This window comes from Saccharopolyspora rhizosphaerae, from assembly GCF_003931915.1.
Classification (GTDB): Bacteria; Actinomycetota; Actinomycetes; order Mycobacteriales; family Pseudonocardiaceae; genus Saccharopolyspora; species Saccharopolyspora rhizosphaerae.
In genome coordinates this window covers 1-57,343 of the sequence record NZ_RSAA01000015.1, presented here as the reverse complement: position 1 = coordinate 57,343, position 57,343 = coordinate 1, and the positions used below count along the sequence as shown (strand labels likewise).

Sequence of the window (57,343 nt, the reverse complement as noted above, 5' to 3'; positions counted from 1 at the left end):
CACCGTCCATCGTGGCGCGCACGGCAGCGTGCTGCAGACGAGCCCCGAAGGCGTAGCCGCAGGCGCCCAGCGCCGCCAGCACGACCGCAAGTGGGATCATCGCGCATCACGCCCTAGCGCGCGTTGCATGACTCTCTGTCCGTCCACACCGCTCAATCTCGCGTCTCGCGAGCCCGGCACACATCCGGGGCCGGACCCCCAATTTCCCTGAGGCGGTTCGGCCTCGCACCTCAGCGACCACCACCGGCAGCGACTCGCGGTCGTGCCGCGTGCCGGGCGCCTGGCTGCGAAGACCGCCCCCAGCGGCAACCAGGGGGTTCCCCGGGTTGATCCGGGTGAACCCCGGGTGATCCCGCAGACCCGGCGACCGGGTGTCACAGCAAAGCACGAATTGTTCACCGCGAGCCCAACTTCTCACGAAATTCGCGGGAACCGATCCGGTGAACAGTCCGCGACGCCGGAGCGAATCGAGCACATGCGCACCGCAGTTCGCGCGCGCACGAGCTTCCTCCGCCGGAATCACGCCGCCGACTCTAGAACAACACGGCTGAGGACATTGTCAGCAACACATCCCACAACCGGGCCCGCGACACCACCGCCGCGCGAGCGCCAATTGCCGCGTATCGGAATCGGCGCACCCGAAAGGGCTTTCGAGCAGGGGAATCATCGAGAATGAAGATCAACATTCTGGCGGCGGAAAGCGTGATCTGAACGACATGGGGAGAACATCACCCCGAGCTCGCCCTCCGCCCTCGAGAACTTCCGCATCACAGGACGTGAGTTGGTGCGGCTCCTGCGTGACGAACACGTTCGAGTGAGATCATGCGGAACGTGGCTGTTCACGAAGCGCTTCCAGGGAACGAAGAGACCGGGCAGAACCGCCCGCGCACCGCGAAGGCGCTGGTCGTCGTGGCCCCGCTGGGAGCCGCGCTGCTGACCGCGCTCGCCGCCACGGCCTACACCGACGTCGGCACCATCCCGGGCCTGCCCGAGCTGCCCCCGCTGGTGCGCTTCGGCACCCCGGTCGCCCGAGCGCTGCTCGACCTGGCCGCGCTGGCCACCGTGGGGCTGTCGATGCTGCCCAAGCTGGTCGGTTTCGACCAGCCCACGCGCACCGAGCCGCTGCTGGCCAAGGCCCGCATGGTCACCGTGGCCACCGCGCTGGTGTGGATGCTCAGCGCGCTGCTGTCGCTGGTCCTGCAGGCCATGGAGACCAGCCCGGGGGTGGCCGCGACCACCGGCCTGCTGGTCGACTACGTCAACAACGTGCCCGCCGGCCCCGGCCTGCTGGCCAGCGCGGGCGCCGGTCTGCTCTGCGCGGTGATCGGGCTGCTGGCGGTGCGCTTCGGCGAGTCCGTGCCCACCGAGCTGCGCACCATCGTCGCGCTGCTCGGTCTGCTGCCGATGCCGCTGACCGGGCACGCCACCGACTGGCAGTACCACGACTTCAGCATGATCTCGATGGAGCTGCACGTGGTCGGGGCAGGCATGTGGGCAGGCGGCCTGGCCGCGGTCGCGCTGTTCGTGGCACCGCGACGCGGCCTGCTCGCCGAGACCATGCCGCGCTTCTCCAAGCTCGCCGGGCTCGCCCTGCTCATCGTCGGCGTCTCGGGGCTGTTCAACGGCCTGATGGAGCTGGTCCTCACGCCGAACGTGGGCCTGATCGGCCTGGTGACCACCCAGTACGGCCAGATCATCCTCGGCAAGTCCACGTGCCTGGCGCTGCTCGGGGTGATCGGGGCTCAGATGCGGTTCCGGCTCCTACCGCGCATCGCGCGGCAGGAGCGGACCGCACTGCTGAGCTGGGTGGCTCTCGAGATCGCGGTGATGGGCGTCGCCTACGGCCTCGGCGTCGTCCTCTCCCGCGCTCCCGTCATCGTCTGACTCAGCCCCGCACGCGCCACTCGCGGACGCCCGCGAGGTGCTGCTCGATGCGGTGCACCCCGCCGGTGCGGAGGTGGTCGAACAGCCACCACGCGCCGGCGAGCAGCACCACCACGAAGAGCGCGGAGACGTAGTCCGAGGGCGGCGCGGCGATGTGGACGTCCTGCATCCACAGCGCCGCGTAGGCGGCGGCGGTCACCGCCACCGCGCCCACCAGCGGCCGCAGCCGCGTGACCAGCTGGCAGGACAGGTCGATGGCCAGCGCGCCGGCCAGCAGGAAGAACGGCACCGCGGAGATCGGGAAGCCGGCAGCAGCCAGCAGGGCCCACACCGCGCAGCGGAAGGCCAGGTACCCGGCGGCGATGCTGGTGGCCGTCCAGCGACGCCCGACCAGGATCCGCGCGAGCAGCAGCGTGCCCAGCCCGGTCAGCACCGCCCAGGTCGGGTACAGCCACTCCGGCGTCGGCAGCGTGAAGTTCTCCACCGCGATGTGGTCCAGCGGCCGCTGGAGCTGGTCGGCGGCGAACTGCAGCAGTTCGTCATCGGCGTAGGGCTCCCCGCGCTCCCAGGCCGCCAGCCCGAGCACGCCGTACTCCTGGTGCTGGTTGAGGAACAGGAAGTTGTCCAGCACGGTGAACCACAGGAAGCACACGACGGGGTAGAAGTACCGGTCGCCGCGCCCCTGGCGGTTCCAGCCCAGCAGCAGCCCGACGCTCATCATCCCGGTGCCCAGGTACAGCAGCGCGTGCGACGGGCTCCACGCGGTGATGTCCAGGCCGTTGACCCGGTGGTTGATCACGTCGAGCGGCGCGGCGATCAGGAAGATGCCGAGCCCCCACTGCATCCAGCGCAACGTGGTCTTGTCGGCGCCGATGCCGGTGTAGGTGTGGAAGACCACCAGTCCGATCACCATCACCGTGCCGACGGAGTTCAGCAGGTGGGGCGGCGCCAAGTCGTCCCGCAACCAGCGGAAGTGCCAGCAGATGTCCCACGTGGCGCCGAGGATCTTGAGCACCATCGCGACGACCCACCAGCGGTACAGGGCCACGACGAGTTCCGCTGGCGCGTCCCGGCCGGGCTCACCGCGGGTCCAGTGCGCCCGGACCAGCGCAGCGACGTCCGCCATCGCGTTCACCTCCACATCGGATGATGTCCGCGAAAAACCGTAACGCGTGTTGATCGCGGGAGGACCGACAACCGGAAATCGGTCGCAAACCTTTTCCGAAAGGAGATGGGATCTCGGGAAGAACCGAGGTCCGGCACCGGTTTTCACAACTCGGCGCCGGACCGATTCCTGAGAAGGATCTCAGCGGGGAATCGTGAGGACCTGTCCGACGTAGATCAGGTCGGGATCCGCGATTCCGTTGACCCGCGCGATCTCCCGCCAGTCGACACCGAGCCTCGCGCCGATTTCCGACAGCGTGTCTCCCGGCTGCACCACGTAGGTCTCCTGCGGCGGCGCCGGAGGCGGCGGGGGCGGCGCACCCGCCCCGGTGAGCACCTCCAGCGGCACCAGGGAGACGTTGAGGTCGGTGTTCCCGGCGATGCCGGGGACCTGCCCGTCCGAGGCGTGCTGGTGGAGGACGACGCGATCGGTCATGTACCCCGGCTCACCGGGGTTGCGCCCGTAGTGCGCGACCCACAGGGACACGCCCGGGTCCACCCAGGTGTCCGTGGCGAGCTTGTCCTGGAACCAGGAGCTCGAGGCGTAGACGACGACCTCGTGGCGGCCGGTGTGGCCGCGGATGGCGTCGATGAAGCCCTTCACCCAGGCACCCAGGTTCGGCGCGTCGGTTTCGATGTCCAGGCACGGCGGCAGGTTGCCCGGACCTGCGGAGCCCGTCCGCGCCAGTTGCGCGGCGAAGTCGGCGGCGTCCTGCTGCGGAGCGTTGGTGTCCGGCCGGGCGAAGTGGTAGAGCCCAGTGACCATGCCGGCCCCGCGCGCCCCGTTGAGCTGGGCGTCGAGGGTGGGACTCACGTAGCCGATGCCCTCGGTCGCTTTGACGTAGGTGAAGGCGTACCCGGCGCCGCGGACCGCTCCCCAGTCCGGCTCCCCTTGGTACCGCGCGACGTCGATGCCGGGAATGCGTTCGGCCATGATCTACCCCCTGAGCTTCTGGCCTCTGCTGCTGCACAAAGTATCGAAGTCGGAGAAATCGACAGCTCCGCCGATCGGGTTAAGATCACGGCCTCAGCAGCTCCGGGTGAAAGCCCCACGCAACGCGATGGGCAGGCCTTTCCCGTCACCTGTTCCGGCGAGCCCGTGATCCCAGTCGCGAGTTTTCTTCACGCGATGCAGAGTGGGTGCTCCCCCGCGGAGGGACCGTTCCTCCGAACGCGGCAACCCTGTCCGCGGGTGTCTTCCCCAGAGCAGAGCAATGACCGGACCAACCCGCTGGAGCGGCGGGAACGGGGGTGGTGGCCGTGTACCGGCGCATCGGAGCACGGATCGTGCAGACGTCCGCAGGCTTGCTGGCCGCTGGAGCGCTGGCGGGCTCGGCCCTGCCCGCCCAGGGGCAGGACGCACCGGAGCCGCGTTATCCGCGCTGCCAGTCCGCGCAGCTCACCGGCAGCATGTCGCCGGTCCAGGCGGGCGCGGGCCAGCGCTACGCGGACCTGACGCTGACGAACTCCGGCGACGCGCGCTGCACGCTCCAGGGCTACGGCGGGATGGAGCTGGTGGACGCCGCCGGAAACCCGCTGCCGACCACCGTCACCCGGGCCCCCGATCCGGGTCCGACGCTGCTCGACCTCGACCCGGGCGAGTCGGCCGCCGCGACGCTGCACTGGAGCACCGTCCCGCACGGGGACGAAGGCGACCCCTGCCAGCCGGTCGCCGCGGGCCTGCGGGTCATCCCCCCGGACGAGACCGAGCCGCTGCCCGTCGAGTGGACCGGCGACACCGTCTGCGGCGAGGGGTCCCTCGACGGAACCGCCTACCACCAGGGATGAGCACGGTGTCATGACGCGGTCCAGGTCGTCCGCCGCCTCCGAACGAGGCGCCCGGTCGATGTGCGATCGACCACATCTCAGCGGTCGCGCCCGAGGTCCGAGCGCTTCGCGGCGCCTGAGCGGTGCGGAGCCTTGCCGAACGCAACCTCGATCACACCGTAGGTGGTGGCCGGAAGAGCACGGGTGTGCTGGGGTGGCGACATGATCGAGCCAACGGACCGCGAGGTCGCCGGGAGGCTGGGGACCCTCGTCGTGCGCGAGTGGTCGGCCGACGACCCGGCGTGGATCGCGCTGATCGCGCACGGGTACGGCGAGCACTCCGGGCGCTACCAGTGGGTCGCGGAGCAGCTGGTGGACACCGGCGCGCTGGTCTGGGCGCCGGACCACATCGGTCACGGTCGCTCGCCGGGCGACCGCGTCTACTACGACGACGCCGAGGTCCTGGTCTCCGACCTCGAAGCGCTGCGCACCGAGGTCACCGCGCAGCACCCGGACCTGCCGGTGGTGCTGATCGGGCACTCGATGGGCGGGATGCTCGCCGCCCGCTACGCGCAGCTCCACCAGGAGCACCTGGCCGCCCTGGTGCTGTCCGGTCCGGTGCTGGGCACCTGGCACGCGCTGGACCTGCTGGAGCACGACGAGATCCCGGACACCCCGATCGACCCGGCGACGCTGTCCCGCGACCCCGAGGTCGGTGCGGCGTACCTGGCCGACGACCTGGTCTGGCACGGCCCCTTCAAGCGCGCCACGCTGCGCGCGATCGACGACTGCCTGCTGGCGATCAACGAAGGGCCGACGCTGGAGATCCCGACCCTGTGGGTCCACGGTGAGGACGACGAGCTGGTGCCCGAGGCCGACACGCGCACCGGCATCGACCGCATCCGCGGGCAGGACTTCCACGAGCACATCTACCCCTGCGCCCGGCACGAGTTGTTCAACGAGACCAACAAGACCGAGGTCATGACGGACGTGCGCAGCTTCGTCGAACGAGTGCTGAGAACTGAGAAGCGTAACTAATACTGACGATCATTACTCAATAGAGTGAGGCGTGTCGCTTGCGCGGTTGCACCCCTGGGCTCTCGCGGGCAGCTTGAAGCCCTGAGAGCGGGGGGCTGCCATGAACGTCGCGCGAGCGCAAGACTTGATCGGAACACCGGTGTACGACAGCTCGGGCAACCGCGTGGGCCGGGTCGGCAACGTCTACGTCGACGACCACACCGACCAACCGGAGTGGGTCACGGTCCGCATCGGGCTGCTGGGGTGGCGGGAGACCTTCGTCCCGCTCGACGGCGCGACCACGGCGGAGAACCGGCTGGAGCTCCCGGTGTCGCGCGACCAGGTCCGCAACGCCCCGCGCGTGGAAGCCGAAGGCGGCCGCCTCACCGACGCCGAGGGGCGCGACCTCTACGCCTACTACGGGCTCGTCGACCCCGACGAGAGCGACCTCAACGCCTGAAAACCGCCTCGCAGCAGCGTGCTCCACGGCGGTTCGGCCGTGCTGCGGTAACGCCTCGGACCGTTCGCCTGCCCGCCGTCGACGAGTTCGCTCGGCGGCTCTCGCGTTCCGCGATCGGGCGTGCCGTCAGCCTGCGCAGGGGCCTCAGCACCGCTCGCCCCTCGGTTCGGCGGTGACCCGAGGCGCAGCACGGGCCAGCCCACTCCCACCGCGCGGTGGGTCCGAGCGCCCGACCGCGGAATGCCCGCAGCGGCAGGCGGACTCACCGGCGCACCCGCACCGCGATCACACCAGCAGCGTTCACCCGGTCCTGCGACTGCTGCGAGCCGTGGATCACCACGGCGTTCCCGGCGTCCCGCGATCAGGCGTTCGAAGTCCTGCGGGCATGCGGAAGAATCTCGCGCGATGGACGGACACAGCGAGCTCGAACTGCTCATCACGGTCGTTGTCGGCGCCCAGGACGAGGCCTCCACCCGCGCGGCATGCGCTGACCTGCTCAGACGCGTCGGCGGCGAGGTCGTCTCCGTCGCCGACTGCTCCGACGAGGAGCCGGGTTGCTGGTCGCTGACGATGAGCCGCGGCACCGGCGAGAGCGGCTGGCACGTGGCCTCCCTCTCCCGAGTAGTGCGGAACTTCCTGCGCGAGCTGGGGCCGGGGCACGCCCGCTACCGCGTCGCTTGCGCACCGCCGACGGCGTGGGCGGTGGTGGACGACCCCGAGCTCATCGGTGAGCTCGTGCCGGCGGGAGAACGGCTCCTCGTCGAGGCCTGGTCGGAGGAGGCCGAACGCGCGCCACTCCACCAAGAATCCACAGTAGACGACTAAGTCCAACAGGGTTGGCAGCTAAGACCGAACAGTGATCAACAAGGGTGGGGTGCCCGCGCGCGGATCTCGCCGGGGCACTACGTTGTGCACCGTCACACCTTGTGAACCGTGACAGGTAGTCGTTCGTGCACCGCCCTTGCTCGGAGAGGACCACACCCGGATGGCAGGCGTCGAAGAGGTTCGCGCAGGCATTTCGATGGCCAACCAGAAGATGCAGGAAGGCGTCGCCGCCCTCCAGCAAACGGCCCTGGTCCTCGAGGAAGCGCAATCGGCGCTGTCGGGCGCCATCGAAGGCACCGCGCAGGACGACGTGCAGCACGCCTACGGCATGCTCGCCGAGGTCCTGCAGACGTTGACCGGCGCGCAGGGCACGCTGTCGGCGACGATCTCGTCCACCGAGAGCTACGCCGGACGGCTGTAGGTCGTGTCCTCGCTCGACGAGCTCTTCCAGGCCCTGCAGGGCATCGAGAGCCGACTCGAAGAGGCCGGAGCGCACCTGGGGACCTGCCAGGGCAAGCTCGACGAAGCGCGGCAGGCGCTCGTCCGGCTCGACCCGGAACACCCGGAGACCGTCCTCCCGCCGGGACTGCCCCGGACGCACGACCAGGTGGAGCGCGCACAACGCCTGGTCGACCTGGTGCGGAGCACGCTCCGCGACTTCGGCACCCGCCTGTAGCGCGACGCGAACACCGCCCGGCTGCGCGGAGTTCGCCCAGGCGCACGGGTGCGGTCCTGCACTGGCGCGGCGGACCGCCGAGGAGGGACCACGCACACTTCTTAGGCGGGGCTTACTTCGAGGTGGTACCTTGATCACGTTCCGTAACTCGGTCTCCCAGGTGGCGTGTTGTGAAACGCAGTGACCGTCGTCGTCGCATCGAATCGGCCTTCGAGCACCTGCGCAGCAGCATCTCCGCCGCACTCGGGGCCGCCGAGAACGCGCACCAGCGGGTGCTCGACACCTGCGCCGAGCAAGAGCACGCGCTGCGCATCGCCCAGTTCGGCACGGCGAGGGCCGAACGCGAACCGGAGCAGGTCACGGACGACCCTGCCGACCGGCACTTCCAGGTCGCGCTGCGTCGAGCGCTCGCCGAACGCGACGAGACCTTCCGCGAGTGGACCGAGCAGGGCCCGCCCGCGCTGCAGGAGCTCGTCCTCGGCAGCTCGCCCGGCAGCGCCTCGGGCGAGTTCGGGGACTGGCTCGGGACGATCGGTGACGGGGACACCGCGCACCCGCCCGAGCTGTGGCGGATCGGCACCGCGACCGTCCCCGACGCCCCGCGGTCCTCCGCTTTCCCGGCCGTGGTCCCGGCGTTGGACTTCGCGCACCTGCGCATCACCACCGACGAGGTGCCCGACACCGCCGAACCGCTGGTGCAGAACCTGCTGCTGCGCCTCCTCAGCCACTTCCCGCCCGGCCAGGTGCGCATCCACAGCTGGGACGTCGCCCGGCTGACCGGAACGCTGCCCGACCTGCACCCGCTGACCAGCGCCGACCTGCTCACCGCCCACGACCCGACCCAGCTGGGCGAGATGCTCGACGTGCTCTCCGACCACGTCAAGCGCATCCACCGCCACGCGCTGCTCGGCGAGCACACCACCGTGCGCGAGCTGGCCGCCGCCCAGGGAAAGCGGAGCGAGCCGTGGCGGATCGCGGTGCTGTTCGGCAACGGGCAGCCCTTGCGCGAGGAGCAGCAGCAACAGCTGCAGCGGATCGCTCGCAACGGCCTGGCCTGCGGCATCCAGCTGATCACCGTCGACCTCCCGATGACCGTCAACAGCACCTTCGAGTCGATCACGCTGATCGGCGAGAACCGCGCCCGCACCAGCATGACCGGTCCGGAAGCCGTTGTGGCGCTGGACGATCCGCCCTCGCGCGGCGAAGCGGCGAAGACCTGCTCGAAGATCGCAGCGGAGTTCGAGTCACGCCGCGCGCGGGTGCGCACCTTCGACGACCTGCTGCCCGACGAGCTGTGGCAGTGCCATTCGCGCTCGGAGCTGCAGGCGCCCGTCGGGTTCGACGAAGGCGAAGAGGTGTGGGTGCGGCTCGGTGACGCCAGCCCGCACACGCTGATCGGCGGTCCCAGCGGCTCGGGCAAGACCAACTTCCTCTACGGCATGCTCGGCGCGATGGCAGCCCGGTACTCGCCGGACGAGCTGGAGCTGTACCTGCTGGACTTCAAGGAAGGCGTGTCCTTCGCCCAGTTCACGCCGGGCAGGCGCGATCCGAGCTGGCTGCCGCACGCGAAGCTGGTGGGCGTCAACGTCAACACCGACCGCGAGTTCGGGCTCGCGCTGCTGCGGTTCCTGGCCGACGAGATGCGGCGCCGCGCCGACAAGGCCAAGGAGTACGAGGTCACCAAGCTCGAAGAGCTGCGGGCCGAGGACCCCGAGGGCCGGTGGCCGCGGATCGTCGCGGTCATCGACGAGTTCCAGTACCTGTTCGCCGACCGCGACCCGGTGACCGCGCAGGCCACCAAGCTGCTCGAGGACGTCGCCCGTCGCGGGCGGTCGCAAGGCATCCACCTGGTGCTGGCCAGCCAGGACGTCTCCGGGATCGAGGCGTTCTGGGGCAAGCCGGCGATCTTCGAGCAGTTCATCCTGCGGATCGCGCTGCCGAAGGCGCGGCGGGTGCTCACCGAGCACAACCACGCCGCGATGGAGCTGCCGCGGTGGCACGCGGTGGTCAACCACGAGTCCGGCGTCAAGCACGGCAACGAGATCGCCCGCATCCCGGACGCCACCGCCCGCGACACGTTCCACCAGCTCCAGCACCAGCTCTGGGAACGCCGCGCGGCCGGATCGCAGCCACCGCGGTTGTTCGACGGGTCCAACCTGCCGAAGCTCTCGTCGATGGCCGACTACCGGACGCTGACCACGTCGGCGGGCACCCCGCGAGCGCTGCTCGGGCAGGTCATCGACGTCGAGGGCACGGCGGCGGCGGTGCGGTTGTCGCGGTCGCCCGGTCGCAACATCGCGGTGATCGGGTCGGTTCGCGAGGACACCACCAGCGCGCTGGGCGCGGCGGCGCTGTCGCTGTCCCGCCAGCACGAACCGGGGAAGATCCGGTTCACCATCGGCGCGCTGCTCGACGACGTCGACGCCGAGGCGCGAGCCGTGGCCGAGGATCTGCGCGGACGTGGTCACGAGGTCGACGTGGTGGGGCTGGACGAGGTCTCCGCGACGCTCGACGGCATCGCCGCCGGCATCGCCGCGGGCGCGGCCGAGGTCCGGCACTGCGTGGTGCTCTACGCGGTCGACGCGGCCCAGACGACGTTGGAGCGCAAGGACCCGGTGACCCGTGCGTGCGCGCTGGACTCGTTGCGCACGATCCTCAAGCAGGGGCCCGAGTCGCGGGTGCACGTGATCGGGTGGTGGCGGAGCGTCCAGCGGGTGAAGAACACCCTCGGCATGGGGCCGGTGGACGACATCGGCGCGTGGGTGGCCTTCGACGTGCACGGCCAGGAGCTCAGCACCTTCGCCGCCGGCCAGCCGGTGAACTGGTCGCCGCGGTCGCGTCGCGGACTGTTCTTCGACCGCTCGGTGCACTCGCGTCCGGAGGTGGTCCTGCCGTTCGACCTCGGCGGAGCACCGCCGGTCCCCGCGCAGCGCACGACGGAACTGGCAGCCGAGCTCTGGGAGGAAGCCGGTGACTGAGACCGCGGCGGAGCGCTACCGCGAGCTGACGGCGCTGGCCACAGCGGCGGGCAAGCAGGTGCGCAAGCACGAGCGGGAGACCGCCGAGCGGCTCGGCGAGCAGGTCGCGGCCGGTGAGCAGCGCAAGGAGGAGTCCGCGCAGGTCCGCGACGAGCTGGTCGCCGAGGTCAAGCAACGCTGGACCGCGGCGATGCAGGTCGTGTGGGACGAGCGCTGGCTGCGCTCCTCCGGGGTCCCCGCTCCCGACCGCAGCGCGCCCGACGCCACGCCGTCGGAGTCGCGCGTGGCCGTCCACGAAGCCTTCGAGGCCCTCCGCGACGCCGTCACCAAGCCGCGCTTGCCCACGGACTTCCTCCCCCGGCGCCGCAAGTAGCCGACCGGCGGCGTGATGACGCTGCCCCCGTGGAGGAGCTGAGGTCCGCGGCGGAGGTGGCCGCTGCGTCGAGGGATCTGATGGTGCGGTGGGCTGCGCAGGCGTGGGAGCCGGGCTCCCCGCACGAGCGCGGGAGCGCGTGGCGGCGCCGCAGCGCGGTGGCGGTGTTCGCCCCTCGGCTCAACCGCGCCGACCGGCTCGTCCACACCGGCGAGGAGGACGACGTCGTCGCGCTGCTGACGGAGGTCGTCCCGTTGGTGCCCGGGCAGAAGGTCCGGTTGCTCACTCGCGCTCCGCTGGCCGCGCGGGTCGCCGAGCGGTTGGGCCACGAGGTGCTGGCCACCTTCGGCTGGCTGCACCTCGACGCGGAACCGCCGCAGCAGCCCGACTCCGGGGTCGAGTGGCTGACCGACGCCGACCGCCCGGTGATCGACGCGCTGCTGCGCGAGGCCAATCCCGGCTCCTACCTGTTCCCGGACGACCCGGGAGCCGTGCGGTGGGCGGGGATCCGCGACGAGTCGGGGGCACCGGTGTCGGTGGCCGGGGACTCCTGGCCCGCGCCAGGCCTGCGCTACATCTCTGGCGTCGCCACCCACCCCGACCACCGCGGCCGAGGCCTGTCCACACGCGTCTGCACGTTCCTGACCGCGGAACTCGCCGCACTCGACGACGTCGCCCTCATCGCGGACGCCGACAACGAACCAGCGCTGCGCATGTACCACCACCTCGGTTACCGCTACACAACGATCTCAGCCAGCCGCTGCTGAAAACGCCACGAGAGCCCCTGTTCAAGAGCGACGTGAACGGCGAGAGCCGCGCCTTCAGGCGCGGAACTCACCGCTACCACCACAGGCCCGACGCGACCCCCGACGAACCCACTTCGTCAAGTCCGGAACACATGCCACCGCCGCAGGTGTGCAGACCACCGCCGTCTTCACGCCCGGACCACCACCGCCGAGGGCCCGAGACAGCCGCGACGGCAGCCGCTTCGTCAAGTCCGGAACACCACCGCCACCGCCGCAGGTTCTGAGCGGCTTCGTGGCGAGTACGCCGGGACGCCGCGTAGACGAACTCCAGGAGCGGCGCACGGAGCCACGGAGCCGCTCAGGTTCTGCTACCGGCACCGCCACGCAGAGCGAGGACTGAACAACCGATCACAAGCGGACGAGCTTGCCTGGGTTGAGGATCCCTGTGGGATCCACCGCCCTCTTCGCGGCCGCCAGGACCGACGTGCCGATCTCGCCGATCTCCGCGCTCAGCCACGGGCGGTGGTCGACGCCGACCGCGTGGTGGTGGCTGATGGTGCCGCGACCGGCGATCGCGTCGCACGCCGCTTCCTTCGCCCGCTGCCACTGGGCGAAGGGCTGCTCGGAGTTCCGCGGCGCCAGCACGGTGAAGTACAGCGAAGCTCCGGTCTCGTAGGCGTGCGAGATGTGGCACATCACGATCGGCGGCCGGCTGCCCGCCTGCAGGTTGCGCACCAGCGCCGTGCGCACGGCTGAACGCAGCTCGCTGAGGGAGCTCCAGCTCGTCGCGGTCTCCAGGGTTTCCACGCAGACGCCCCGGTCGAGCAGGGCGTCGCGCTGGCGGGGTCCGGAGAAGCGGTGCGCCCGCCAGGACTCCCCGACGGCTCGGCCCAGCCGCACGGTCCGCACGTCGCGCAGCGCGTGCAGGGCCGCCGCGCGCCGCTGCTTCAGCTCGGTGCGGGTGCTCGCGTCCCAGCCGAGCACCAGCAGGCACGGGTTGCGAACGCCCTTGGCGCGCAGGAAGTTCCCGAGCGCGCGAGCCTTGAGCTGGCCGGAAAGCGCGAACTGGACCTCGGTCTCGTCCGGGTCGGACAACCGGGTCACGTCGGCGAGCACCCGGTCCTGCGCGAGCGCGCGCACCGCGTCGCTACCGGCCTGCCACCCGTCGACGACCAGCGCCTCGTAGCGGGTGCGCCGAGGCACGGACCGGACCCGCACGGCGACCTCGGTGATGACACCGAGGGCCCCTTCGCTGCCGATCGCCAGCTGCCGCAGGTCGGGGCCGGCCGCCGAGGCCGGTGCGACGCCGAGCTTCCACTCACCGGCCGGTGTCGCAAGCCGGACGCCTTCGACCATGTCCTCGAAGCGCCCGTAGCCGGAGGAGGACTGGCCCGCTGAGCGGGTCGCGGCGAAGCCGCCGATGGTGGCCCGCTCGAAGGACTGCGGGAAGTGCCCGAGGGTGAACCCGTGCGCGGCCAGCAGTGATTCGGCTTCGGTGGCGCGCATCCCGGCCTGCAGCACGGCGATCCGCGAGTCGGGGTCGAGCGAGACCAGCCGGTCGAGGCGCACCAGGTCGAGGGCGACCACCGCGCGCTTGCCGCCGCGCAGCGCGTCCACCCCGCCCACCACCGAGGTCCCCCCGCCGAACGGGACGACCGCGATGTCGTGCCGGGCGCAGATCTCCAGCACGCCCTGCACCAGCTCCGGCTCCGAGGGCAGCAGCACGGCGTCGGGCACGGCGAGGTCGGCGCCCTCGCGGCGTCGCATCAGGTCGCTGTAGGACATGCCGCCCGCGCGGCCCAGGCGTGCGGCGGCGTCGACGAGCACGTGCCGCTCACCCAGCAGGGCCTCCAGCTCGGTGCGCGGGGTTTCACCGAGGGCGCTCTCGGGCACTTCGAGCAGGGACGACGGCACCGCCGGCGTGGTGGTCTCGGCGAGCCCGATGCGGTGCCGCAGCCAGCGCAGCGCGGCTGGGGACAGGGGCGCGGCAGCGGCACCCGAAGAGGTCCAGCTTCCGCGGAGGGTGTGTTCGATCTGGCCGGTCACGGCTAGAGTGTGACACATGGAGTCGGATTGTCACAGCATCGAGCGGGTACCCGCTCGACCCGCGAGCCCCGGGAGGCGCCAGGCGGCCAACCGGGTCGACGAGGCCGACCTGCTGCGCGCGGCACGCGAGTGCGTGCTGGTCAACGGCGTCCGACGCACCACGCTCACCGAGGTCGCCCGCACCGCCGGGGTCAGCCGCATGACGCTCTACCGGCGCTTCCCCGACGTCGGCAGCATGGTGACCACCCTCGTCACGGCCGAGTTCGGTGAAGTCCTGCAGCAGGCGCGCCGAGCCGAGGGAACCGGCGACGCGCGGCAGCGGCTGGTCAGCGGGATGGTGCGCGGCATCCGGCTCCTGCACGAGGCTCCCCTGCTGCAACGAGTCCTCGAGACCGACGCCGAACTGCTGCTCCCCTACCTGGTGGAACGGCTCGGCAGCACCCAGGTGGCGGCCGACGGGTTCCTCCGCGAGCACCTGGCCGCCGGGCACGCCGACGGGTCGATCCGTCCCGGCGACGTGGCGGTGCAGGCCCGCTCGTTGCTGCTGCTGACCCAGTCGTTCGTGATCTCGGCGGTCCCGGCGGCGAAGGACCTCGACCTCGACGCACTGACGGACGAACTGACCCTCCTCCTCGACGGCGCTCTCCAGCCAAGGAGCCCTTCATGATCACCACACCGCTTCCCGCCGGTTCGCTGCGCGCCACCTCGCTGAACTCCGCCCGGTTGCGGACCGACCTGCACGCGGCCGCCGAGCAGGAAGTCGACCTCCTCGTCGTCGGCGGTGGCGTCACCGGCACCGGGGTCGCCCTCGACGCGGCCGCGCGGGGCCTGTCGGTCGCGCTCGTCGAGGCCGAGGACCTCGCGTGGGGGACGTCCCGCTGGTCCAGCAAGCTCGTGCACGGAGGTCTGCGCTACCTCGCGCACGGCGACGTCGCCCTGGCGCGGGAGAGCGCCGTCGAGCGCAACGTGCTCATGACCCGCACCGCCCCGCACCTGGTGCGCCCGCTGCCGCAGATCATCCCGCTGCACGAGAGCACGTCCCGGCGGCAGGAACTCGTCCTGCACGCAGGACTGCGGGCCGGTGACGCGCTCCGGCGCGCGGCGAGGACCCCCTCCGACGTCCTGCCACCGCCGAAGCGGATCCCGTCGGCCGAAGCACTCGCCCTGGTGCCCGGCCTGCGCCCGGCGGGCCTGCGCGGCGGCCTGCTCAGCTTCGACGGGCAGCTGGTCGACGACGCCCGGCTCGTGGTGGCGCTGGCCCGCACCGCGGCCGGGTTCGGCGCGCGCGTGCTGACCCGCTGCGCGGTCCGGTCCCTCGACGGCGGCGGCGCCGACGTGGTGGACGCGCGCAGCGGTGAGTCGCTGCGGATCCGCGCGCGGTCGGTGGTCAACGCCGCCGGTGTGTGGGCCGGGGAGCTGGTTCCGGAGGTCCGGCTGAGCCCGTCGCGCGGATCGCACCTGGTGGTCGACGCCGACGCGGCCGGGGTGGCGGGAACCGCCGTCGTCGCGCCGATGTCCGGCGAGCAGGGGCGCTTCCTCCTGCTCATCCCGTTGCCCGACGGCCGCGCGATCCTCGGGCTCACCGACGAGCCGACACCGGGACCCATCCCGCAGGTGCCGGAGGTGCCGGAGTCCGACGTGGACTTCCTGCTCGCCGGCATCCGCGAAGTGCTGGGCGTCCCGCTGACCCGCGAGCACGTGCTCGGCTCGTTCGCGGGCCTCCGGCCGCTGCTGCAGCAGGACGGCAAGCGCTCGGCCGACCTCTCCCGCCACCACGCGGTGCTCACCTCCTCCGACGGCGTCATCACGGTTGTCGGGGGGAAGCTCACGACCTACCGCAGGATGGCCGCCGACGCCGTGGACGCCGCCGTACGCGGCCGCGGTCTGTCAGCGGGACCGTCGCGCACGACGGAGATCGCGCTGGTCGGAGCGGCCCCGCGACGTCACCTCACCGACATCGAGGCACCCGCGCCCCTCGTCGCCAAGTACGGCACCGAGGCCGCTCGTGTCACGGCGCTGACCGAACTCGACCCGGACCTGGCCGAACCCGTTGCCGAAGGCCTCCACCTCAGCGCCGCCGAAGTCCTCTGGGCGGTGCGCCACGAAGGCGCCCTCGACGCCGACGACGTCCTCGACCGCCGGACCCGCGTCGGTCTCAACCCCGGCGACCGCGAGGCCGCCCGCCCCGAGGTCGAGAGCCTCGTCGACAGAGCCTTGGCAGGGATCGAAACCTGAGTTCTGGGGCTGTCCCGTGTGCGCTCCGCGTGGCGGTGCGGGGAGCGGGACCTGAGCGTCCTCCCGGGCTCCGCGCGGCCTCGCGGTGCACGCAACCCGGATCACCCCCTGATCCGTGGCCCGATCGTCCTTGTGAGCCCCCTCTAGGCAACAGCCATCACGGCGGAGAAGGGCGGAGAAACCTGATCCCGACCACCGCGGTGATCAGGGAACCGAACGACACCCGGCTACCCGCCATCGATTTCCGCGATGTCGCGCCTCTTGGGTTAGGGGGTTGCCACTCCTGTTGTGGGTGAGGAGTGGTGGTGGGTCGTGCGGATCGTCTGTGGTGTCGCGTCGGGTGCGGGTTGTCCTGTGGAGAATCCACCCCTGACAGCGTGTGCGGAACCGAGGACCCGACAATCCGTGGAACCGGTAGCGCGGCAATCCGACCACCAATCGCGGTGACAGCTTTCGCGACGACGCTGAGAACCCCGGTGATCCGTGCACCGTTCACGGGGCAGTTCGGAGCCAACCACGACGACAGCCCGCGCAATCCGAAACCCCGGTGATCCGTGCGCCGCTTGGCGCGGTGATCCAGCTCAAGACCAGGAAATCCAGGTAATACGTGGCCTGGTTCGTTGCGGTGATGCGCATGCCGTTTCCCGGGGTGGTTCGGGTGGTCGCCGCGGCCTTCGTCAGGTAGGTCGCGAACCGGGGCTGCAGGTGTGAGCGCGTGGTCCCGACTGGGCCGGAGCGCAAGAAGGCCCCGGGGGCCGGCCTGGTGGCCGGGCTCTCCGGGGCCGTTGCGAGGGTCTGGGGCCCGTGGCCTCAGACTGGATTCAGGTAACGATTCAGCTCAGCGCTGGTCCATCGGCTTGTAGGACCGCTCGGGCGAACCCGTGTAGACCTGGCGCGGACGGCTGATCTTGCGGGCCGGGTCCTCGATCATCTCGCGCCAGTGCGCGATCCACCCGGGCAGGCGGCCGAGCGCGAACAGCACCGTGAAGAACTTCGTCGGGAAGCCCATCGCCTTGTAGATCAGGCCGGTGTAGAAGTCCACGTTCGGGTAGAGCTTGCGCGAGACGAAGTAGTCGTCGGCGAGCGCCTTCTCCTCCAGCCGCATGGCGATGTCCAGCAGCGGGTCGTTGGCGCCGAGCTTGGACAGCACCTCGTCGGCGGTCTTCTTGATGATCGCCGCGCGCGGGTCGTAGTTCTTGTAGACCCGGTGGCCGAAGCCCATCAGGCGGACGCCCGGCTCCTTGTTCTTCACGCGGTTCACGAACGCGTCGACGTCACCGCCGTTGGCGTGGATGCCCTCCAGCATCTCCAGCACCGCGCTGTTCGCGCCGCCGTGCAGCGGGCCGAACAGGGCGTTGATGCCGGCCGAGACGCTGGCGAACATGTTCGCCTCGGACGAGCCGACCATCCGCACCGTCGACGTGGAGCAGTTCTGCTCGTGGTCGGCGTGCAGGATGAACAGCAGGTCCAGCGCGCGAGCCAGGGTCGGGTCGACCTCGTAGGGCTCGGCGGGGAAGCCGAAGGTCATCCGGAGGAAGTTCTCCACCAGGCCCAGCGAGTTGTCCGGGTACAGGAACGGCTGGCCGACCGACTTCTTGTAGGCGTAAGCCGCGATGGTGGGCAGCTTGGCCAGCAGGCGGACCGTGGACAGCTCGACCTGGTCCTTGTCGAACGGGTTGAGGCTGTCCTGGTAGAAGGTCGACAGCGCCGAGACCGCGGAGGACAGCACCGGCATCGGGTGCGCGTCGCGCGGGAAGCCGTCGAAGAACTGCTTGAGGTCTTCGTGCAGCAGGGTGTGCCGGCGGATGCGCTCGGAGAACGCGTCGTACTCCTGCTGAGTCGGCAGCTCACCGTAGATCAGCAGGTAGCTGACCTCGATGAAGTTGGACTTGGCCGCGAGCTCCTCGATGGGGTAGCCGCGGTACCGCAGGATGCCGGCATCACCGTCGATGTAGGTGATGTCGGAGTTGCAGGCTGCGGTGTTGACGAAGCCCGGGTCCAACGTCACCAAACCGGTCTGAGCCAGCAACTTGCCGAGATCGACGCCAGGCGCACCCTCGGTCGGCTGCGTCACCTGCATTTCGTGCTCGCCGGCGTCATAGCGCAGCGCGACGGTGCGTTTGGCGGTCACGTCGTCGGGCATTCGGGAACCTCTCGCGCTCGTCAAGGGGTGCGTGGTGACGACCGCGATTGCCCAGCCAAGCGGCAGGGCTCCGTGTCGCCCGCGCTCCGGTCGGGGTGTCCGAACCGTCGCAGCACCACCCCGTTGGGGTCCTGTCAGTAGTCACGCTAGACCGCAAGAGGGTCCCCGCGCAGCAATCGCGTTTCGTCTTTTTTGCAGGTGGGACCACGATCACATCACACCCGCGGGTACCCGGCGCGCGGATGTGGACGCTCAGCCACCCTCCGGCACCACCTTCGTGACCACGTGTGAAATCCGATCGGTCTAATTCGAACGCCCCCTTCCGCAGGTAAGGGCCTGCGCTCACGGGGCGTGTTCGACCACCCCCGGATGGATTCGGTTCACCCGTCGAGCTCCGCGGACCACGGTGGATCGGCCCCGGGGCGCGAGACGGTGACCGCCGCGGCGGACGCGGCGAAGGTCAGCGCGCGCTCCCACTGCTCGGCGTCGAGGGCCTGGACCGCCTCCGCCGACAGGGCGTCGTGGCGGTGCAACCACGCCAGCAGCGCCGCCTGCACGGTGTCACCGGCGCCGATGGTGTCGGCGACCTCGACCCCACGACCGGGCACGGTGACCTCGCCGTCGGCGGTGACGGCGGTGAGACCGTCGGCGCCCCTGGTCAGGACCACTGCGGCCGGGCCGCGGGACCGCCACTCGCGGGCGGCGTCGAGGACGTCGCGGCCCGGTGCGAGCCACCCGGCGTCGTCGTCGGAGACCTTGAGCAGCCCGACCGAGGGCAGCCAGGACTCGAACCGCGCCCGGTAAGCGTCCGCGTCGGCGATGAGCGCGGACCTGATGTTGGGGTCCAGCGCGACGAACACGCCCCGCTCGGCCTCGCGGAAGAGCACCTTCTCGTAGGTGGTGGCACCGGGTTCGAGCACCATGCCCAGCGTGCCCAGGCACAGCGCGGTCGTGTTCGCCGGCAGCGGCTGGTCGGTGACGAAGCGCGCGGCCGTGCCTTCGGTGTGGAAGCTGTAGCGGGCCGAGCCGCCGGCCTCCAGCCCGACGACGGCCAGCGTCGTCGGCTCCGGGCCGCGCTGCACCAGCGAGGTGTCCACTTCGGACTCCACGAGCCGCTGCAGCACGCGGTCGCCGAACTGGTCGGTGGACAGCTTCGCGTAGAACGCCGCGGGCGCGCCGAGCCGGCCCAGCGCGATGGCCACGTTGTAGGGGCCGCCACCCAGCAGCGGGTGCAGCGGTCCTAGATCACCGTCCGGGGTGGACGGATCCGGCACGAGGTCGACGAGGGCCTCACCGCCGATGACGATCACTTCTCCTCCACTGCGTCCGAATCGGACTTCTCGTCCTGGGCCAGTCCGCCCAGCAGGAACTGCGACAGCGCCGCGAACGCGGCGGCGTCGGACAACCCGGTGCGCTCGCCGATCTCGCCGCGCTGGATCCCGGCGATGGTGCGGCCGACCATCTCGCCGACGAACCCGGCGTGGACCTCGCGGAACACGCCCTGCTGCACGCCCTCGGCGATGAACCCGCGCAGCCGGTCGGCGGCGGCGCGGGCGTTGGCCTCGTAGGTGGCGCGGGTCGCGAGGTTGGCGCCCATGTCGTTGATGAACTCCCGCGACGCCGGCTCCAGCGCCTCAGCGGCGGCGTCGAGGTAGGCGCGCACCTTCTCCCGCGCGTCCGCGGCGGCCTCGGTGCGGCGCTCGATGTCCTCGGTGGCGTTCTTGAAGTAGTGCGCGACGACGCGGACCGCGAGCTGCTCCTTGCTCCCGGCGAGCGTGTACAGCGTCGACTTCGAGCAGTGCAGCCTGGCCGCCAGGTCGTCGAGGGTGAAGTGGGCGAACCCCTCGGCCAGGAACAGGTCGCGCAGCCGGTCCAGGAGTTCGGCTCGCCTCGGGTTCAGCGTCCGCTCGGCTCGGGAGGTGCTCATCGGGAGAAGCCTGCCACAGGACGTTGAATCCTCCGAGCAGACCTGTCCACAGTACTGGAGTACGTCATACAGTACTGATTGCAGTACGCCGACCGGCTACGCACACTGGACCGTGGGAGCGCGCCATGACCGTTCACCGCCTGCTTCCGACCGAGGAAGCGACTGATCTGCTCGCGTTGACCCGCGAGATCGCCCGCGACGAACTCGCCGGCCGTGCCGCCGAGGACGAGGCCGCCGCGAAGTTCCCGCGCGACGCGTTCCGCCTGCTCGGCGAGGCCGGGTTGCTCGGCCTGCCCTACCCCGAGCAGCACGGCGGCGGCGCGCAGCCCTACGAGGTGTACCTGCAGGTGCTGGAGGAGATCAGCCGCGCCTGGATGACCGTCGGCGTGAGCCTGTCGGTGCACACCATGAGCTGCTTCCCGCTCGCCCACTTCGGCACCGAGGACCAGCGCGAACAGTGGCTCCCGGAGATGATCGGCGGCTCGCTGCTGGGTGCGTACGCGCTGTCGGAGCCGCACGCGGGGTCCGACGCGGCCGCGCTGAGCACCCGCGCGGAGCGCAGCGGCGAGGAGTACGTGGTCAACGGCCAGAAGGCGTGGACCACCCACGGCAGCGAAGCGGACTTCTACACCCTGATGGCCCGCACCGGCGACGGCCCGCGCGGCATCAGCTGCCTGCTCGTCGACTCGACGACCTCAGGCCTGACGGCCGGACCGCCCGAGCACAAGATGGGACTCACCGGTTCACCCACGACCCCGCTGTACTTCGAGGACGCCCGCGTCCCGGCCGAGCGGCTGATCGGCGAGGAGGGTGACGGGCTCAAGATCGCGCTGTGCGCGCTGGACTCCGGCCGCCTCGGCATCGCCGCCTGCGCGGTGGGACTCGCCCAGGCGGCGCTGGACCTCGCGGTCGACTACGCCCAGCAGCGCCAGCAGTTCGGGCAGCCGATCATCGAGTTCCAGGGTGTCGAGTTCATGCTGGCCGACATGGCCGCGGCTGTGCAGTCGGCCCGCGCGACGTACCTCGACGGGGCCCGTCGCCGCGACGCCGGTCTACCCTTCGGCGAGCAGGCGTCGGTCGCGAAGCTGGTGGCCACCGACGCGGCGATGAAGGTGACCACCGACGCGGTCCAGGTCCTCGGCGGCGCCGGCTACACCCGGGACTTCCCCGCCGAGCGCTACATGCGCGAGGCCAAGGTCCTGCAGATCTTCGAGGGCACCAACCAGATCCAGCGCGTGGTCATCGCCCGCCACCTCACCCAGCGCTGACGGAGTCAGCAGCCCCACGGGGAACCGCCTCTCGCCGCGAGCGAGGGGCGGTTCCCCGTCACGGCCCCACCTCGGTCACCAGCACTGGAACCGGACCGTTCGGCGTGGAGGGAGGAGTTCCAGTCGCAGCCCCCGGGACTACTCTCCTGGCTCGCTCGTCGACGGGGCTCAGATGGCCTTGAGGCCCCAGTGCGCCGTCCAGGCCTCGCCCGGGCGGAGGGTGATGAGGTCGGTGCCGGAGTTCAGGGCGTTCGGCGGGCAGGTCATCGGTTCGATGGCAACGGCCCGACCGCGGTCGGGGTAGTCGTCGGCGGTGTAGACCTGCACCCACTTGAACACCGGGTCCGCCCAGAGCTGCACGCCGTGGCCGTCGGGGCCGGTGAGCGAGTGCCGGACGAGGCCCTCCGGGTCGTCGGGGGCCGGGGCCGCACCGCCGAAGGCGGTGTCGAGCAGGACGCCGGCGAGGCGGCGACCGGTGCGGAAGTCGACCTCGTCGCCCTGCAGCGCGCGCGGCGGTCGGACCGGCAGCAGCCGGTCGGCGTCCACCGGCAGGACCGTGGCGGCGGCCAGGCGCAGCGTGCACTCGTCGGTCTCGACGTCACCCGCGCGCGGGTAGGGGTGCACCCCGACGCCGAAGGGGACCGCGCGCCCACCCAGGTTCTCCACGGTGTGGGTCACGGTCAGGCCGTCGTCGTCGAGCGCGTAGCCGATCGAGGTCAGCAGCGGCACCGGCCAGCCGGGCCGCGGCGAGACGGTGGCCTGCAGCACGACGGCGGAGTTCGTGTGCTCGACGATCGACCACGGCTCGTGCCGCAGCAGGCCGTGGATGGCGTTGTGCCGGTCGGGCTCGGTCAGCGCGAGCTGCTGCGGTTCCCCGTCGAGCGCCCAGCGCCCGTCGGCGACCCGGTTCGGCCACGGCACCAGCACCGATCCCGAGGCGGACGGCGGGAGGCGGTCCGCGTCGAAGGTCTCGGTGAGGGGCACTCCGTCGACGGAGAAGGCGCGCAGCGCGGCACCGAACTCGGTGATGACCGCACTCGCGGCCCCCGAGGTGATCTCGAACTGCCGTCCGGTGGCGGGAAGAGGATCATGCACGCCGCCAACTCTACGACCGGGAGGCGGCCCGGGGCACCGCGAAGGGTGTCCCGAACCGCCTCCCAGCGAGCGACGACCTACTTGGTCAGGGCCTCGGCTTCGAAGTCCGTCTTGCCCTTGACGAAGTAGTTGATCACCCAGAAGATCACGCCGATGCCGAGCAGGATCCCGGCGATGATGTACTCCGTCGCAGGCCGGCCGGACAGCGGGCTGGCGAAGAACGCGCAGGTCAGCGCGCCGAGCACGGGGACCCAGGTGGGCGCCCGGAAGTGGTCGTGCTCGACCTCGTCCTTGCGCAGCACCAGCACCGCGACGTTGACCACCGCGAACACCAGGAGCAGCAGCAGCGAGGTGGTGCTGCCCAGGTCGGAGATCTCCAGCGAGCTCACCAGGATGATCGCGATGATGCTGGTGAACAGGATCGACACCCACGGCGTGCGGCGGCCCCGGTGGACCTTGCCGAAGGCGCGGGGCACGACACCCTCGTTGGCCATGCCGTAGACCAGTCGGCTGGCCATCAGCATGTTGATCAGCGCCGTGTTGGTGACCGCGAACAGGGCGATCATCGAGAACAGCAGCGGCGGGAACCACGGGGCGGCGGCCTTGACCACCAGCAGCAGCGGGCCGTCGGACTCCGCCAGCTCGTCGGTGGGCACCAACGTCGAGGTGATCAGCGCGATGACCAGGTAGATGACCGCGGTGATGATCATGCCCACGAGCAGGGCGCGCGGGAAGTTCTTCGCGGGGTTCTTGGTCTCCTCGGCCATGTTGACCGAGTCCTCGAAGCCGACCATGGCGAAGAACGCGAGCGCGGTGGCCGAGGTGATCGCCAGCAGCGGCGAGGTGTCGGTGTCGAACTGCGTCAGCCGGCTCGGGTCGGGCGCGATGTCGGGGCTGTGGCTGCCACCGAAGATCGCGATCAGGCCGAACACGATCACGATCGCCAGGCCGGACAGCTCCACGCAGGTCAGGACGACGTTCATCTTGACCGACTCGCCGACGCCGCGGAAGTTGATCGCCGCGAGCAGCAGCAGGAAGCCGAGCGCGACCATCCACGAGTAGGGCTCGATGCCGTCGCCGAAGATGCCCGTGAGGTAGTCACCGCTGAACGCCTGCGCGGCCGAGGAGGCCGAGGTGATGCCGGAGCACATCACCGCGAAGGCGATCAAGAAGGTCAGGAAGTGGACGCCGAACGCCTTGTGCACGTACAGCGGGGCCCCGCCGGCCTTGGGGTACTTGCCGACCAGCTCGAGGTAGCTGAACGCGGTCAGGAAAGCGACCACGAACGCGACCAGGAACGGAACCCAGAGCGCTCCCCCGACTTTGCCGGCGACCTTCCCGGTCAACGAGTAGATCGTGGTCCCGAGGATGTCTCCCACCACGAAGAAGAGCAGCAGTTTCGGGCCCATCACCTTCTTGAGGCCAGGCTCCTGCGCACCGCCGGGCGCGTTCACGGTCGTTTCGTTGGCCATAGTGGAGAAGTGTGCAGGTTGGCTTCGGAGCTTGTCTGCCCACCCCTGGTCGAAACGCCCTCCACTTCTCGGCGCACGCGTGGCGGAGTGCCCAACCGGCACGCTCCGGCTCGATCACGTCACGTGCCGTCACCAGTGGGCGCCCGGTACTGCCAGAACGCCGGCAGGAACGCGGCCGACAGCGCGGCGGCGAGCACGACGAGCACGCCCCCGATCACCACGGCCGTCCCGGTGCCCAGCGCGGCACCGGCCAAGCCGTGCAGGGTGTCGGCCAACCTCGGCCCGCCCGCCACGACGACGGTGAACACGCCCTGGATCCGGCCGCGCATCTCGTCGGTGGCCGCCGCCTGCAGGATCGAACTCCGGTAGACCATGCTCACCAGGTCCGCGCCGCCGCCGAGCGCCAGGAAGAGCACCGCGAGCCACAGCGAGTCGGCGAAGCCGAACCCGATGATCGCCACGCCCCAGGCGATCACGGCCAGCGTCACGCCGACGCCGTGCCGGGCGATGCGGTGCAGCCAGCCGGAGAACAGCCCGAAGCAGAACGCCCCGAGCGGGATCGCCGCGTAGAGCCAGCCGAGCGCGGCACCGCCACCGGGCGGGTCGCCGAAGGTGCGCTCGGCCATCTCCGGGAACAGCGCGCGCGGCATGCCGAAGACCATGGCGATGATGTCGAGCAGGAACGAGGCCAGCAGCACCGCGTGCAGGCCGAGGTAGCGGAAGCCGTCGAGCACCGAGCGGAGACCGGCCTTCTTCGGCGCGCCGTCCTGCGGCGGCAGCGGGGGCAGCCGGAACACGGCCCCCAGCGCCAGGCACAGCGCGATCGCGTCCACGAGGTACAGCACGGACAGGCCCAGCACCGGCAGCAGGACTCCCGCCAGCAGCGGCCCGACGATCGAGCCGAGCTGGAAGACGGTGGAGCCCAGGGCCTGCGCCGAGGGCAGCAGGTGCGTGGGGATGAGCCGGGCGACGGCGGCTCCGCGCGTCGGCGAGTTGACCGCGAAGAACGTCTGCTGGAGCGCGAACAGCACCAGCACCAGCCACACCGACGGGATGCCGGCGAACGCGACCAGCCACAGCAGCACCGAGGTCACCGCGAGCCCGCCGTTGGTGATCAGCAGCAGCTTGCGCCGGTCGACGGTGTCGGCGATCGCGCCACCCCACAGGCCGAACACCAGCAGCGGGACCAGGCCGAAGAGGCCCGCGAGCCCGACGTGGAACGACGAGCCGGTGATGTCGTAGATCTGCTTGGGCACGGCGACGGCCGAGAACTGCGCGCCGACCGCGGTGACGATGTTGGACAGCCACAGCCGGCGGTACGCGGGGTACTGCAGCGGGCGGGTGTCGATGAAGACCTTCCCGAGCTTGGCCCTCAGGCCCCGTCGGGGGATGGTTCCGCTGCTCTGCTGCACGAGAGCAGCACCTTAGTCCTTCGCGAGGCTAAGGGACCACCGGGTTTCCCGCCCGTGTGACGGAGGTCTACGCCCGCGTAGCCGATCACGGAGCCAGGCGCTCGACCGCCCAGTGGTCGTCGTCGCGGCGGAAGCGGAGCCGGTCGTGCAGCCGGTCGGGACGGCCCTGCCAGAACTCGACGTAGTCCGGGCGGATCCGCCACCCGCCCCAGTGCGGCGGGACCGGCACCTTCTCGGCGTCGCCGAAGCGGCGTTCGATGCCGTTGAGCGAGTTCTCCAGCGCCTCACGGCCGTTCACCACCCGCGACTGCGGCGAGGCCCAAGCGCCCAGCTGCGAGCCGCGCGGGCGCTCGGCCCAGTACTCGGCCGTCTCGGCGGAGCTGACCTTCTCCACCTCGCCGCGCACGTTGACCTGGCGCTGCAGGCCGAGCCACGGGAACGTCGCCGCCGCAACGCGAGTCGCCTTCAGGTCGTGGCTCTTGTTGGAGGTGTAGTTCGTGAAGAACACGACGCCGCGCTCGTCGAAGCCCTTGCACAGCACGGTTCGCGAGGACGGGAAGCCTTCGGGGTCGGCGGTGGCCAGCACCATCGCGTTGGGCTCGACCAGCTCGGCCGCGATGGCGTCGTCGAACCACCGCTGCAGCTGCTCGTGCCAGGTGTCGGCGAGCGAGTCCTCGTGCAACGCCCCGGCTTCGTAGGAAACACGCATGGACGGCAACGCGACCTTGGCCTCCGACATCAGCTTCCTCCCTGACTCGCGCGGCGAACGGCACGACTCGAACTCGACATCCCGGCTCGGCGCCGGACGGTACGGGTTGGACGATGCCGACGCGCGCGAGGCGCCTCGGCCATTCCTCACGACGGTAAACGGGATCCGAACGCGAGCCGAATCGGCGGGAGTTCACGATCGATTCCGCAACCGATGCAGTGATCGTTCCCACACCTCCTCCTCATCACCCGATCAGCCGTTGCGCTGCGAGAAGAGCAGGGGAACCTCCCTGCCACCCACCTCACCACGTCGGAACGAGGAGGTCCTCGACGTCCGGATGGTGGGAGAGGGCTTCCGCGAGCCGGTGTCCCGCCGTCACCGCGTCGTCGGCCAGTGCGGTGGCCAGCGCTCCCCCGGCCGCCAGCGGTGCCAGCGACCACCACTGGCCGCTGAGGGGGCCGGGCGGGTCCCGGTCCCACGCGACGACCTCCGACGCCAGCACCCGCGCGCCGGCGAGGTAGCCGGGGCTGGCCGCCGTCCGGGCGTCGCCGAGGTCGATCCGCTGCCGCAGCAGCGGCTTGCCCGAGCGCGTGACCTGCGTCGTCGCCACCAGGTGACCGGAAGGTTCCCCGCACCGCCCGCGCACCAGGGACTCCCTGCACCGCGCCCGCGCCCCGGCCGCGAGCTCGACGGTCAGCTCCGCGGCGTGGTCGGCGCGGGAGCTGATCACGGTGGTCTCCGGCAGGTACTGGACCGTGCCGCCCTCGTCGACCTCGATGTGGACGGTGGAACGGCTGCTCCCCCGGCCGGGCAGGGCGACGGTCGCCGCCGTCCCGACGAGCCGAAGCCGAGCCCCGGGACCGACGCGGACCCGCAGGTCGACGCGGTCACCGCCGACCGGGCTCGCGGCCGAGCTCACCAGGTGCACGACAGCGGCCCCTCCGGAAGCCGTCGCGGTCCGGCGCGGCACCAGCGTCAGGGGAGCCTGCGAGCGCAGGTCCCGGACGACGCTGCGCCCACCGGAGACCTCGACGGCCAGCAGGGCGGTGGCCTTCACGCGACCCCGCCCCGGTGTCGGAGCGCGTCGGCCCTGCCCTCACGCACCGACGCCGACCTCCACGTGCCGGCGCACCCACGCGGCGACGTCGGGAGCGTTCGGGGTGAGGGTCAAGGACTGGGTGACGACGGGGGCGCCCGCGCGCATGCGGTGGGCGTCGGAGGTCATCACCTCCATGTCCGCGCCGACGAGCTCGGCCAGGTCGACCTTGTTGATGACCAGCAGGTCGGCCGTGGTGACCCCGGGCCCGCCCTTGCGGGGGACCTTGTCGCCACCGGCGACATCGACGACGAAGACCTGCCGGTCCGCCAAGCCCCGGCTGAACACCGCGGTGAGGTTGTCGCCGCCGCTCTCGACGATGACCAGCTCCAATCCCGGGTGCCGCTCGGTGAGCCGGTCCACGGCGTCCAGGTTCGCGGTGATGTCGTCCCGGATCGCGGTGTGCGGGCACGCGCCGGTCTGCACCGCTTCGATCCGGTTGGCGTCGAGAACGCCCGCCTGGCGCAGGAAGTCGGCGTCCTCGGTGGTGTAGATGTCGTTGGTGACCACCGCCAGGTCGATCTCCTGGCCCAGCGCCCGGCACAGCGCGGCGGTCAGGGCGGTCTTGCCGCTGCCGACCGGCCCGCCGATGCCCAGTCGGAACGGTCGTCCCGGCTGCGGTGCCGCCGAGTGCGGGTCGGGTCCGGTGGCGGTCGGGTCGAAGCCGACAGGATGTGCGTGGCCGTGGCCGTGTTCAGGAGGCAAAGAGACGCACCTCTTCCCGGTGGTGGCGGTCGTGGGCTTCTGCGAGCAGGTCCAGGGCCGGGGCGCCCGGCGCGGGCAGCTCCGCGGAGGTGAGACCGGCGACCCGGGCGGCTTCGTCGGCGATCTGGTCGAGCTCCGCGGACAGCGCGACCAGGGCCGCGTTGGCCTCGAACGGGTCCAGCCCGAGCAGGCGGACCCCGGCGGAGGCCGGACCGCTGATCGCCAGGTACCCGGCGATCAGCGCCGCCTCCCGGGGCGGCGAACCGGCGCTCGCGGCCAGCACGCCCAGCACGACCGGCTGGTGCGGTCGCGGCGTCTCCGCCACCACCCGGTCCAGCACCGGCGAGGGCCACGCGGCGCGGCCGGCGCGAAGCATCCCCCTGCCCTGCGCGCGCGACGCCTCCCGCTGCGCCGGGGAGGGGGTGCGGGCGTCGAGTTCGGCGTCCAGGTCGGCCCAGTGTCCGCTGTGGACTCCGCGCTGCGCGGCGTGGGCCGCTGCGGCGGCGAAGACCGCCTGCAGCGAACCCGCGGCGAAGAGCCTGCCGCGCAGGAACTCCCGCAGGTCGGCGGTGCTGCGGAGGAGTCCGCGCGAGGACGCTTCTTCCACGCCGCCCGAGTGCACGTGGCCGCCCCCGGGGAACCGGGAGTCGGCCAGGGCCAGTGCCGCGAGCCCCATCAGAACAGGAAGTAGCGCTGCGCCATCGGCAGCTCGCTGACCGGGGCGGGCTCGACGAGGTCGCCGTCGATGCGCACGGCGAAGCTGTCGGGGTCCACCTGGATGTCCGGGGTCGCGGAGTTGCGCACCATGTCGGCCTTGGTGACCTCGCGGGTGCTCTCGATCGCCACCACCCGCGAGCTGAGCTCCAGCCGATCGGCCAGCCCGTCCTCCAGCGACGCCGGGGCCACGAAGAACGCGCTGCTCGCGGCCGCGGCGCGCGGTGCGGCGCCGAAGCTGGGCCGCGCGACGTAGGGCTGCGGGGTCGGGATGGACGCGTTCGCGTCACCCATCGCCGCCCACGCGGTGAACCCGCCCTTGAGGACGGCGTGCGGGCGGACGCCGAAGAACTGCGGCTCCCACAGCACCAGGTCCGCGAGCTTGCCGACCTCCACCGACCCGACCTCGCCGGCGATGCCGTGCGCCAGGGCCGGGTTGATCGTGTACTTCGCGACGTAGCGCTGCGCCCGGGTGTTGTCGGCCCGGCCGTCGCCCTCGAGGGCTCCCCTACGCCGCTTCATCGCGTGCGCGGTTTGCCAGGTGCGCAGCACGACCTCGCCGATGCGTCCCATGGCCTGCGCGTCCGAGCTGATCATCGAGATCGCGCCCATGTCGTGCAGCACGTCCTCGGCCGCGATCGTCGTGGGACGGATGCGGCTCTCGGCGAAGGCCAGGTCCTCGGGCACCGCCGGGTTGAGGTGGTGGCAGACCACGAGCATGTCGAGGTGCTCGTCGAGGGTGTTCGCGGTGTGCGGCCGGGTCGGGTTCGTCGACGAGGGCAGCACGTTCGCTGCCGCCGCGACCTCGATGATGTCCGGAGCGTGCCCGCCACCTGCGCCTTCGGCGTGGTAGGCGTTGATCGAGCGGCCGTTCACGGCGCGCAGCGTCGACTCCAGGAAGCCGGTCTCGTTGAGCGTGTCGGTGTGGAGGGCGACCTGCGCGCCGGTCTCCTCGGCGGCGCGCAGCGCGGCGTCGATGACCGCGGGAGTCGCGCCCCAGTCCTCGTGGATCTTCAGCCCGCCCGCCCCGGCGCGCAGCTGCTCCAGCAGGGCTTCGCCGCGGGTGGTGTTGCCCTTGCCGAGCAGCAGCACGTTGACCGGCACGAAGTCCATCGACTGCAGCATCCGCGCCAGGTTCCACGCGCCGGGCGTCACCGTGGTGGCCTTGCTGCCCTCGGCCGGTCCGGTCCCACCGCCGATGAGCGTGGTGATGCCGCTGGCCAGCGCGGTGTCGGCCTCCTGCGGGCAGATGAAGTGCACGTGGCAGTCGATGCCGCCCGCGGTGAGGATCCGCCCGCCACCGGCGATGATCTCGGTGCACGGACCGATGACCAGCGCCGGGTCGACGCCATCGGTGATGTCGGGGTTGCCCGCCTTGCCGACGCCGACGATGCGCCCGTCGCGGATGCCGACGTCGGCCTTGACCACGCCCCAGTGGTCCAGGACCACCGCACCGGTGATCACCAGGTCGGGAGTCCCCTCGGCGCGGGTCGCGATCGACTGGCCCATGGACTCGCGGACGACCTTGCCGCCGCCGAAGACGACCTCCTCACCGGAGCCGGTGGGGCCTTGGCTGCGGTCCTCGGTGATCTCGATGAGCAGGTCGGTGTCGGCCAACCGGATCCGGTCGCCCGCGGTGGGGCCGAACAGCTCGACGTACCGGGCCCGATTGGTGGAAGGCGCGCTCACCGGATCCCCTCGCCCTTCTCCCCGTAAGCGGGCCCGCCCGCCTCGTGGTCGCGCTGGTCGAGCTCACCGGCGAGCTCGGGGCGCAGCCCGGGCACCCGCCTCGCGCCGCCGAGGGGAACCAGGTCGACCTCGCGCTCGACGCCGGGTTCGAAGCGCACCGCGGTCCCCGAGGGCACGTCGAGCCGGCGGGCCCAGGCAGCGGCCCGGTCGAACCGCAGGCCGGGGTTGACCGCGGCGAAGTGGTGGTGGGACCCGACCTGCACGGCCCGGTCGGCGGTGTTGACGACGGTGAGCCGCACGCGCGGCCTGCCGGGGTTGAGCGGGATCGGTTCGTCGGAGGTGAGGACCTCGCCGGGACGCATGCGCAGCTCCTGCTCAGGTGATGGGGTCGTGGACGGTGACGAGCTTGGTGCCGTCCGGGAACGTGGCCTCGACCTGGACGTCGTGGACCATCTCGGGCACGCCGTCGAGCACCTGGTCGGCGCGCAGCATCTGGCGGCCGCTCCGCATCAGCTCGGCCACCGTGCGTCCGTCGCGGGCGCCTTCGGTCACGTGGTGGGTGATCAACGCGACCGCTTCCGGGTAGTTGAGGCGCAGGCCGCGGTCCATCCGGTCGCGGGCGAGCATCGCTGCGACGTGGACCAGCAGCTTGTCGCGCTCGTGCGGGGCGAGGTGCATGGTCGACCTCTAACACGCGGCACCCCGGTCGAGTGACCGATTTGTCCGGTTGGACACGCTGCGCAACAGCAAGTTTTCCTGGATTTTTCACCCGGCGGCAAAACCTTCCATTCACCACTGGTCAACTCATCCTGGAATTATTTCCGGTCCCGCCGCCATTGCCCCTTCTTCGCTCCCCGGTGCACTGTGGGTCCAACCCCCGCCACGTCGCCCATGCCATGCGCACCGCGCACCCCCCTACGACCAGGAGACGAGGCAGCTATGAGCGAATTCCGTCCCGGATTGGAAGGCGTCGTCGCCTTCCAGACCGAAATCGCCGAGCCCGACCGCGACGGTGGCGCGCTGCGCTACCGGGGCGTGGACATCGAGGACCTCGTGGGCACGGTCTCCTTCGGCGACGTCTGGACGCTGCTGGTGGACGGGAAGTTCGGCGGTGGCCTGCCGCTCGCCGAGGACCTCCCGCTGCCCGTGCGCACCGGTGACGTGCGGGCGGACGCGCAGGCGGCGCTGGCCATGACCGCGCCGACCTTCGGCTTCCAGCCGGTGCTGGACATCGACGCCGAGGAGGTGCGCGAGCAGCTCGCCCGCGCCTGCTCGCTCGGCCTGTCCTACATCGCCCAGTCCGCCCGCGGCGACCAGGCACCGGTCCCGCACGCGCGCATCGCCGAGGCCACGACGACCACCGAGCAGTTCCTCACCCGGTGGCGCGGCGAGCCCGACCCCGCCCACGTGCAGGCCCTGGACGCCTACTGGACGTCCGCCGCCGAGCACGGGCTCAACGCCTCCACCTTCACCGCCCGGGTCATCGCCTCCACCGGCGCCGACGTGGGCGCCTGCCTGTCCGGGGCGGTCGGTGCGATGTCCGGCCCGCTGCACGGCGGTGCCCCGGCCCGGGTGCTGCCGATGATCGAGGAGGTCGAACGCACCGGCGACGCTCGTCGCGTGGTGGCCGACATCCTGCAGCGCGGCGACCGGCTGATGGGCTTCGGCCACCGCGTCTACCGCGCCGAGGACCCGCGCGCCCGCGTCCTGCGCAACACCTGCGACCAGCTCAAGGCGCCGCGCTTCGAGGTGGCGCGCGAGCTGGAGCGGGCGGCGCTGGCCGAGCTGCGCGAGCGGCGACCGGACCGCCCGATCGAGACCAACGTGGAGTTCTGGGCCGCCGTGGTCCTGGACTTCGCCGCGGTACCGCCGGCGATGATGCCGTCGATGTTCACCGCCGCCCGCCTGGCCGGTTGGTCGGCGCACATCCTCGAGCAGAAGCAGACCGGTCGCCTGGTGCGGCCCTCCGCCCAGTACGTCGGCCCGGCGCCGCGTTCGCCGCAGGACGTCGCCGGGTGGGACACGGTCACCCAGATCGTCGCCCCTGTGTGAGCCCGCGGGTGGGCCGGCCGCGAGGCCGGCCCACCAGGGGCTAGCTTGGGCATGTGACCTATCCGGCGAACGTGCACGTCCAGTACGCCGAGGCCTTGGAGGAGGACGCCCCGGACAGCGAGAGCCCGTGCTCCGAGTTCGTCGAGGCCGCCGAGCACTGGCACAAGGCCGACGAGCACGAGCGCGAGCTCGCGGCGGTGTCCCGGGCCAGCGAACTCGACGACGACCGCGGACCGCTGAGCGGCCGCGGCGCCTACATCGCTCACCTGCTCACCCACGACCGCGCCGACGAGGCCGCGCCACTGCTCGACGAGCTGCGACGGAAGCCCAGCGCGGTCGCGATGACCTACCTGGACGTCCACTACGGCTTCGCCACCAGCGGGAACGTGCCCAAAGGGCTGCGCTGGCTGAACGTCGGCGCGAGCCACCTCATCGACTCCCTCGACGAGCTGCTCAGCCCGGCCGACCCGGGTTACGACCTGCTGCTGGAGCGGCGGCACGCGCGCTCCGAAGCGGGCCTGCCCCCCGACGCGATGGACGAGTTCTTCGACCGGTGCGCGGCGCACGGCGGGGACGTCCTCTCCGCGATCCAGGCGCAGCACGGTGCGGAGGACGACCACCTCTCCGACCTGGTCGACGCGCAGGGGAACCTCGCGCTCGACCGCTACGCCCTGCCGCTGTGGACAGCCGAGGAGTTCGCCCGCTCGAAGCGCGAGCACCCCGAGTGGTGGGAGGAGGACACCACCTACGACGACTACCGCCGCGCGGTCCAGCGCGAGCTGGGCGAGGTCCCGGTCGGCGCCTGCCTGGTCCCGACCACGGTGGCCGCCGTGGAGGAGTTCGCCGCGGCGGCCGGGCACCGGGCCGCCGACCCGGAGACCCCGGACGACTACGCCTTCGAGGAGGCCCACGCCGGCCGGTTCCTGCCCTGGCCACCCGGCCGCAACGAGGCGTGCTGGTGCGGGTCGGGGCGCAAGTACAAGAAGTGCTGCGGAGCGCCCGGGTTCGCCTGATCCGTCCGACTCGAACGGGCCTTCTGGGCCACAGTGCTGTTGGCCGGGAACGCGAACAGCAGTAAGTTGCGGTGCGGCAGCGACCGCCGGACACCGCGCGGTAACCGTGCTGCAACACTGAGCCGAGCCGGCAATGGCGCCGGCGGACCTGGCCACTGGCGCGCGGGGACGGGCTTTTCCCGACCACCCCGCACAGTCACCACAACAACGCCCGGAGGCGCCGGAATGACGCAGGCCGAGACCACCGACCCGACCACCTTGAAGCTGCCCGACGAACTCCAGCCCTCAGACGGCCGCTTCGGCTGCGGACCCTCCAAGGTCCGCCCCGAGCAGCTCGCACGGCTGGCGAACGAGGGTGCCGCGGTGATGGGCACCTCTCACCGGCAGAAGCCGGTGAAATCCCTGGTCGGACGGGTTCGCGAAGGACTGCGGGAGCTGTACTCGCTGCCCGAGGGCTACGAGGTCGTGCTCGGCGTCGGAGGCACCACCGCGTTCTGGGACGCCGCCACCTTCGGCCTGATCCGCGAGCGCTCGTTGCACCTGACCTACGGCGAGTTCTCGTCGAAGTTCGCCAAAGCCGCCAAGACGGCTCCCTTCATCGGTGACCCGGTCGTGGTCTCCTCGGACCCGGGTGACGCCCCGGAGCCGGTCTCGGACCCGAGCGTCGACCTGATCGGCTGGGCGCACAACGAGACCTCCACCGGCGTCATGCTGCCGCCGTCCCGCCCCGAGGGCTCGGAGAACGCGCTGATCGCGGTGGACGCCACCTCGGGTGCCGGCGGGCTGGCCTTCACCCCCTCCGACGTGGACGTCTACTACTTCGCGCCGCAGAAGTCCTTCGCCTCCGACGGCGGGCTGTGGCTGGCCGCGATGAGCCCGGCCGCGATCGAGCGGATCAACGAGATCGGCGCTTCGGACCGCTGGGTGCCGGAGTTCCTGTCGCTGCCGACCGCGCTGGACAACTCCCGCAAGGACCAGACCTACAACACCCCCGCGGTGGCCACGCTGTTCATGCTCGCCGACCAGATCGAGTGGATGAACGGCCAGGGCGGCCTGTCCTGGTGCGACTCGCGCACCAAGGAGTCCTCGCAGCGCCTCTACGACTGGGCGGAGGCCTCGGAGCACGCCAAGCCCTTCGTCACCGACCCGGCCAAGCGCTCGCAGGTCGTCGGCACGATCGACTTCGACGACTCGGTGGACGCCGCCGCGATCGCCAAGGCGCTGCGCGCCAACGGCATCGTCGACACCGAGCCGTACCGGAAGCTCGGCCGCAACCAGCTGCGGATCGGCATGTTCCCGGCGATCGAGCCGGACGACATCACCCAGTTGACCAAGTCCATCGACTGGGTGATTTCGCAACTCTCCTGATCACGCTATACGGCCGCCGAGGAACGCCGCGACCTGCGGTTTTCCTCGGCGGCCGCGTCCTTTTCGCGGTCGCGTTCGGCGACCGAGTTGATCACGTCGAGTGATGCCCGCAGGAGTCGAGCGGTGCAACTCGTTCGCGAGACCCGTCCGCGTAGGGCAAGATCGAACCCGACAGGGCGACCAACGAACGACACGAGGACCCGGCGCGCCTCCCCCGTCAAGGCGGCGCGCCGGGTTACTGTCACAGCTTGGTGACATGTAGGTCGGCGGGAGGCTGGCGTTATGCGAGCGCTGCGAGTGGTCGGGCTCGACGAGGACGGTGAATCCGTCATCTGCGAGGACCCGGAGAACGGTGAGCGTTTCACCGTGCCCGCTGACGAACGGTTGCGCGCGGCGGCACGCGGTGATCTCACCCGGCTGGGCCAGGTGCAGATCGAGATGGAACAGCAGATGCGGCCGCGCGAGATCCAGGCCCGCATCCGCTCCGGCGCGTCCGTGGCGCAGATAGCGGCCACCTCGGGCCTGCCCGAGCACCGCATCGAGCGCTACGCGTACCCGGTGCTGCTCGAACGCGCCCAGATCGCCGAGATGGCGCAGCGAGCGCACCCGGTCCGCGAGGACGGCCCGGACGTGCAGACGCTCGGCGAGGTCGTCGCGCACACCTTCGGGATGCGCGGTCACGACTACGCCGAGGCCAACTGGGACGCCTGGCGCGGTGACGACAACAAGTGGGTCGTGCAACTGGCCTGGCAGGCCGGCCGCTCCGAGAACGCCGCGCACTGGGTGTTCCACCCCGGCGCGCACGGCGGCACCGTCGCCTCGCTCGACGAGCACGCCGTCGACCTGCTCGACCCGTCGCCGAACCGGCCGCTGCGCACGGTCCGCCCGGTCACCGAGCTGGCCCGCGAAGCGCTGCAGCTGGACCAGCAGCCGGTCCCCGAGCAGGCCGAGCCCGAACCGGAGCCGGTGCTGGCCGAACCTCCGGCTGCCCGCGCCGAGCCGACGCTGCAGCGCGTCGAGCCGGTCGAACCAGAACCCGTCGAGCCGGTGGAACCGGCCGAACCGACGCTGGACCTGGAGACCCCGGAGCCCACCGAGGAACCGGCCCGGGCCGAAACCGAGTCCGCCGAGGAGCCGCGGGACGGGCCCAAGCGCACCGCCCGCAAGAGCCACCCCATCGTGCCTTCGTGGGAAGACGTCCTGCTGGGCGTGCGCTCGCACCGCTGACCGCGTCACCGAGAACGGCCAGGCCCTCGGCAGCCTGGCCGTTCTCGCGTCAGCCGAGCAGGCTGAGCAGTCCGGCGATCCAGGAGGCGACCAGACCTGCCGCCGTGCCGAAGGCGACCCAGCGCCAGACCGGCACCGTGCGCCCGAGCCAGATCGAGGGCGCGAACCCGGCGGCGGTGGCGATGTTGACGAAGACCGCGAGGACACCACTGACGTCGGCCAGCCCCTGGGAGACGACGGTGAGGGTCACCGCCACGATCGCGCCCACGACCGCGCTGATCACCAGCCCAGGACCCCAGGGCGTCGGCGACTCGGGAGCGAGCGGGCGTTCGCCGCGGCGCACCGCGCGCGCCGAACGCGGCCGGCCGATCTGGGCGACCTCACCGCTGAACGGATCGACGTAGCCGATGCGGCCGCCGGTCTCGGCGGCCAGGCGCGTCGCCAGCTGGCGTCCGCGGCGGGAGACGATCTCGCCGGTCTGCTCGGCGTCACCGGTCTGCGCGAGCTCGGCAACACCGGCCCACTCGTGCAGCGCCGTGACCAGCGACTCGGGCAGCCCCAGCCGAGCCGGGTCGCACTCGGTGCGGCCACCGCGCACCAGCACCGCCCGGCCGGACCGCGCGTGCAACTCCCAACCGGTGTCCATCATCCTTCGGCGAGGCCCGCTGCTCTGGCTGCGGAGGGGTGCGGCGGCGCAGCGTTCCAGCGCCGGCTCCCTCGCCTTCCTCCTCTCACGATTATATCTGCGCGATGTGTATAGTCAGCTCGTGGCCGTGACCAGGACAGTTCGTCGGTTCTCCGGCGGCGTGTGCGACTTGGGACTGCACCTGGTGTGGTGCCCGAAGTACCGCCGCGAGGTGCTGGTCGGTGCGGTCGCGGAGCGCCTGGAGGAGTTGATCCGGCAGAAGGCGGCCGAACGCGGGTGGGAGATCGCCTCCCTCGAGGTGGAGCCGGACCAGGTGCAGGTGCTCGTCAAGCACGACCCGAAGTCCTCGGCCTCGCACGTGGCGAACCAGTTCAAGGGGTTCACCTCCCGGGTGCTGCGCGAGGAGTTCCCGCAGCTGCGGTCGCGGCTGCCGACGTTGTGGTCGTCGTCGTACTTCGCCGCGTCGGTCGGTGCGGTCAGCGAGGAGGCGGTGCGGCAGTACGTCGAGGCGCAGTAGCGCCGCCGGACGACGGCCGTCGCACCGGGACCAGGGCTGCCCGACCGCAGAGGTGCCGTCACCAGGTCCCGCTCAGCGCGTGGAAGGTGATGGCCCCCGCCGTGGCGACGTTGAGCGAATCAACCCCTTCTGCCATCGGGATCCGCACCGCGACGTCGGCGGCCTCGATCGCCTCATCGGTCAGCCCGGGCCCTTCCGAGCCCAGCAGCACGGCGACCTTGCCCTCGTCCAGCTCGGCCTCGCGGAGCCGCTTGGAGTCCCCGCGCGGAGTGAGCGCCGCGACGCGGAACCCCTCGTCGCGCAGCAGCTTCAGGTCCGCCGGCCACGAGTCGAGGTGCGCGAAGGGAACCCGCAGCACGTGTCCCATGGACACCCGCACGCTGCGCCGGTAGAGCGGGTCCGAGCACCCCGCCCCCAGCAGCACGCCGTCCACGCCGAGCGCGGCGGCGTTGCGGAAGAGCGCCCCGAGGTTCTCGTGGTCGCCGATGCCCTCCAGCACCGCCAGCCGCCGCGAGCGCCCGATGAGCTCGACCGGGTCGATCACCGACGTCCGGTCGGCGACGGCCAGCACCCCGCGGTTGAGGTGGAAGCCCACGACCCGCGCCATCACGTCGGCGTCGGCGACGTAGGCGGGCACGTCCAGCCCGGCGGTGGCCTCGGCCAGCTCCTCGACCCGGCGGCGAACGCCGAACAACGCCCGCACCGGGTACGGCGAGGCGAGCAACCGCTCGACCACGACCACGCCCTCGGCGATCACCAGCCCGCGCCCGCCCGGCCGGTCCGGCCGGCGGTCCGCGCGGGACAGATCGCGGAAGTCGTCGACCCGCGGGTCGACGACGTCGCTGATCTCGACCATCTGCGCCACGCCGGCATTCTCCCATCCGCCCCGGGCCACCGATGACCGGAAGGTTCCCATGCTCGCGCCGGCCCACCGAGCGTGAGAGGAGGACTCCATCCCTGCCCCGGTCCACCGGTGGTGACAGGAAGGTTCCCGTGCTCGCCACCCGCCCCGGCGGGCGTGACAGGGAGGTTCCCTTCCTCTGTCCGTTTCGAACCGGTGGGTGGCGGGAAAGTCGGAAGCGTTGTGGACCGTTTCCGGATTCGGTCGAAGTCCCGGCGACACCGCGCCGGGCGGCGAACGGTGGTGTTGGCGAGTGGCAGCCGAGAAATGTGGTGGGAAAGTTCTCAGCCCAACAGACGAGAGGACGACGCTGCGTGATGCCGGAGTTCTGCGACCGCGTTGGACTGGTCGTCGTCCGGTTCGCACCGGCGCTGGCCCGATTGCTCGCAAGAACAACACCGATCGGCGAGCGGGTGTGCTCCCAGCGGCCGATTTCCGCGCGTTCCAGCCGAGCCAGAAAGGCCGAACGGCACACCGGCTCGCGGGCACGCGCGAGGACCCTGGCTGACACCGAATTGGCCGCTGGCCCACCAGGTGGGGATGTGTCACGGTAGTTGCCCCAGCGGGGGGCGCTGACGTGCTGCCGATGAAGGGGAGACGGCATGGGACGGCACGTGGACGATCGATCCTTCAAGGCGATTGATCGGCAACGCTATCGGAACAAGATGCAACGCGGCCTCGACGCGCTGGCGCGGATGCTCGCCGATGGCGAATTCTCCTTCCCGCACCAACAGATGGGGCTGGAGATGGAATTGTGCTTGGTGGACGAGCACATGAATCCGTCGATGAACAACACCGTGGTGCTGGAGAAAATCAGCGAAGCGGTGTTCACCACCGAACTCGGGCAGCAGAACATCGAGCTCAACGTCGAACCGCGCGTGCTCGCCGGCGACAGCGCGCTGCACCTGGAGGAAGGAGTGCGCGCGGCGCTGCAGCGCGCCGACGCCAGGGCGCACGACGCCGGGGCGAAGATCGCGATGATCGGTTCGCTGCCCACGTTGCGCAGCCTGCACTTCGATCCGTCCACGCTGACCAGCAACCCGCGCTACGCGGTGCTCAACGACCAGATCATCATGGCCCGCGGCGAGGAGATGCTGCTGGACATGGAGGGCGTGCCGCTCGGTGACGGCGGCCCGGAGCGGTTGCGCTCCTACGCGGACTCGATCGCACCGGAATCGGCGTGCACCTCGGTGCAGCTGCACCTGCAGGTGGCGCCGGAGGACTTCGCGGCGCACTGGAACGCCGCACAGGTCCTGGCCGGGGTGCAGGTCGCGATCGGCGCGAACTCCCCCTTCCTGCTGGGCAAGGCGCTCTGGCACGAGACGCGCATCCCGCTGTTCTTGCAGGCCACCGACACCCGCCCGACGGAGCTGCGCAACCAGGGCGTGCGGCCGAGGGTGTGGTTCGGCGAGCGGTGGATCACCTCGATCTTCGACCTGTTCGAGGAGAACGTCCGCTACTTCCCCGCGCTGCTGCCGGAACCGGAGGAAGAGGATCCGGTGGCCGCGCTGGACAACGGTCGTGCGCCCAAGCTCAACGAGTTGCGGCTGCACAACGGCACGATCTGGCGCTGGAACCGTCCCGTCTACGACCTGGTGGAGGGCGTCCCGCACCTGCGGATCGAGAACCGCGTCCTGCCCGCAGGCCCCTCGGTGGTCGACATCGTCGCGAACGCCATGTTCTTCTACGGCGCGCAACGCGCCCTGACCGAGCAGGACCGTCCACTCTGGACGCAGATGTCGTTCGCCGCGGCGGAGGAGAACTTCTTCTCGGGCGCCCGGTACGGCTTCGACTCGCACCTCTACTGGCCCGCGTTCGGATGGGTGGCACCGGACGAGCTCGTCCTGCGCCGCCTGCTGCCGATGGCCCACGAGGGGCTGCGGGCGTGCGGGGTCTCCGACGAAGCCCGTTCCCGCTACCTGGGCGTCATCGAGCAGCGCTGCCTGGCGAGGCAGAACGGCGCGACCTGGCAGCGCGACGCAGTGGCCCGGATGGAGGCCGACGGCGCCGACCGGCACACGGCGCTGGCGGACATGCTGCGCCGCTACGTCGAGCTCGCCGACGAAGGCGACCCGGTCCACACCTGGCCCGCGGGCTGATCCTCCGCACGGCACCCCTGTGGCCACACTTGGTCAATTGCAATAGGGTGGCAACAAGTAATGAGGTGCCGACTGCGGAGGGAGACCCCGGTGCCCGAGTACGTGCTGCCGGAGCTGGACTACGACTACGCGGCGTTGGAGCCGGCGATCTCGGGGGAGATCAACGAGCTGCACCACAGCAAGCACCACGCCACCTACGTCAAGGGCGCGAACGACACCGTCGAGAAGATCGCCGAGGCCCGCGACAAGGGCGACTTCTCCTCGATCGTCGGCCTGGAGACCACGCTGGCGTTCAACCTCGCCGGGCACTCGTTGCACGTGGTGTGGTGGAAGATCCTGTCGCCGGACGGCGGTGACAAGCCGACGGGTGAGCTGGCCGCGGCCATCGACCAGGACTTCGGCTCCTTCGACAAGTTCCGCGCCCAGATGGAGGCCGTCTCCACCACGATCCAGGGCAACGGCTGGGGCGTGCTGGCGTGGGACCCGGTGGGCAGGCGGCTGATCACCCAGCAGCTGCGCGACCACCACTCCAACCTGTCGATCGCCACCACTCCCCTGCTGGTGTTCGACATCTGGGAGCACGCGTACTACCTGCAGTACCGCAACGTGAAGGCCGACTACGTCAAGCAGCTGTGGAACGTCGTCAACTGGGACGAGGTGGCCAAGCGCTTCGAGGACGCCCGCAACGGCCTCAGCGGGCTGCGCCTGCCCACGGCCTGACGCTCCGGAGAGCTCGGCGGTGGGTGCTCCGACACGTTCTTGCCGCCGGAAATGATCGAGCCCCGGCCTCCTCGCGGAGACCGGGGCTCGATCTGTTCCCGAACTGACTACCGCTCCCACCACGAAGCGGACGTGTATTAGGTTAGCCTAACCTAGCGGTTGGATCAACCCCCTCTTGCGCTGCCGCGACAGCACCACGGCCCCGGCGACGGCAGCCGTGAGCGAGATCAGCCCACCGAGCACGACCGGCCAGCGCGGACCGAAGACCTCCGCCAGCCAACCCGCGGTCAGACCGCCCAGCGGTCTGCCGCCGAGGAACAGCATCATGTAGAGACCCATGACGCGCCCCCGCATCGTGGGCTCGACGGCCAGCTGCACGGTCGAGTTCGCGCTGGTCGTGAAGGTCATCATCGCGATGCCGACCGGGACCAGGGCCGTCGCGAACAGCCAGTAGTGCGGCATCACCCCGGCCAGCGCCTCCAGGGCGCCGAACACGCCCGCACCGATCAGCATCAGCCGCAATCGGGACCCGGGCTTCGCGCTGCGCCGCGCGGCCAGCGTCGCGCCGGTCAGCGTGCCCACCGCGAGCATCGTGATGAGCAGCCCATAACCGTCGGCGTCGCGCTGGAAGACGTTGCGGGCGATCACCGCGAGAGTGCTCTCGAAGTTCATCCCGAAGGTGCTGACCGAGAAGACCAGCACCATCACCACGACGAGGTCCGGCCGCCTCCGCACGTAGCGGAGGCCGGCCCGCAGCTGCCCGCGTTCCCGGTCCACGGTGTCGGCCCGGTGCAGCAGGGCGGTGTCCATCAGCAGCAGACCGGCCACCACGGCCACCGAGCTCAGCCCGTTGAACAGGAACACCCAGCCGGTGCCGATGGCGGTGATGGCCACCCCGGCGATGGCGGGCCCGACGATGCGGGCCAGGTTGAAGGTCATGGAGTTCAACGCGACGGCGTTGGTCAGCTGCGCAGGGCCGACCATCTCGACCACGAAGGACTGCCGCACCGGCGCGTCCACCGCGGAGAAGCAGCCGAGCACGAAGCACAGGACGTAGACCTGCCACAGGACGACGATCCCGGTGACGTCGAGCGCCCCCAGCGCGAAGCCGCACAGACCCAGGGCGCTCTGCGTGATGATCAGGATCATGCGCTTGTCGAACCGGTCGGCGAACACACCGGCCCACAGCGTGAGGGCGAGGGTCGGGAGGAACTGCAGCGCCACGGCCACGCCGAGCGCGGCCGGGCTGCCGCCGGAGAGCTCCAGCACGAGCCAGTCCTGCGCGGCCCGCTGCATCCAGGTGCCGGTCAGCGAGACGACCTGACCGGAGGCGTAGAGGCGGTAGTTGCGCTCGCGCAGCGAGCGGAACATGCCACCGCGGTCCGCTGCGCGCGTCGGGTGGTTGCCCCGGTCCTCGGCGCCTTCGCCCTCCGCAGACCTCCGAGCAACCACGCTTCCGCGTACCGCCTCTCAGTGCTCCCTCATCGACTGGCCAACCGGTCGATGATCTCGGCGGCGCGTGAGAGCACCGCCAGTTCTTCGGCGTCCAGCTCCGCGAGGTGCTGGTCGAGCCAGCGCTCGCGGATGGTGACCTCTTCCTCCACGCGGGCCTTGCCAGACTCGGTCACCTCGACGATGGCCTGCCGGCCGTCAGTGGGGTGGGCCCGCCGGACCACCAGCCCGTTCTCCTCCAGCGCCGCGATGACCCTGGTCATCGATGGTGGCTGGACGCCCTCCTTGGCCGCCAGTTCGCCCGGCGTCATCGAGCCGGCCTTGTGCAGGCACGAGAGGGCCGACAGCTGGGACAGCGTCAGGGCCGAATCGGCCCGCTGCGCGCGCAGCCGACGGTTCAGGCGAACGACCGCGAGCCGCAGGCGGCTCGCCAGGGTGCGCTCGCGCTCCGCGATATCGGACACGTCGTTAGTCTACCAAACTATCTCGGGAATATCGGACAAAGTGGTTCTCAACCAATGGACGCACACCCTAACCAGGGAAGCGAGTGGTTCGGCAGATCTGGCCCCGAACTTCCCGGTCGAACTGCGCAGTTCCAGGACCTCCCGACTCCACGCCGCGCCACCACCCCGGTCCGTCCGGCCGTGATCTCCCCACGCGTCCCACCTCCGGGCCGGAGACGCGTCGCTCCGGCGCTCATCGGCCTCGGGGTGGGACCAGGCGGCCGCGGTGGGCGGACGAAGCAGAGACGCCCGCGTCCGGGGTGTCGGACGCGGGCGCCTCTGCGCTGCGGGCTCGATCAGATGCCCAGGAGGTCTCCGAGCGGGCCGGAGGCGAAGTACAGCACGAAGGCGGCTGCCACGACCCACATCAGCGGGTGCACCTCACGGGCCTTGCCGGTGGCGCTGCGCAGCAGCACGTAGCTGACGAACCCGGCGCCGATGCCGTTGGCGATCGAGTACGTGAACGGCATGACCGTGATGGTCAGGAACGCCGGAAGCGCGATGGTGAAGTCCGACAGGTTGATCTGGCTGATCTGTCCCAGCATCATCGCGCCCACCACGACCAGCACCGGAGCGGCGGCCTCCACGGGCACGACCTGGTACAGCGGGGTCAGGAACATCGCCGCGAGGAACAGCACCCCGGTGACGACGTTGGCCAGACCGGTGCGAGCGCCCTCGGCGATGCCGGAGGCCGACTCCACGAAGACCGTGTTCGAGCTCGCCGAACCCACACCACCGGCGACCGCGCCGAGGCCCTCGACGCCCAGCGCCTTGCCGATGCCCGGGAGGTTCCCCTCCTTGTCGGTGAGGCCGCCTTCCTTGCCGAGACCGGTCATCGTGCCCATGGCGTCGAAGAAGTTCGCCAGCACCAGCGTGAACACCAGCATCGACGCGGCCAGCGCCGGCAGCCGCGTGAAGGCGCCGAAGGAGATGTCGCCGACCAGCGAGAGGTCCGGCAGTCCGGCGATCTGCTCCGGCAGCGCCGGGTAGCCCAGGTTCCAGCCGGTCTCACCGGTGTCGCTGGAGGAGCCGGCGTGGAAGATCGACTCGATGACGATCGACAGGAGCGTGGTGACCACGACGCTGATGAGGATGCCGCCGCGGACCTTGCGCGCGACCAGGATCGAGGTCAGCACCAGGCCGAAGACGAACACCGCCGTCGGCAAGGACGCGATCGAGCCGTTGATGCCCAGTCCGACCGGGACGGTGGTGTCGGCCGCGTCGGGAAGCCGGCGCACGAAACCGGCGTCGACCAGGCCCACGAAGGTGATGAACAGGCCGATGCCGACCGCGATCGCGGCCTTGAGGTCCGCGGGCACGGCGTTGAACACCGCGGTGCGGAAGCCGGTCGCGACCAGCACGAGGATCACGAGGCCGTCGACGACGACCAGACCCATGGCCTCCGGCCAGGTCACCTGCGGCGCGATCGTCACGGCCAGCAGGGTGTTGATGCCCAGGCCGGTGGCGATGGCGAACGGGTAGTTGGCGATCAGTCCGAACAGGATCGTCATGACACCCGCGACCAGCGCCGTGGCGGCCGCGACCTGCGGGATGGGAAGGATGTTGCCCAGCACGTCGTGCTTGGCGCCCGCGTCGGTCGGCGAAGCGCTGCCGAGGATCAGCGGGTTCAGCACGATGATGTAGGCCACGGTCACGAAGGTGACCAGACCTCCTCGAACTTCTCGGCCCACGCTGGATCCGCGCTCACTGATCTTGAAGTAGCGGTCCAGCAGCGAAGTCTTGCTCTCGGTTCTCTCCACCATTCGAACTTTCCAATCACGGTGGCCTGTGCGCGGGCCGTTGTTACCGGGAGTAGCCTGCCTGACGTGGCACAAGACGGCGAACGCGCCCCCTCCGACGCAGCTCACCGACCGGTCCCACCACTGCCGCGCAGGTTGGCGGACCCGACGCCGGTGGTGCTGTTCGGCACGGCCTTGTGGTTCGCGGGCGCGGTGCTGCTCGGCTGGCGCGACCTCGTCGACGGCAGCTTCGACATCCAGTTCTTCAGCTGCCTCGCCGGCACCGTGCTCGGCATCATCGGTTACGGGGTCTTCCGCTGGCAGCGCAGTGCTGCGCGCCGCGGCTCCCGGGGCTCCTGGCAGGGTCTCTCCGGTCTCGACACCTGAGACCCGCTGTCGAGGGTTGTTCGCTGACCGGCGCGGGTGGGGCGAAATCCTCGGACTGGGAATCCGAGCGGCTTCGTGCACCACTCCTGGTGCGCGCCAGTTCGTGGAGCGAACGCTCACGAGAATTGTCCCGCGTGCAGTCTCAAGATCTGTTCTTCAGGATTTCCCAGCAGGCGGAGCAGGTCGGTTCGACGATCCAGTCGATCTCGGTGGCCGTGTGCAGACGGGCCGCCTCGACCTGGATGCCGCAGTAGGATTCTGCCTGCTCATCGGGGCTGCACTTGAGCGCTGAGGCGGGGAAGGCGTGGCGGCTGCCGGGCAGCGGGCGCCAGACGTGGGTGAGGTGTTCGGTCAATTCTCCTCCTCGATCGGAAACATGAGACCGTCGCTCCGGAGAAGAGGGCAATCACGTTCATCAGGTCGTGTAGTGGTGGCGTCTCCGGCCCTGAGATCGAATTGCGCGTGGGACAACGGCTCGCGCACAGGGACGGGGAGGTTCGCCGACTCCGCAAGGACGCCGGGTTGCGCCGGGAGGAGCTGGCGGCGGTGTGCGCGGTTGGTCGCGAGCCACCCTCGGCCGCGCCGAGTCGGGCGAGGAGACCCCGAGCGGCATCGAGATCCCCTCGCCCTGGGAGCGCCAGGGGGTCCGCGGCCGCGAGCGCGCACGCCTCCTGGAGCTCGCGCACGAGGCGCACCGCACGCACTGGTGGGAAGCCGGTCGACCGGGACTGCCGTCCCAGCTCGTGTCGCTGCTGGAGTCCGAGCCGGAGATCACCGATGTCTCGCCCGGGTTTCGTTGCGCGACTGCTGCAGACCGCCGACGACGCGCGGGTCGTGATGCGCCGACGAGGAGATCGTGGCAGCCAGGACTTCCCTGCGCTTGAGCAGGCAACGCGCGTTGACCAAACCGAAACCCGTTGCGCAGCACGCACTCCTGGACGAGTCGATCCTCGCGCGGCCGGTGGGCGGTCCTTGATGAGCGCAGCTGCGCCACATCGCGAAGATGGCCTGCCACGACCACATCACCGTGCAGGTGATCCCCGCAGCGCGGCAGCGCCCATCGTCCACCTGGAACATCGGCGTGCCGGAGTGTTCCTCGACGACCCGGACGAGATCTGTCCGTTCCTCGACGCCGTCATCAGCGTGGAGGCGAAGGCGTAGTCCCCGGCGTACACCGCTGAGGTCGTCCTGGTGGGCGCGACGGCAGTGGTTGGAGGAAGCCGAGGTTCCGTGACCGGCGCACGTCCAGCCACAGCGGCGAGGAGGGCCACTGCGTCGAAGTTCGCCGCAGCGCCGACCGGGTCGGCGTCCGGGACAGTGAGTGGAGGAAGCGGTTCCCCTCCTGGGTGGTGAAGCGGAGGGTTCCGCCGTCGCGGTCCTTGGTGCAGCCGGCCGCGGCGCTAGGAACGCGGCGGTAGCCGCTGCACCAGTGGTGAACGGCTTCGTGGCGACCACGCCGGGACGCCGATGCGGAGCCGGTCAGGTTCCGCACCGCCACGCAGAGCAAGCCCTGAACGAGACGGCCCTAGCGCAGCAGGGTCGTGGCCTCCGGGTCGGCGAGCAGGGCTGCGAGGGCGAAGCGCTGTGGCCAGGCGTCCGCGGCCCAGGCCAGCGCTCGGGCGAGGCCGTCCGGGGTGCGTTCGGCGTGCACCGCGCCCGTGGGCTCGACCCACCAGTGCACCTGGTGCTCGCCCGTCGACGCCTGCACCCGCAGCTTGTCGTGGAGCGCGACCTCGCCGTGCGGGACCTCGACGCCCAGGAGCTCGCAGCTGGTGGCGACTCTCGCGACCTCGGACCAGCGCTGGACGCGCCCTCCGTCGCTGACGCGCAGCGTGTTCTCCTCCGAGGCCAGCGGCAGGTCGAGGAGTTCGGCCAGCGCTTCGGCCTCGAACTGCTCGGGGCTGCCGCCGGCGATGACCAGCGGGGCCTCCAGGACGCTGAGCATCCACGGCTCGTCCAGCACGACGGCACGGCCCGTGCTCACCACCGCGCCCGAGACCGAGCGCACCATCTCCGGCGGATCGATCTCGGCCGGGTCGACCACGCCCTCGGCAACGGCCTCGCCCAGCACCTGGTGGGCGCGCAGGGCGGTTCCGGCGCGGATCGCGCGGTCTGGGTCGCCGAGGCGTTGCAGCAGGTCTTCGGCGTCCTCGACGTCGTCGACGCGCAGTTCCGCGCGGACGCCCGCCAGCCGCAGGGCCTCCTGGTCCAGCACGACGTCGGGCACCGGGTCGTAGACGCCGGCGAGCTCCTCGGCCCCCGGCAGCCGCCAGTGCCGCGGCGGGTGACCTTCGACCAGCGCGTAGCGCGCGATCCACCAGGCCGAGTAGCCGTGCGGCTCGCGCAGCGCCTCCAGCGTCTGCGGGTCCCGGGTGAGCAGGCTGATCGCGGCGGGCCACGCGTCGTCGGCGACCAGGTCCAAGTCGCGGACGCCGATGAACCTCGCAGGCGGCCACTCCTCAGGCCGCTCGGCCTCCTGCTCGGCCCACCACTGCCGGGAGTCCGGGAACCTCTCGTCCGGCTCCACCGGGTCGTCCTCGACGTGCACGCCGAAGCCGTCCAGCACGCCGATCGAGGTCAGCAGCTCGGTGGGCCAGCGCCGCGCGATCTCGGGGTCGAGCACCGACAGCGGTGCTCCCTCGCCGAGGTGCTCGGTGTCGATGACCGACAGCAGCGCCGCCTCCGGCAGCAGCAGTTCGTCGGCACGGCGGAAGTCGCCTTCGTCGTCGGGCAGCGCCAGCGCGCGCAGCCAGTCGCGCGGGTGCGACTCCTCGACCAGGCGCAGCACCGCCTCGGCCAGCGGGCGCACGTCCACGCCCGCCAGGGCGTCGGACACGCTGTTGCGCACGGCGTCCGCCAGCGGCGGCGCGTCGAGCAGCTCGGCGGGTCCGGCCGGGTGCGCGCCCAACTTCTCCAGCAGCGGGTGGGTGGCCTCGGGATGGGCGATGCGCAGGCCCGAGATGTCCAACGTGGACAGCAGGGCCGCCGGGTCCAGGTCGCTGTCCGGCCGGCTGAGCAGCACGTCGCGCACACCGCTGACGGTGCGGCCGTCGGCCAGCGGGACCGGCAGCGCGGCGAAGTCCTCGCGGGCGTGCGGATCGGCTTCGTGCAGCGGCGCCAGAGCGTCGTAGAGCCGGTACCACCAGCGCGGTTCGCGGTTCAGCCCGCTGACCGCCTCGACGATCTCGGCGGCCCCGAGCCTGCGGACTTCGAGGGCGTGCAGCGCGCGGCGGTGCCGGGCCTCGGAGAGATCCGGGGCCAGCAGACCCGGCACGACGTCGTGCAGCAGTTCCACCAGCTCCGGAGTGCCGTGCTCCAGCGCGCGGGCTTCCAGCGGCGCCACCGGTTTCGAACCCGCACCGGGCAGCCACGCCGAGACCCGCAGCCGGTCGTTGACGCCCTGCCGCAGCTTCTCGTCCACATCGGACAGCGGGAACCCGGGCAGCGGCACCAGCGCGGTGCGGTGCTCGCCGGGGACCTTGTCGACCAGCGCCGGGTAGCACTCGGCGGCGAAGGTCAGCACCTCGTGGGTCGCGGGCGACGCCGCGGCACGACGCCGATCGGCCTCGACGGGCACGCTCGCCAGCAGCCGGGCCGGCAGCGACAGCCGCTCCTCGGTGGGCGTCGGGGTGTGCAGGACGTCCTCGGCCAGCGGGATCGGGACACCATCGGCGTCCAGCGGCACAGCCCAGGTGACCTGCCACTGCGCCTCCGAGCGGCGCTCCGCGCCCAGCCCGGCCAGCACCGAGTGGCTCAACGTGCCCGAAGCGCGGTGCACCAGCCAGCGGTCGCTGCGCACCGGGCCGTGCACCACGACGCGGTCGGCGTCCTCGTCGACGCGACGCCAGGTCTGGCGGCCGATCCGGATCTCGCTGAGCGCGGGCAGCGCCAGCAGCAGCCCGGGAGCCTGGTCGGTGCAGGAGTCCAGCAGCGCGGCGGCGTCCACGTCGGAACGCAGCGGCAGCCGGACCTCGGTGGTGAAGCCCTCCGGCGGCGACCCGTCGACCTCCCACGGCAACCGCAGCACCGGCACCGCGCCTTCGCGGCGGGACAGCTCTTCGGCAGGCCCGGGCAGCTCCGCGGCGGCCTGCCGGGTGCGCTCGGCGGAGAAGACGACGCCGCCCGAGGTGGACAGCACCGCCGGCTCGTCGGAGACGGCGAGCACCGCGGCGAACCCGACGCCGAAGCGCCCGACCGAGGCGCCCTCGCGCTTGGCCGACGCGCGCAGCGAGGCCAGCGCAGCCACGCCCTCGGCGGTCAGCGGAGCGCCGGTGTTGGCCACCCGCAGCTCGTCACCGACGAGCTCGACGCTGAGCACGCCGTCGGAACCGGCGGCGTCAGCGGCGTTCTGCGCGAGTTCGACCAGCAACCGGTCGCGGTAGCCGCCCAGGCGCAGGTCCTCTTCGGCGTTGGCGTCCTCGCGGAACCGGGTCGGCGAGGATTCCCAGGACTGCAACACTGCTCGCCGCAGTCCGACCGCGCCGAAGCGGTCCGGCTCGTTCACCCGCGCTCCGTGCCGCGGGGCTCGTACTCCAGCGTGGCGTCGTCGTAGACGATCTCGGCGACCGGGACCGTGGAGGAGACGTCCACCTCGACCTCGGAGTGGGCGCCGCAACCGAACTCGACGCTGACCACGCGGCCGTCGGCCGGGGCGTACTCGTTGGCGCACACGCCGAACGCGCCTCCCATCGACCCGGCCAGCTTCAGGAAGAAACCGCAGGTGCCGCAGGCCGCCGGGGCGAGCTTCGCGGTGTCGGAGCCCGGGCCGAAGTCGCCGGCGTGCCAGCGCTCGGCGGCCTCGCTGCGACCCTCGAAGCTGAGCACCCGCTTGCGGCCGAGCCCCACGTCCTTGGCGAGGTCGTCGAACGTCTCGTCGTCAGCGGTGAGGTGGCCGGGAGCAAGCCGCGGGTCGTCCGAGCTGGTCGGCAGCAGGTCACCAGCGCCCAGGTCACCGGGCCGGACGCGGTCGCGCCACGGCACCCAGTCCGGGGCCGTCAGGGCAGTCGGCCCGGGCAGCAGCACGACCTCGCTGACCGTGACCGGCTCTCCCGGTCCGACGCTGGCGACCGTGACGGCCCAGCGCCAGCCGACGTAGCCCGGGTAGTTCGACTCGAAGTAGTGCGTGACCGCGTGCGACCCCTCGGGTTCGACGCCCACGTGCGCACCAACGGGGGAGGTCGAGGAGTCGGACACGTCTCCCGTGGTGGCGGTGTCCAGGGTCAGCACCGGCGAGCCGATCGGGTCGGCACCCGGCCTGGCCTCTTCCTCCGCCGCAGCTCGGGCGACGTCCTCGGCCGCCGCGAGCTCCGGGTTCAACGGCTCGGCGGCAGGCTGCCCGGCGTCCTCGTACGGGGCATCCGCGCCTGGGCTGGTCATCGGAGCAGGCATAGGCGTCACATGCTCGATTGTGCCGTACGTGCTCTGCGACGCAGTCGGCTGTGTCGCCGCCGAGGCCGTCGGACCGCTGATCCGGAGCGGAGTGGCACTCGGAGTGATCGGGCGTGTCAAGCTTTCAGGGTGCGACTTGCTCAGACTGGACGTCTCGTGTGCGCGGTGCTGCTCACCGTCGGAGTCGGCGTTGCGTGCACGGCGCAGGTACCAGCGCAGCACGACGGCCAGGACGACCGCGAGCAAACCGATCAGGGCGTTGGGCACGCGGGAAGCCTGCCACACCTTCGAGTCGAGGTGATCAACGTGCTCCCGCACGACCGCTCCTCGTTCACTCAGGGTTTGGAAATCGCCGACGGCACCCTCTACGAAGGCACCGGTCTGCGCGGCTCCTCGCTGGTGCGCGCGGCCGACCCGCTGAGCGGAGCGGTGCGGCACGAGGTCCGGTTGCCGGCCGGGTTCTTCGGTGAGGGGATCACCGTCACGGGTGACCGTATCTGGCAGCTCACCTGGCAGGAAGGGGTTGCGTTCGAGCGCGATCGGGCGAGCCTGCAGGAGTTGCGCCGAGTGGAGTACCCCGGCGAGGGCTGGGGCCTGTGCTTCGACGGGCAGCGGCTGGTGATGAGCGACGGCAGCGACCGGTTGACCTTCCGCGACCCGGTGACGTTCGCGCCGGTCGGCGAGGTCTCGGTGACCCGCCGGGGTGCTGAGGTGGACGAGCTCAACGAGCTGGAGTGCGCCGGCGGGCAGGTCTGGGCCAACGTGTGGGGCAGCGACGAAATCATGCGGATCGATCCAGCGAGCGGCCGGGTCACCGCTGTCGTGGACGCGGCCGGCCTGCTGCCGCCGGAGCAGCGGGCGGGGGCTGACGTGCTCAACGGCATCGCGGCCGTGCCCGGGACCGACGAGTTCCTGCTGACCGGGAAGAACTGGCCGTCGATGTTCCGGGTCCGCTTCGTGCCCTGACGCTCCGGCCTTCGCTCGGCGGGGTGATCTCGGCTCCTCCTCCGTCGCCTGATCGTGTCCCGCTGCACTTCTCAGCGGGGTTCGCGCCTCTTCGTTCGTGGAGAGGTGCTCACGCGGCACCGGTGCGGACCTGGCCGTGGACCGGTCGGGAGGAGAGGAGGTGGGGCAGGATGTCAGTCATGGGGAGGCGTGGACGTGACCAGCAGTCGCCCGAGCCGCACGGCCGTCCGGGCTGGGGCGCCGGGCAGCGCGGGAAGCGCGGTTGGTACGCGGACCAGCAGCGGTCCGAGCAGCGGTTCGAGCCGCCGCCCGAGGCCGAGCAGCGGCGCTACCCCTGGCAGGACGACCCGGACTACGACCGCTCGCGCGCCTCGGCGGACCCGCTGCCGCCGCTGCCCGAGGACCACCCCGGCGCTGAGGAGCCCGAACCCGAGCAGGAGCAGCGCGGAACGCCACCGCCGACGAAGCTGACGGTCACCCGGGTCGCCGCGTGGCGCAGCCGGGACCTGACGCAGCGGATGGTCCGGCTGTTCTTCGCGCTGGCGCACGCCGACGGCGCGGACCGGTCCGGGCTGGCCAAGTTCACCTACGCCTGGATGTGCAACTACGCCGTCGACGCGGTGATGGCGGTCGCGCTGGCCAACACGCTGTTCTTCTCCGCGGCCACCGCCGAGAGCAGGGACAAGGTCGCGCTGTACCTGCTCATCACGGTCGCGCCCTTCGCGGTGATCGCCCCCGTCATCGGTCCTGCCCTGGACCGGCTGCAGCAGGGCAGACGGTTGGCGCTGGCCGCGTCCTTCGCGGTGCGCGTAGCTCTGGCGGTGGTGATGGCGCTGAACTTCACCAGCTGGCTGCTCTACCCGGCCGCGCTGGGCTGCATGGTGCTGTCGAAGTCCTTCGGCGTCCTCAAGGCCGCGATGACGCCACGGGTGCTGCCGAACCAGATCACGCTGACCAAGGCCAACTCGCGGTTGACCGCGTTCGGCCTGGCGGCCGGCGGGGTCGTCGGCGCAGTCGCGTCCGGGTTCGCGTGGTTGTGGGGCTCGGAAGGCGCGCTGTGGTTCATGGCCGCGATGGCCGCCGTGGGCGTGTGGCTGTGCTTGCGCATCCCGGGCTGGGTGGAGAGCACCGAGGGCGAGGTCCGGACCTCGATCGGCTCCCGGGATCGCGCGCGCACGGTGCCGCTGAGCGACCACGTCGTGGTGGCGTTGTGGGGCAACGGCGGTATCCGGGTGCTCACCGGGTTCCTCACGCTGTTCGTCGCGTTCGTGATCAAGCACGACACCCAGCACGAGCCCGCCATGCAGCTGGTGCTGCTCGGCCTGGTCGGCGGCGCGGCCGGAGTGGGCAGCTTCCTCGGCAACGGACTGGGGTCGCGGATGACCTTCGCGAAACCGGACCGGTTGATCACCAGTTGTCTGGGCGCGGCGCTGGTGGCGGCGACCTGCGCCGCCGTGCTGGCCGGGCTGCCGCTCGCGGTGGTCGTCGGACTGGTCGGCGCGACCGCCTCAGCGCTGGCCAAGGTGTGCCTGGACGCGGTGGTCCAGCGGGACATGCCCGAGGCCTCGCGCGCCTCGGCGTTCGGCCGCTCCGAAACGATCCTGCAGCTGTGCTGGGTCTTCGGCGGCGCGCTGGGCGTGCTGCTGCCACCGGAGTACTGGCTCGGGTTCGTGGTGGTCTCCGCGCTGCTGGCGCTGGTGCTCGCGCAGACCATCCTGCGCGGGCGCGGAGGCACCCTCGTCCCGGCTCTCCCGCTCCGACCACGCAGGCGGTCGGCGGGCGAACCGGCCACCGCCCGTTCGAGTGCCGGGTCGTAGGCTCTGACCGTGCATCGTGGACTGAAACCGCTGCTGGCGGTGGCCGCCGTCGCGCTCGCCGCCGGCTGCTCCTCCCCCAGCCAACCGCAGGTCACCTTCTACTCGCACGGGGACTCCGTGGCGGTCGAACCCGCCCAGCTCTGCGACCCGACCGGTCAGCAGTGCTCGCCCCCGAACCAGGAGGCGGTGGGCCGGCTGCGGATGGTCGGTCGCGACCCGCTGCAGATCTCGGTGCCCCGTGAGATCTCCAGCGCACCGTGGCAGGTGGCGTTCCTGTACCGCGGTCTCAACGGCGAGGAGCTGGACGGCCGCAGCCCGGTGTTCACCCCCGACGAGCGGCACTCCTACACGCTGCACCTGCCGCCGGACGGCGCGCGCATCGAGCACGTGGAGGTTCAGCAGTTCTCCGCAGTCCTCACCCAGGGCCCCGACGGAGGCGTCGACTTCGGGATCGGCGGCAGCTGGGTGCTCAACGTCCAGCAGTGAGTCCGACCCGACACGTTCCGGGTCCGAGCGCCGTGCACCTGAGGTGCACGAGCCCGGGCCCGGGGAGGCGTGCCAGGTTCCGCCACTGCACCGCCGCGCAGGTCAGCCGCGGCGTCCGCGCAGGTCAGCTCCCGCCCGGGTCGAGCTCACGGGCGACGGCGCGGACGACCTCACCGATGCGCTTGGCGGTCTTGCGGTCGGGGTAGCGGCCCCGCTGCAGCTCGGGCTGCACCTTCAGCTCGAGGAGCTTGATCATGTCCTCGACCATGCCGTGCAGCTCGTCGGCGGGACGTCGGCGCGCCTCGGTGACCGAGGGCAGCGGATCCAGTAACTTGACCTTCAACGCCTGCGGGCCGCGTCGGCCCTGCGCCATGTCGAAGTCGACGCGCTGGCCGGTCTTGAGCGCATCCACACCAGATGGCAACGCGGAGGAACGCACGTACACGTCCTCCCCGCCATCCTGGGTCAGGAAGCCGAAGCCCTTGTCCGAGTCGAACCACTTGACCCTGCCGGTCGGCACTGTCCTCACCGTTCCCTGTCGAATGCGCTGACCCGTCGCCGGGCCCATCTCCCTGCCAGTTCTTCCCGCCGCAACACGGCAAACACCCCGTCACGACGAAAGCGCCCCGTTCGCCACGCCTGTGCGCGCGCCGGGACGCGTCCCACCAAGCGTACCGCGAAGGTGGATGAAATCACCCATCCTTATCGACCAAGGCCGGTTGCACGGGCCTGTGCTGCGGTGAATACGCTGCTCACATGGCGAGCAGTTCACCAAGATCCACTGTACTTCCGATCGCACTCGTGATGTTCGGCGTCGGCCTGCTGGCCATCATCGCGATCTTCGGCTTGTTCGCCGCCGGCCACCAGGACCTCCCGGCGTGGATCAGCGTCGTCGCGCTGCTGTGCCCGGCCGGGCTGATCTTCGGCGTGATCGCGACGGTGCTCAACGCCCGCCGCCGCTAGGAGCGGGCCTCGCGACCACGGCGCAACCGCGGCCCAGGTGCCAGCTCGCACGGCGGCGGGTGCTGACCGGCGTCGGCGCGAGCACGCCGGGACGAAGTTCGACCACTCCGGGAGCGGCGCACGGAGTCGCTGGGAGCCCGGTCGCTGGGATCCCGCCCGGACCGCTGAGCAGCCCCTGTCCAGCCATCACACCCTGGTGGCCAGCCAGGAAGGGAACTCGGTCAGGTCGTTCAGCGCGACGTCCGCGCCGGCCTCGCTGAGCTGGGCGGCCGAGTAGGGTCCCGTCGCCACGCCCACCGCGGTCGCTCCGGCGGTGTGACCACCGACGATGTCGCCGAAGTGGTCGCCGACGTAGATCGTCGCCCCCTCGTCGAGCAGCACATCGCCCTTGCCCGCGCCGAACACGCCACCCGCGAGCCGGTCGACGTTCCAGCCCAGGGCCTTGAGGTGCAGGGCGGCGTTGGGTTCGTACTTGCCGGTGACCACCAGCGTCCGCCCACCGGCGGCGCGCACGGCCTCGAGGGCGTTGGCGGCTCCCGGCAGCGCGACCGTCGCGTCGATGACGACTGTCGGGTAGATCGAGCGGAAGTGGGCGGCGAGCTGCTTCACCACCGGCTCGTCGAAGCCGTACCCGCGCAGCACGTCCTCCAGCGGCGGCCCCAGGTTGGCCGCGAAGTGCTCCCCGTCGAGCTCGGTGCCGAACTCCTCGTTGAGGGCGTCGAAGGCACGGACCATGCCGGGCCGCGGGTCGATGAGGGTCATGTCCAGGTCGAAGCCGACCGTGAGTGCGCTGCGCTCGTCCATCGCCCTCAGAGTACGGATGCGCGCGACGCACCTTGACGCGAAACTGGCCCGTATCGAAACTGGCGGTAGTAACGCACTTCACACCACGGCGAGCCGGAGTCGTTCAATGACGAGCACACACCCCGCCCCACGCGAGGGCTTCCACTCCCTGCGAGCCCACGGCCTGAACTGGGAGTCGCTACCGCTGCGGCTGTTCAGCAAGGGCAACGCCAAGTTCTGGAACCCCGCCGACATCGACTTCAGCCAGGACGCCGAGGACTGGCAGCGGCTCACCGAGGACGAGCAGCGCAGCGTGGCCGGGTTGTGCGCGCAGTTCATCGCGGGCGAGGAAGCCGTCACCCAGGACCTCCAGCCGTTCATGGCCGCGATGGCCGCGGAGGGCCGCTTCGGCGACGAGATGTACCTGACCCAGTTCTGCTTCGAAGAGGCCAAGCACACCCAGGTGTTCCGGCTCTGGATGGACGCCGTGGGCCTCACCGACGACCTGCACGAGTACGTCTCCGAGAACCCCGGCTACCGGGAGATCTTCTACAAGGCGCTGCCCGAGACCCTGCAGGCGCTGCACAGCGACCCGAGCCCGAAGAACCAGGTCCGCGCCTCGGTCACCTACAACCACGTGGTGGAAGGGACCCTCGCGCTCACCGGTTACTTCGCCTGGCACAAGATCTGCGTCAGCCGCGGCATCCTGCCCGGCATGCAGCAGGTCATCAAGCGCATCGGCGACGACGAGCGCCGCCACATGGCGTGGGGCACCTTCACCTGCCGCAGGCACGTGGCCGCCGACGAGAGCAACTGGGCGGTGGTCGAGGACCAGATGGCCCGCCTGCTCCCGCACGCCATCGCGCAGGTCCAGTGGACGCCCGAGGACGCTCCCGAAGAACTGCCCTTCGCCCTCGACAAGGAGGAGCTCACGGCCTACGCCTCGGACCGCGCGACCCGGCGCCTCGGCGCGATCTCCAGCGCCCGAGGCATGCCGCTCGCCCAGATCGACGTCGACGCCGAGCCCGAAGCCCTCGAAGACCGCTTCGGCGCCGAAGACGCAGCAGAACTCGCAAAGCTCCGGTCCTGACGGCCGTGGGGGAGTTCCGGCTGGCACTCCCCACCCGATCCGCAGCGAGAGCCGAGAACCACGACGACTGCGCGGGCCCCCGTCACCACGCTCCCACGGAGGTCTTCCCCCGCCCCTGGGTCGACACGGCACCACCCGAGGGCACGCCGTCGCTCACGACATTTCGCGTGAATGTCGTGAGCCTGCCGCAGCACCCCTGACCTGCGCGAACACGCACGGCTGTGCAGGCGAGCGTGACGTGTGGGGAGCTAGGGGCGTCACCCTCCCGGCGAGGATGTCGTGAGCACGACTGCGTCGTGAGCCGCGCGGTCTCGCCCTGGCGTCCGGCGGGCGCCTCGTGTGGGGCTGAGGAGCGGGTGGTGGCGTTGCGGAGGCAGGGGCGCGCCCCGGCGTCCGGGGGCGCGCCCCTGCCTGTCGAAGCCAGCCTCCCACCGTTCGTCCCTCGTGGACGCTCGTCGGGGGTCTCGACGACGACGTCGTGGACCTGGTCAGGCTCTCTCTTCCTCGTGAGGTGCGCGGAGGTCAGCGAAACCGCACCCCCTAGCTCACGTCCACCGTGGGGGAAGGCGGGTGAACCCACCCCTCGCGACCACACCCCGGCTTCCACGGATCGCGCCCACAGCGCTCAACCACCGCCTCGACGAGGAGGGGGGAGAGAGAACCGCTCCTCCTCCGACGAAGCGAGGACGAGTTCCGCTCGGAACTCCCCCACCCCGTGGGTCACTGGAGGCGGAGGAGGTCGAGGGCTTGTTGGCGCATCTCGACCTTGCGGACCTTGCCGGTGACCGTCATCGGGAACTCCTCGACCACGTGCACGTAGCGCGG

54 protein-coding genes and 1 pseudogene (1 of these 55 cut by a window edge) are annotated in these 57,343 nt (G+C 71.1%); 28 read left to right on the top strand and 27 right to left on the bottom strand.

The features are described from left to right. Nucleotides 1-100: the 5' end (the start) of a hypothetical protein gene (locus tag EIL87_RS15130; RefSeq protein ID WP_125091196.1), read on the bottom strand. 878 nt of this gene lie to the left of the window's left edge; the window shows 100 of its 978 coding nt (coding positions 1-100); its start codon is at nt 98-100; the stop codon falls past the left edge of the window. Between the two features lie 731 nt (nt 101-831). On the opposite strand from EIL87_RS15130, the gene EIL87_RS15125 reads away from it, so the two are divergent. Then, nucleotides 832-1,884 (top strand): copper resistance D family protein, encoded by a 1,053-nt coding sequence (locus tag EIL87_RS15125; protein WP_233576268.1) that lies wholly within the window; start codon nt 832-834, stop codon nt 1,882-1,884. Between the two features lies 1 nt (nt 1,885). Here the strand turns inward: EIL87_RS15125 and EIL87_RS15120 are convergent, their stop codons facing one another. Beyond that, a complete protein-coding gene (locus tag EIL87_RS15120; protein WP_199740428.1) occupies nt 1,886-3,010 on the bottom strand; it encodes a hypothetical protein in 1,125 nt (374 codons plus the stop codon). A gap of 180 nt (nt 3,011-3,190) precedes the next feature. Next, nucleotides 3,191-3,982, bottom strand: a complete 792-nt coding sequence (locus tag EIL87_RS15115) for a GH25 family lysozyme (protein ID WP_125091194.1) — start codon at nt 3,980-3,982, stop codon at nt 3,191-3,193. Between the two features lie 353 nt (nt 3,983-4,335). On the opposite strand from EIL87_RS15115, the gene EIL87_RS15110 reads away from it, so the two are divergent. From EIL87_RS15110 to EIL87_RS15070, 9 genes are all read left to right on the top strand, one after another. After that, entirely contained in the window at nt 4,336-4,836 is a 501-nt protein-coding gene (locus EIL87_RS15110) for a DUF4232 domain-containing protein (RefSeq protein WP_233576267.1), read from the top strand. 201 nt (nt 4,837-5,037) lie between these two features. Continuing rightward, a complete protein-coding gene (locus EIL87_RS15105; protein ID WP_125091192.1) occupies nt 5,038-5,853 on the top strand; it encodes an alpha/beta hydrolase in 816 nt (271 codons plus the stop codon). A 100-nt stretch (nt 5,854-5,953) separates the two neighbouring features. Then, a complete protein-coding gene (locus EIL87_RS15100; protein ID WP_125091191.1) occupies nt 5,954-6,292 on the top strand; it encodes a PRC-barrel domain-containing protein in 339 nt (112 codons plus the stop codon). Between the two features lie 405 nt (nt 6,293-6,697). Then, nucleotides 6,698-7,117 carry a hypothetical protein gene (locus EIL87_RS15095; protein WP_125091190.1) on the top strand — a complete coding sequence of 140 codons (420 nt, stop codon included), beginning with the start codon at nt 6,698-6,700 and terminating at the stop codon, nt 7,115-7,117. A 160-nt stretch (nt 7,118-7,277) separates the two neighbouring features. Next, nucleotides 7,278-7,538 (top strand): hypothetical protein, encoded by a 261-nt coding sequence (locus tag EIL87_RS15090; RefSeq protein WP_125091189.1) that lies wholly within the window; start codon nt 7,278-7,280, stop codon nt 7,536-7,538. 3 nt (nt 7,539-7,541) lie between these two features. Beyond that, complete coding sequence (locus EIL87_RS15085; protein ID WP_125091188.1) at nt 7,542-7,793, top strand: hypothetical protein; 252 nt, start codon at nt 7,542-7,544, stop codon at nt 7,791-7,793. Between the two features lie 170 nt (nt 7,794-7,963). Then, complete coding sequence (locus tag EIL87_RS15080) at nt 7,964-10,771, top strand: FtsK/SpoIIIE domain-containing protein (RefSeq protein ID WP_125091187.1); 2,808 nt, start codon at nt 7,964-7,966, stop codon at nt 10,769-10,771. Beyond that, nucleotides 10,764-11,144 carry a hypothetical protein gene (locus EIL87_RS15075; protein WP_125091186.1) on the top strand — a complete coding sequence of 127 codons (381 nt, stop codon included), beginning with the start codon at nt 10,764-10,766 and terminating at the stop codon, nt 11,142-11,144. Before EIL87_RS15080 ends, EIL87_RS15075 begins: the two co-directional genes overlap by 8 nt. Nucleotides 11,145-11,173: 29 nt before the next feature. Then, on the top strand, nt 11,174-11,911 hold the full coding sequence (locus tag EIL87_RS15070) for a GNAT family N-acetyltransferase (RefSeq protein ID WP_233576266.1): 738 nt from the start codon (nt 11,174-11,176) through the stop codon (nt 11,909-11,911). Between the two features lie 387 nt (nt 11,912-12,298). Here the strand turns inward: EIL87_RS15070 and EIL87_RS15065 are convergent, their stop codons facing one another. Then, on the bottom strand, nt 12,299-13,936 hold the full coding sequence (locus tag EIL87_RS15065) for an FAD-binding oxidoreductase (protein WP_125091184.1): 1,638 nt from the start codon (nt 13,934-13,936) through the stop codon (nt 12,299-12,301). A gap of 16 nt (nt 13,937-13,952) precedes the next feature. On the opposite strand from EIL87_RS15065, the gene EIL87_RS15060 reads away from it, so the two are divergent. Both EIL87_RS15060 and EIL87_RS15055 read left to right on the top strand, forming a co-directional pair. Beyond that, nucleotides 13,953-14,603, top strand: coding sequence for a TetR/AcrR family transcriptional regulator (locus EIL87_RS15060; protein WP_125091183.1), 651 nt, complete (start codon nt 13,953-13,955; stop codon nt 14,601-14,603). Next, nucleotides 14,600-16,171, top strand: coding sequence for a glycerol-3-phosphate dehydrogenase/oxidase (locus EIL87_RS15055; protein WP_125091182.1), 1,572 nt, complete (start codon nt 14,600-14,602; stop codon nt 16,169-16,171). Before EIL87_RS15060 ends, EIL87_RS15055 begins: the two co-directional genes overlap by 4 nt. Nucleotides 16,172-17,009: 838 nt before the next feature. On the opposite strand, the gene EIL87_RS15050 is transcribed toward EIL87_RS15055, so the two are convergent. The 3 genes from EIL87_RS15050 to EIL87_RS15040 form a co-directional block, all read right to left on the bottom strand. Continuing rightward, nucleotides 17,010-18,314 carry a citrate synthase gene (locus EIL87_RS15050; RefSeq protein WP_125091181.1) on the bottom strand — a complete coding sequence of 435 codons (1,305 nt, stop codon included), beginning with the start codon at nt 18,312-18,314 and terminating at the stop codon, nt 17,010-17,012. 380 nt (nt 18,315-18,694) lie between these two features. Further along, on the bottom strand, nt 18,695-19,624 hold the full coding sequence (locus EIL87_RS15045; protein WP_125091180.1) for a carbohydrate kinase family protein: 930 nt from the start codon (nt 19,622-19,624) through the stop codon (nt 18,695-18,697). Next, entirely contained in the window at nt 19,621-20,241 is a 621-nt protein-coding gene (locus EIL87_RS15040) for a TetR/AcrR family transcriptional regulator (protein WP_125091179.1), read from the bottom strand. The genes EIL87_RS15045 and EIL87_RS15040 overlap by 4 nt, the downstream gene beginning before the upstream one ends. A gap of 125 nt (nt 20,242-20,366) precedes the next feature. On the opposite strand from EIL87_RS15040, the gene EIL87_RS15035 reads away from it, so the two are divergent. Then, nucleotides 20,367-21,509 carry an acyl-CoA dehydrogenase family protein gene (locus EIL87_RS15035; RefSeq protein WP_125091178.1) on the top strand — a complete coding sequence of 381 codons (1,143 nt, stop codon included), beginning with the start codon at nt 20,367-20,369 and terminating at the stop codon, nt 21,507-21,509. 168 nt (nt 21,510-21,677) lie between these two features. On the opposite strand, the gene EIL87_RS15030 is transcribed toward EIL87_RS15035, so the two are convergent. From EIL87_RS15030 to EIL87_RS14985, 10 genes are all read right to left on the bottom strand, one after another. After that, nucleotides 21,678-22,604: an aldose 1-epimerase family protein gene (locus tag EIL87_RS15030; RefSeq protein ID WP_125091177.1), complete on the bottom strand. Its 927-nt coding sequence runs from the start codon at nt 22,602-22,604 to the stop codon at nt 21,678-21,680. Between the two features lie 77 nt (nt 22,605-22,681). Continuing rightward, nucleotides 22,682-24,076, bottom strand: a complete 1,395-nt coding sequence (locus tag EIL87_RS15025; RefSeq protein WP_125091176.1) for an APC family permease — start codon at nt 24,074-24,076, stop codon at nt 22,682-22,684. Between the two features lie 119 nt (nt 24,077-24,195). Further along, nucleotides 24,196-25,488, bottom strand: a complete 1,293-nt coding sequence (locus tag EIL87_RS15020) for an MFS transporter (RefSeq protein ID WP_125091175.1) — start codon at nt 25,486-25,488, stop codon at nt 24,196-24,198. Between the two features lie 85 nt (nt 25,489-25,573). Continuing rightward, a complete protein-coding gene (gene pdxH, locus EIL87_RS15015; protein WP_125091174.1) occupies nt 25,574-26,227 on the bottom strand; it encodes a pyridoxamine 5'-phosphate oxidase in 654 nt (217 codons plus the stop codon). Nucleotides 26,228-26,498: 271 nt separating this feature from the next. Next, the gene (locus tag EIL87_RS15010; protein ID WP_125091173.1) at nt 26,499-27,254 is read right to left on the bottom strand and encodes an urease accessory protein UreD; all 756 of its coding nucleotides are present in this window, start codon (nt 27,252-27,254) and stop codon (nt 26,499-26,501) included. Nucleotides 27,255-27,293: 39 nt separating this feature from the next. Continuing rightward, nucleotides 27,294-27,998 carry an urease accessory protein UreG gene (gene ureG, locus EIL87_RS15005; RefSeq protein ID WP_125091172.1) on the bottom strand — a complete coding sequence of 235 codons (705 nt, stop codon included), beginning with the start codon at nt 27,996-27,998 and terminating at the stop codon, nt 27,294-27,296. After that, on the bottom strand, nt 27,988-28,674 hold the full coding sequence (locus EIL87_RS15000; RefSeq protein ID WP_125091171.1) for an urease accessory protein UreF: 687 nt from the start codon (nt 28,672-28,674) through the stop codon (nt 27,988-27,990). Before EIL87_RS15000 ends, ureG begins: the two co-directional genes overlap by 11 nt. Further along, the gene (locus tag EIL87_RS14995) at nt 28,674-30,401 is read right to left on the bottom strand and encodes an urease subunit alpha (protein WP_125091170.1); all 1,728 of its coding nucleotides are present in this window, start codon (nt 30,399-30,401) and stop codon (nt 28,674-28,676) included. The genes EIL87_RS15000 and EIL87_RS14995 overlap by 1 nt, the downstream gene beginning before the upstream one ends. Further along, nucleotides 30,398-30,763: an urease subunit beta gene (locus EIL87_RS14990; protein ID WP_125091169.1), complete on the bottom strand. Its 366-nt coding sequence runs from the start codon at nt 30,761-30,763 to the stop codon at nt 30,398-30,400. The genes EIL87_RS14995 and EIL87_RS14990 overlap by 4 nt, the downstream gene beginning before the upstream one ends. Before the next feature lie 13 nt (nt 30,764-30,776). Beyond that, nucleotides 30,777-31,079, bottom strand: coding sequence for an urease subunit gamma (locus EIL87_RS14985; protein WP_125091168.1), 303 nt, complete (start codon nt 31,077-31,079; stop codon nt 30,777-30,779). Between the two features lie 261 nt (nt 31,080-31,340). Between EIL87_RS14985 and EIL87_RS14980 the strand changes: the two genes are divergently transcribed. From EIL87_RS14980 to sepH, 4 genes are all read left to right on the top strand, one after another. After that, complete coding sequence (locus EIL87_RS14980) at nt 31,341-32,453, top strand: citrate synthase 2 (protein ID WP_125091167.1); 1,113 nt, start codon at nt 31,341-31,343, stop codon at nt 32,451-32,453. Between the two features lie 53 nt (nt 32,454-32,506). Continuing rightward, nucleotides 32,507-33,466, top strand: coding sequence for an SEC-C domain-containing protein (locus EIL87_RS14975; RefSeq protein WP_125091166.1), 960 nt, complete (start codon nt 32,507-32,509; stop codon nt 33,464-33,466). A 225-nt stretch (nt 33,467-33,691) separates the two neighbouring features. Beyond that, the gene (gene serC / locus EIL87_RS14970) at nt 33,692-34,834 is read left to right on the top strand and encodes a phosphoserine transaminase (RefSeq protein WP_125091165.1); all 1,143 of its coding nucleotides are present in this window, start codon (nt 33,692-33,694) and stop codon (nt 34,832-34,834) included. 282 nt (nt 34,835-35,116) lie between these two features. Beyond that, complete coding sequence (gene sepH / locus EIL87_RS14965; RefSeq protein ID WP_125091164.1) at nt 35,117-36,061, top strand: septation protein SepH; 945 nt, start codon at nt 35,117-35,119, stop codon at nt 36,059-36,061. 49 nt (nt 36,062-36,110) lie between these two features. Here the strand turns inward: sepH and EIL87_RS14960 are convergent, their stop codons facing one another. After that, nucleotides 36,111-36,707 (bottom strand): DUF2537 domain-containing protein, encoded by a 597-nt coding sequence (locus EIL87_RS14960; protein ID WP_125091163.1) that lies wholly within the window; start codon nt 36,705-36,707, stop codon nt 36,111-36,113. A gap of 121 nt (nt 36,708-36,828) precedes the next feature. On the opposite strand from EIL87_RS14960, the gene tnpA reads away from it, so the two are divergent. Continuing rightward, the gene (gene tnpA / locus EIL87_RS14955; RefSeq protein ID WP_456114898.1) at nt 36,829-37,224 is read left to right on the top strand and encodes an IS200/IS605 family transposase; all 396 of its coding nucleotides are present in this window, start codon (nt 36,829-36,831) and stop codon (nt 37,222-37,224) included. A 58-nt stretch (nt 37,225-37,282) separates the two neighbouring features. Here tnpA and EIL87_RS14950 read toward each other — a convergent pair whose 3' ends face one another. Next, entirely contained in the window at nt 37,283-38,089 is an 807-nt protein-coding gene (locus tag EIL87_RS14950) for a TrmH family RNA methyltransferase (RefSeq protein ID WP_125091161.1), read from the bottom strand. A gap of 638 nt (nt 38,090-38,727) precedes the next feature. Here EIL87_RS14950 and EIL87_RS14945 point away from each other — a divergent pair. Next, nucleotides 38,728-40,224 (top strand): glutamate--cysteine ligase family protein, encoded by a 1,497-nt coding sequence (locus EIL87_RS14945; protein ID WP_125091160.1) that lies wholly within the window; start codon nt 38,728-38,730, stop codon nt 40,222-40,224. Between the two features lie 90 nt (nt 40,225-40,314). Further along, nucleotides 40,315-40,944: a superoxide dismutase gene (locus EIL87_RS14940; RefSeq protein WP_125091159.1), complete on the top strand. Its 630-nt coding sequence runs from the start codon at nt 40,315-40,317 to the stop codon at nt 40,942-40,944. Between the two features lie 147 nt (nt 40,945-41,091). On the opposite strand, the gene EIL87_RS14935 is transcribed toward EIL87_RS14940, so the two are convergent. The 3 genes from EIL87_RS14935 to EIL87_RS14925 all read right to left on the bottom strand — a co-directional run bounded on the left by EIL87_RS14935 (nt 41,092) and on the right by EIL87_RS14925 (nt 44,662). Further along, nucleotides 41,092-42,396, bottom strand: a complete 1,305-nt coding sequence (locus tag EIL87_RS14935; protein WP_233576265.1) for an MFS transporter — start codon at nt 42,394-42,396, stop codon at nt 41,092-41,094. A gap of 29 nt (nt 42,397-42,425) precedes the next feature. After that, entirely contained in the window at nt 42,426-42,860 is a 435-nt protein-coding gene (locus EIL87_RS14930) for a MarR family winged helix-turn-helix transcriptional regulator (protein WP_125091158.1), read from the bottom strand. 335 nt (nt 42,861-43,195) lie between these two features. Further along, nucleotides 43,196-44,662 (bottom strand): NCS2 family permease, encoded by a 1,467-nt coding sequence (locus tag EIL87_RS14925; RefSeq protein ID WP_125091157.1) that lies wholly within the window; start codon nt 44,660-44,662, stop codon nt 43,196-43,198. A 63-nt stretch (nt 44,663-44,725) separates the two neighbouring features. Here EIL87_RS14925 and EIL87_RS14920 point away from each other — a divergent pair, with 63 nt between their 5' ends. After that, complete coding sequence (locus EIL87_RS14920; RefSeq protein WP_125091156.1) at nt 44,726-45,025, top strand: DUF2530 domain-containing protein; 300 nt, start codon at nt 44,726-44,728, stop codon at nt 45,023-45,025. Between the two features lie 142 nt (nt 45,026-45,167). On the opposite strand, the gene EIL87_RS14915 is transcribed toward EIL87_RS14920, so the two are convergent. Continuing rightward, nucleotides 45,168-45,380 carry a zinc finger protein gene (locus tag EIL87_RS14915; RefSeq protein ID WP_125091155.1) on the bottom strand — a complete coding sequence of 71 codons (213 nt, stop codon included), beginning with the start codon at nt 45,378-45,380 and terminating at the stop codon, nt 45,168-45,170. A 501-nt stretch (nt 45,381-45,881) separates the two neighbouring features. Here EIL87_RS14915 and EIL87_RS27940 point away from each other — a divergent pair. Next, a complete protein-coding gene (locus EIL87_RS27940; RefSeq protein ID WP_407690542.1) occupies nt 45,882-46,001 on the top strand; it encodes a Scr1 family TA system antitoxin-like transcriptional regulator in 120 nt (39 codons plus the stop codon). Between the two features lie 274 nt (nt 46,002-46,275). Beyond that, a pseudogene (locus tag EIL87_RS14910) lies at nt 46,276-46,443 on the top strand (hypothetical protein); the annotation flags it as partial. 107 nt (nt 46,444-46,550) lie between these two features. Here the strand turns inward: EIL87_RS14910 and EIL87_RS14905 are convergent. Together EIL87_RS14905 and EIL87_RS14900 are read right to left on the bottom strand one after the other, a co-directional pair. Then, nucleotides 46,551-49,529 carry a sacsin N-terminal ATP-binding-like domain-containing protein gene (locus tag EIL87_RS14905; protein WP_125091154.1) on the bottom strand — a complete coding sequence of 993 codons (2,979 nt, stop codon included), beginning with the start codon at nt 49,527-49,529 and terminating at the stop codon, nt 46,551-46,553. Beyond that, nucleotides 49,526-50,401 (bottom strand): DUF3027 domain-containing protein, encoded by an 876-nt coding sequence (locus tag EIL87_RS14900; protein ID WP_125091153.1) that lies wholly within the window; start codon nt 50,399-50,401, stop codon nt 49,526-49,528. Before EIL87_RS14900 ends, EIL87_RS14905 begins: the two co-directional genes overlap by 4 nt. 180 nt (nt 50,402-50,581) lie before the next feature. On the opposite strand from EIL87_RS14900, the gene EIL87_RS14895 reads away from it, so the two are divergent. From EIL87_RS14895 to EIL87_RS14885, 3 genes are all read left to right on the top strand, one after another. Next, the gene (locus EIL87_RS14895) at nt 50,582-51,379 is read left to right on the top strand and encodes a glutaminyl-peptide cyclotransferase (RefSeq protein ID WP_233576322.1); all 798 of its coding nucleotides are present in this window, start codon (nt 50,582-50,584) and stop codon (nt 51,377-51,379) included. 179 nt (nt 51,380-51,558) lie between these two features. Continuing rightward, nucleotides 51,559-53,196, top strand: coding sequence for an MFS transporter (locus EIL87_RS14890; RefSeq protein WP_125091151.1), 1,638 nt, complete (start codon nt 51,559-51,561; stop codon nt 53,194-53,196). A 9-nt stretch (nt 53,197-53,205) separates the two neighbouring features. Beyond that, nucleotides 53,206-53,682, top strand: a complete 477-nt coding sequence (locus EIL87_RS14885; protein WP_125091150.1) for a DUF2771 family protein — start codon at nt 53,206-53,208, stop codon at nt 53,680-53,682. Nucleotides 53,683-53,806: 124 nt separating this feature from the next. On the opposite strand, the gene EIL87_RS14880 is transcribed toward EIL87_RS14885, so the two are convergent. Further along, the gene (locus EIL87_RS14880) at nt 53,807-54,202 is read right to left on the bottom strand and encodes a cold-shock protein (RefSeq protein ID WP_125091149.1); all 396 of its coding nucleotides are present in this window, start codon (nt 54,200-54,202) and stop codon (nt 53,807-53,809) included. 281 nt (nt 54,203-54,483) lie between these two features. On the opposite strand from EIL87_RS14880, the gene EIL87_RS14875 reads away from it, so the two are divergent. Further along, complete coding sequence (locus EIL87_RS14875) at nt 54,484-54,645, top strand: hypothetical protein (RefSeq protein ID WP_233576332.1); 162 nt, start codon at nt 54,484-54,486, stop codon at nt 54,643-54,645. A gap of 186 nt (nt 54,646-54,831) precedes the next feature. Here EIL87_RS14875 and EIL87_RS14870 read toward each other — a convergent pair whose 3' ends face one another. Next, nucleotides 54,832-55,449 carry an HAD family hydrolase gene (locus EIL87_RS14870; protein ID WP_125091147.1) on the bottom strand — a complete coding sequence of 206 codons (618 nt, stop codon included), beginning with the start codon at nt 55,447-55,449 and terminating at the stop codon, nt 54,832-54,834. Between the two features lie 106 nt (nt 55,450-55,555). On the opposite strand from EIL87_RS14870, the gene EIL87_RS14865 reads away from it, so the two are divergent. Beyond that, the gene (locus tag EIL87_RS14865; RefSeq protein ID WP_125091146.1) at nt 55,556-56,518 is read left to right on the top strand and encodes a R2-like ligand-binding oxidase; all 963 of its coding nucleotides are present in this window, start codon (nt 55,556-55,558) and stop codon (nt 56,516-56,518) included. Nucleotides 56,519-57,343: the final 825 nt, after the last annotated feature.

Bases quoted from the DNA above. Each gene is read 5' to 3' on its own strand.
- EIL87_RS15120 (WP_199740428.1), bottom strand. From the start codon at position 3,010: ATGGCGGACGTCGCTGCGCTGGTCCGGGCGCACTGGACCCGCGGTGAG.
- EIL87_RS15115 (WP_125091194.1), bottom strand. From the start codon at position 3,982: ATGGCCGAACGCATTCCCGGCATCGACGTCGCGCGGTACCAAGGGGAG.
- EIL87_RS15105 (WP_125091192.1), top strand. From the start codon at position 5,038: ATGATCGAGCCAACGGACCGCGAGGTCGCCGGGAGGCTGGGGACCCTC.
- EIL87_RS15100 (WP_125091191.1), top strand. From the start codon at position 5,954: ATGAACGTCGCGCGAGCGCAAGACTTGATCGGAACACCGGTGTACGAC.
- EIL87_RS15095 (WP_125091190.1), top strand. From the start codon at position 6,698: ATGGACGGACACAGCGAGCTCGAACTGCTCATCACGGTCGTTGTCGGC.
- EIL87_RS15090 (WP_125091189.1), top strand. From the start codon at position 7,278: ATGGCAGGCGTCGAAGAGGTTCGCGCAGGCATTTCGATGGCCAACCAG.
- EIL87_RS15060 (WP_125091183.1), top strand. From the start codon at position 13,953: ATGGAGTCGGATTGTCACAGCATCGAGCGGGTACCCGCTCGACCCGCG.
- EIL87_RS15055 (WP_125091182.1), top strand. From the start codon at position 14,600: ATGATCACCACACCGCTTCCCGCCGGTTCGCTGCGCGCCACCTCGCTG.
- EIL87_RS15050 (WP_125091181.1), bottom strand. From the start codon at position 18,314: ATGCCCGACGACGTGACCGCCAAACGCACCGTCGCGCTGCGCTATGAC.
- EIL87_RS15040 (WP_125091179.1), bottom strand. From the start codon at position 20,241: ATGAGCACCTCCCGAGCCGAGCGGACGCTGAACCCGAGGCGAGCCGAA.
- EIL87_RS15035 (WP_125091178.1), top strand. From the start codon at position 20,367: ATGACCGTTCACCGCCTGCTTCCGACCGAGGAAGCGACTGATCTGCTC.
- EIL87_RS15025 (WP_125091176.1), bottom strand. From the start codon at position 24,076: ATGGCCAACGAAACGACCGTGAACGCGCCCGGCGGTGCGCAGGAGCCT.
- pdxH (WP_125091174.1), bottom strand. From the start codon at position 26,227: ATGTCGGAGGCCAAGGTCGCGTTGCCGTCCATGCGTGTTTCCTACGAA.
- EIL87_RS15000 (WP_125091171.1), bottom strand. From the start codon at position 28,674: ATGGGGCTCGCGGCACTGGCCCTGGCCGACTCCCGGTTCCCCGGGGGC.
- EIL87_RS14990 (WP_125091169.1), bottom strand. From the start codon at position 30,763: ATGCGTCCCGGCGAGGTCCTCACCTCCGACGAACCGATCCCGCTCAAC.
- EIL87_RS14985 (WP_125091168.1), bottom strand. From the start codon at position 31,079: ATGCACCTCGCCCCGCACGAGCGCGACAAGCTGCTGGTCCACGTCGCA.
- EIL87_RS14980 (WP_125091167.1), top strand. From the start codon at position 31,341: ATGAGCGAATTCCGTCCCGGATTGGAAGGCGTCGTCGCCTTCCAGACC.
- serC (WP_125091165.1), top strand. From the start codon at position 33,692: ATGACGCAGGCCGAGACCACCGACCCGACCACCTTGAAGCTGCCCGAC.
- sepH (WP_125091164.1), top strand. From the start codon at position 35,117: ATGCGAGCGCTGCGAGTGGTCGGGCTCGACGAGGACGGTGAATCCGTC.
- EIL87_RS14960 (WP_125091163.1), bottom strand. From the start codon at position 36,707: ATGGACACCGGTTGGGAGTTGCACGCGCGGTCCGGCCGGGCGGTGCTG.
- EIL87_RS14945 (WP_125091160.1), top strand. From the start codon at position 38,728: ATGGGACGGCACGTGGACGATCGATCCTTCAAGGCGATTGATCGGCAA.
- EIL87_RS14925 (WP_125091157.1), bottom strand. From the start codon at position 44,662: ATGGTGGAGAGAACCGAGAGCAAGACTTCGCTGCTGGACCGCTACTTC.
- EIL87_RS14900 (WP_125091153.1), bottom strand. From the start codon at position 50,401: ATGACCAGCCCAGGCGCGGATGCCCCGTACGAGGACGCCGGGCAGCCT.
- EIL87_RS14890 (WP_125091151.1), top strand. From the start codon at position 51,559: ATGGGGAGGCGTGGACGTGACCAGCAGTCGCCCGAGCCGCACGGCCGT.
- EIL87_RS14870 (WP_125091147.1), bottom strand. From the start codon at position 55,449: ATGGACGAGCGCAGCGCACTCACGGTCGGCTTCGACCTGGACATGACC.
- EIL87_RS14865 (WP_125091146.1), top strand. From the start codon at position 55,556: ATGACGAGCACACACCCCGCCCCACGCGAGGGCTTCCACTCCCTGCGA.